The sequence below is a fragment of the Bacillus sp. EB600 genome, assembly GCF_024494385.1.
Lineage (GTDB): Bacteria > Bacillota > Bacilli > Bacillales > Cytobacillaceae > JAEVLT01.
Genome location: NZ_JAEVLT010000032.1, coordinates 1 through 52,978, shown reverse-complemented (window position 1 = coordinate 52,978; position 52,978 = coordinate 1). Strand labels below are relative to the sequence as shown.

Below are 52,978 nucleotides of genomic sequence, written 5' to 3'. Positions count from 1 at the left end.
AATTACTCCGTCGCTCAAAAGCGACTTTATAATATTACCAAGTTATTAACGTGATGTCAACAACTTTTTATTTTTTGTTTGCTGTCTTGCAACAACATTTAATACTATACCACCATAATTCGATATATGCAATAGCTTTGGACACTTTTTTCGACAAATTCCTTAAAATAATTTTAAAACAACCTATTCCCTAAACTCACTTGAAACCTTGACATACAAAAACCCCCTTAGTTGGATTTTCCAGTCCAACTAGGGGGCACATCATATCTAATGCTTTTTAGTCAAAATCTTAACGATGACGCATTAATGGGAATAACAATACATCCCGGATAGACGGTGAGTTCGTTAATAACATCACTAAACGGTCGACCCCAATTCCTAATCCGCCAGTTGGTGGCATTCCATATTCAAGTGCTTCGACAAAGTCTTCGTCCATCATATGGGCTTCATCATTACCCTGTTCACGTTCCTTCAGCTGGGCCTCAAAACGTTCCCTTTGATCGATTGGATCGTTTAGCTCCGTAAAGGCATTTGCATGTTCGCGGGCAACTATAAACAACTCAAAACGATCAGTAAAGCGGGGATCCTCTTCATTTTTCTTTGCTAGTGGAGAAATTTCAACTGGATGTCCATAAATAAACGTTGGCTGAATCAGCTTCTCTTCCACTTTTTGTTCAAAGAATTCATTCACAATATGGCCGTAGAGCATATGATCTGTTATTTCTACATCGTGTTCTTTTGCAAGCTGACGAGCTTCTTCTACACTCATCTCTTTCCAGAAGTCAACGCCAGTGTATTCTTTAATGGCGTCAACCATATGGAGCCTTTTCCACTCAGGTTCTAGGTCCACATCATACTCACCGTACTTAATCTTAGTTGTTCCTAATACTTCTTTAGCAATATGAGCAATTACATTTTCTGTTAAGCTCATAATATCGTTGAAGTCTGCATATGCTTCGTAAAGCTCAATCATTGTAAACTCAGGATTATGGCGGGTGTCTATTCCTTCATTTCGGAATACACGGCCAATTTCATAAACTTTCTCAAGGCCGCCGACAATTAACCTCTTTAAGTGCAATTCAATTGCAATCCGCATATAAAGTTCCATATCAAGAGCATTATGATGGGTAATAAACGGACGTGCCGCTGCACCACCAGCAATGGCGTGCATCATCGGTGTTTCAACCTCTAGGTAGCCATGATCGTCTAAATACCGGCGCATTGATTGAATAATTTTACTGCGGGTAATAAAGGTTTCCTTGCTTTCTTGGCTCATAATTAAGTCTAAATAGCGTTGGCGGTAACGCTGCTCAACATCCTTAAGACCATGAAATTTATCTGGTAAAGGACGGAGTGCCTTCGTCAAAAAGACAAAGTCTTTTACTTTTATGGACAATTCGCCTGTTTTCGTTTTAAAAATCGCTCCGGAAACACCAATAATATCGCCTAAGTCAGCAGTAGTAAACGTTTTATACTGTTCTTCTCCAACAGCATCCATTCTTACATAAATTTGAATTTGGCCAGATAAATCCTGAATATGAGCAAATCCAGCTTTCCCTTTACCACGCTTGGTCATAATTCTTCCAGCAACTGTAGCGGAAAGATCCTTTGCCTCAAGCTCGTCATGTTCTAGCTCACTATATGCTTCGATTAATTCCTTTGCAAGGTTCGTTCTTTCAAAACGTTTACCGAATGGATCTATTCCATTTGCACGCATTTGATTCATTTTTTCACGTCTAACAATGAATTGATCATTTAATTCCTCTTGACTCATACACTATCACTCCAATTAATTTCATCTCAATATGTAAAAAGCAATGCTGATCTCAGGACTTGTTTATATACACATACTTTACTATTTTACACAAACTTAAGAAAACAGACAGTAAAAAAGTTAAATATATATAAAAACTGCCAGCTATTTCACTGGCAGTCTGCATCTTTAACAAAGGTATTATAGAAAAGGAGACTCCAAAAGTCAAATTTTATCGGCTTTTTAGGCTTTTAAAAATTGGATTGGTTAACCAACAATAGCCTGATCTCTCTCATTTTCTTCCACATCAACGACGAGTTGATTTAACAGTGAAACCAAATCCACTCTCGTGCTGCACTCGTTAATCAGATTACGTACCATTGCATTACCGCGAATACCTTTTAAATACCATGCTGCATGCTTGCGCATTTCACGAACGCCAATGTACTCACCTTTCAGGGCAATTAAACGATCCAGGTGAAGAATACAAACAGTCATTTTTTCACGGATGGAAGGCTCACCCATTAACTTACCCGTTTCAAGGTATTGGACGGTACGGTAAATCATCCATGGATTACCTAAAGCCGCTCTACCAATCATAACACCATCACAGCCTGTTTCCTCCAGCATTCTTTTTGCATCCTGCGGTGTTTGAACATCACCATTCCCGATGATCGGAATGTTAACAGATTGCTTCACTTCACGAATAATATCCCAGTTCGATTTTCCTTCATACATTTGGACACGTGTTCGACCGTGGAGAGAAACAGCTTGTCCACCGGCACGTTCAACAGCCTGAGCATTCTTTACAGCAAAGATATGCTGTTCATCCCAGCCCATTCGCATTTTTACCGTTACAGGCTTTTCGACTGCTTCAACAACACTGGCGACCATTTCATATATTTTATCCGGATCAAGCAGCCATTTTGCACCAGCATCACACTTTGTAATCTTAGGAACTGGGCATCCCATATTAATATCAATAATATCGGCATTCGTGTTCCGGTCAACAAATTGCGCTGCATCGACAAGCGTTTCTTTTTCACCGCCAAAAATTTGCAGGCTAAGCGGTTTTTCCCGCTCATCTATATAAAGCATGTTCATCGTTTTTTCATTTTTTGAAACAATGCCTTTGTCACTGACCATTTCAGCACACACAAGTCCAGCGCCAAACTCTTTTACCGTTAAACGGAATGCAGAGTTGCAAACGCCGGCCATCGGTGCCAAAACAACCTGATTTTTTAAGGTGATATCACCGATTTTTAACATAAAGGATACCTCCCAATTGTCTTAACTATTTTCGTTAGGGGGTGTTAAGTCATCTACCGTTATCCTCAAGGCTCCGGCTATTTTTTCTAAAAAGTCTACTGACGGGAGACGGTTGCCTCTTTCAACCTCACCTAGTATTGAGACTGAAACACCAAGCTCCTTCGAAAAGCTTTCTTGTGTAAAACCTTTTAGCTTTCGATAGGCACGAATACGTCTTCCCCATTTTTCCGCTTCCATATTCGAACTCCTTCTGTATTACGTGATTGACCATGACGCAAGAACCGAGATTGATCTAGTGCAGGAAACCGGATGTCTGGACGAATTTCTAAAAGAGGGACCATAACAAACGCTCTTTCAAGCATCCGTGGATGTGGCACAATAAGCTTCTCTGTTTCAATATTTTCTTGGTTAAAGAGAAGAATGTCAAGGTCAATTGTTCGTGGTCCCCACCTTAGTTCCCTTTTTCTTCCAAGTAACTGCTCAATGTTCATACAGTTTGCAAGTAATTCATTTGCAGTTAAATAAGTTTTGACCTCAATCACCATATTTAAAAATAGATCCTGCTCCTCGTAACCAACCGGATCAGTTTCATAAACAGATGAAACATTTACCAGTTCGATTGCGGAATGACAGTCTAAAAGGTCAATTGCTTTTATCAAATACTGATAGCGGTCTCCCATATTGGAACCAAGGCCGATAAATGCTGTATTTTCCACTATGATCTTCTCCTCGTTATCTCGATCGCCACAGACTGATAATGGCCCGGAATTGGCGGGTCAGGTTTAATCAACATAACAGTTACCTCCGAAACAAGCGAAAAGTCTTTTAAGATTTTCCCTGCAATTCGTTCTGCAACTGTTTCAACTAACTTGGCAGGATCTCCCTCAACAATCTTCTGACAAACACTATACAGCTCGCCATAATTGACCGAATGCTCTAGCTGATCAGTTTGTCCAGCCCTTGTTAAATCAAGCGATACGCTTAAATCAACAACAAACCGCTGGCCGAGCTTGTTTTCCTCGGGGAAAACACCATGATAGCCGTAAAACTCCATTTTATTTACGTATATTTTGTCCAACTGCATCACCTTTGCCCATTAAAACATCCATCATTTTTGCCATCCTGGCTATTTCTTTTACATCATGAACACGAACCATCTGACAGCCCTTTTGGATTCCGTAGCAAACTGTTGCACCCGTTCCTTCCATTCTTTGATCAACAGGCAACTCAAGGGCGTTTCCAACCATCCTTTTGCGGGAGGTGGCTAAAAGAACAGGATAACCCGTTGCGACAAGAATTTCAAGATTTTGCATCATTTCTACATCTTCCTGATAATCCTTTGCAAAACCAATTCCCGGATCCAAAATGATATTTTCACCCTTTACGCCAGCATTCTTAACAAGCATAATACTTTCATACAAATCATTCAAAGCATCTCTCATAAACTGTTGATAGTTCCGTTCAGGGCGATTATGCATCAGGATTATCGGTACATTGCACTCTGCAGCAACCGCTGCCATCTGTGGATCCGCTTTTGCTCCCCAAATATCATTAATGATATGGGCACCCGCTTCAATGGATTGCTTTGCAACTTCAGCCTTGAATGTATCAACTGATATAGGAACATGGACATGCTTCGCTATCGCTTTAACAGCAGGTATGACCCGTTCAAGCTCTTCTTCAACAGAAAGAGGTGTATGTCCAGGCCTTGTTGATTCACCGCCGATATCAATGATATCTGCCCCATTTTCAACCATCTCTTGGGCATGTTCGATCGCACTGTTCAGATTGTTAAACTTTCCGCCGTCAGAAAATGAATCAGGGGTTACATTTAAGATACCCATAATAATCGTCTTTTTTCCGTAATCCAATGTATATGGACCGCACTGAATCGTCTTTGTAAACTTTTCTTTCAAGCTATTTTCCTCCATTTCCGTTCTTCAATTATCTCTTTTATCATACACGATCTGACACTTTTTTGAAAAAAGAAAAAAGCATTGGCCCACGCCAATGCCTTTCCTTTTAATGCTAATAAGCCTCAGCGCAAACAAGCACCTTCAGCATTTCTTATTATTCGGCATCGTATTGATAAAGTGCTGTACTTAAATAACGTTCGCCGTTATCAGGGATAATGGCAAGTACTTTTTTGCCTTTACCTAATTTTTTAGCTACTTCAACTGCCGCATGAATTGCAGCCCCTGAAGAAATTCCGCCCAGAATTCCTTCTTCTCTGCCGGCACGGCGTGCAGCTTCGAAAGCTTCATCTGTAGTTACTTGGATAACTTCATCATATATATCTGTATTTAAGACAGCTGGTACAAATCCTGCACCAAGTCCTTGAAGTTTATGTGGTCCAGGTTTACCTCCTGAAAGTATTGCAGAATCCTTTGGCTCAATAGCGTAAATTTTAATTTCAGGGAATTTTTCACGTAAAACGCTTCCTGCACCGGTAATCGTTCCGCCTGTTCCAATACCGGCAACAAATGCATCTAATTGATCCATTTGTTCAACAATTTCTTTACCTGTTGTCCGTTTGTGAACTTCTGGGTTAGCAGGGTTTGTGAATTGTTGTGGTAAGAAGTAGCCCTTCTCTTTAACAAGCTCTTCTGCTTTTGCAATTGCACCCTTCATACCGTCTGGTCCAGGGGTTAACACAAGCTCAGCGCCATAAGCACGAAGCAGGTTACGTCTTTCTAAACTCATTGTTTCAGGCATTACGAATACAGCTTTATAACCTTTTGCAGCTGCAATCATGGCAAGTCCAATACCAGTATTTCCGCTTGTAGGTTCAACAATTGTATCCCCAGGTTTAATTACACCTTGTTGTTCAGCAGCTTCAATCATAGCTAATGCAATACGATCTTTAACACTGCTTCCAGGATTGAAATATTCTAATTTCAAATAAACCTCAGCACTATTTTCATCAACTAATCTGTTTAACTTTACAATTGGTGTTTGACCGACTAATTCGGCAACTGAATTTGCAACACGCACCATTGTGGCCACCTCTATTCCCGAGTATTTTTATTGGTTATATTGAATTTATAACTTTCTAAGTCCGTTGTCAATTACTTTAGTTAATTTTTACTAATAAAAAATGTTTTATTCTAAATTTTATGAGGATTAGAGGCTTGATTCCATAATGAAAAACAAATCTTATTTTTCTTTATTTATCCTGATTAGTTCCATAGAACCAGGTTACCTTTGCTTCATCCCAAAATGATTGAGCTGAAATTGGTACTTTTATTTGTTCCATTGCGATTGCCCGGCGAATTTTTGCTTTGACTTCGCTATATGAGTAAATTTTCCCCTTTATCACTTTATGTAGCTTTATAATCGCGTATCCCTGCTTTTCTTTGATTGGTTTACTCCATTGACCGACTTTTAAATCCTTTGCTGCTTTTAGATAATCCGCAGGGTACTGTTCATCATCCTCACTAATAAAGCCAATGTCTCCACCCTGATTTGCAGAGAAAACATCGGTTGATCGTTCCATTGCCAAAGCAGAAAAACTGGATCCAGATGATAATTCCTGGTAAGCTTTCTTTGCTTCACTTTTCGTTTTTACGAGAATATGTGATAGGTGATAGGTAGTAGGAACGTAAAATTGGCTTTTATTTTTCTTATAATAGCTGCTTATCTCTTTATTTGAAACAATAACATCTTTTGTAAGAATCTCCTCAAGCAATAAGCTGCTTTTTATTTGCTCCTTCCACTTCTTCTCATCAATCGCCTTGCTTGGAGCAATATAAGCCGCTTGAGCCATTTTGAATTCCTGGTTAACCTCATTATCCGAAACTAATATATTCGATTTTGCCGCCACTTCGCTAATCACCTGTTGGTCAATCATATCTTTTAAGACATCTTTACCATACCTTGCTTCTAATTCGTTAAGCCATTCCTGCCGTGAAATGGACTGATCACCTATCGTAGCTACTTTTTCTGTGGGACCCATTCCATTTCCACCGTGGGATTTAGACAAAAAGTAAATAACGGTTAGGCAATTTAATAAAATAAGCCCGCCAATGATGAGCAAAAGGTCCTTCCCCCGCACTTCCCTCTCTCCCAACAGCTCTATCTATTTTGCTTCCTCTAGAAACGTTTCTAACTCTTCCCGAGAATAAATATACTTTTCATTGCAAAAATGGCAATGTGCTTCCGCCATTCCATCAGTTTCAATCATATCTGTAATTTCTTCTTTTCCAAGACTGATAATTGCGTCTCCAAATCGCTTCTTTGAACAGGTACACTCAAATTGGACAGGCATTTTGGCTAGGATATTAATATCTTCTTTTCCAAAAAGCCTTTCCAATATTTCTTCTGGAGTTAATCCTGCTTCAATTAATTTTGAAATGGGAGGAATCGTCTTTAAGCTTTCTTCGATTTTGGTAATGGTTTCATCTTCTGTACCTGGCATTAACTGAAGAATAAACCCGCCTGCTGCCAAAATAGTGTCATCAGGATTCACTAAAACACCGACGCCCACGGAGGAGGGAACCTGTTCTGAGGTGACAAAATAATAAGTAAAGTCTTCACCTAATTCTCCTGAGACAAGCGGTACCTGGCCTGTAAAATAATCACGGAGGCCTATATCCTTTACGACTGCTAAAGAGCCCGAAGTTCCTACCGCTCTTTTAACATCAAGCTTTCCATGCTCATTTGCTTCAAAGTCAACGTGGGGATTTTGGACATAACCGCGAACATCGCCTTTAGCGTTACTATCAACCAAAATATGACCTAGAGGACCGTCACCCTCTATCTTTATCGTCAGTTTTTCCTCCCCCTTAAGCATTGCACCCATCATCACACCAGCTGTCATCGACCGTCCTAAGGCCGCCGAGGCTGTCCGCCATGTTTGATGCCGACGCTGTGCTTCTGCAACAGTATCCGTAGTTCGTACCGCGTATGCTCTGACCTGCCCATCACAGGCAATTGCCTTTACAAGGTAATCATTCATCACTTATCTCCTTTCTAGCTGTCCTTTCTTATCATATCCATGTTACGCTTATAGATTAACTGTAACCCCTTTAATGTTAAAAAAGGATCAACAATATCAATCATGTCAGACTCTCGGGCAATTAACTGCGACAAGCCACCTGTAGCAATGACACTTGGTTTTTTTGCAGTTTCAGTTTCCTCTATCATTCGTCTTACAATACCCTCTACTTGGCCAACGTAGCCATACAGCACTCCTGACTGCATAGAGGCAACGGTGTTTTTGCCAATAACGCCCCCCTCTGGACATGCAATCTCAATTCTTGGAAGTTTCGCTGCTTTTGAATAGAGTGCTTCGGTCGAAATATTGATACCCGGGGCAATCGCACCGCCCATATACTGGCGATTCTCATTTATATAACAGAACGTAGTTGCCGTTCCAAAATCGATAATAATCAGCGGGCTTCCATATTCATAGATTGCAGCAACCGCATTGACAATTCGGTCAGCACCAACTTCACGAGGATTATCAACTTTTAGATCCAGACCCGTCTTAATTCCAGGCCCAACCACAATCGGTTTAACATTAAAGTATTTTTGACACATTCTCTCTAACGAAAACATGATTGGCGGTACTACGGAAGAAATAATAATCCCGCTTATTTGGGTGAATGAGAGGTTGGAAAAATCAAATAAGGACTTAATAACCATTCCATACTCATCCGCAGATCGGTTACGATCGGTTTCAATCCGCCAATGAAACTTCAACTCATCAAATTCATATACGCCTAAAACAATGTTTGTATTCCCGACATCAACTACAAAAATCAACTCAATCACCACTTTATCCAAAGTCTTTAATTTTCACTGCAAACATCATACCACAAATGCATTTATTCGTTAAAGTAAACAGCTGTTTAGTAATCGTTTCCAACAAAGGAGCCACTTCTTATTTTACCTCTAGAATAAAGTAAAAAGAGTGCTTCGCATTCGAAGCACTCTTTTTAGGATTAATTATTTTGTTGGTTTATCATTACTTTCAGAGGATGATTCAGAATCAGTTGACTCAGGTTTCGATAGGTCAACCTCTTCATCCTTTTTCGAATTAATGTTTACCTTTACATCATCTGTTTTCGACAATTCAGGGTGTAAAACCTTTGGCTTTTCCGGCAAATGACCATTGTCAATCAAATATTTAATTTGGTCTGCATCAAGCGTTTCCACCTCAAGAAGCGTTGTAGCAATAAGATTAAGCTTATCACGATTCTCTGTTAAGATCTGTTTCGCTTTTGCATAACATTCTTTAATAATTCTTTGCATTTCAAGGTCAATTTCATAAGCAATCGCATCTGAATAATTTTGATCATTGTTAATGTCACGGCCAAGGAAAACCTGACCACCTTGTGCCTGACCAAATTGCAATGGACCAAGCTTATCGCTCATGCCGTATTCAGTAACCATTTTTCGAGCCAGCGCCGTAGCACGCTGAAAGTCATTGTGTGCTCCAGTACTTACCTCTCCAAAGACAATTTCTTCAGATACACGACCGCCAAGAAGGCCGGTAATCTTATCCAGTAATTCTGGCTTTGTCATGAAATAGCGATCTTCCTTAGGAAGCATGACCGCATAGCCGCCAGCTTGTCCGCGTGGAACAATGGTAACCTTTTGGACAATTTCCGCTTCGTTCAGTACTAAACCGATAACAGTATGACCACCTTCATGGAAAGCAACAATATTGCGTTCTTTTTCGGAGATCACACGGCTCCTCTTCGCAACACCAGCAATGACACGGTCGGTTGCTTCATCAACATCATCCATATCGATTTTCTTTTTATTTCGACGGGCTGCGACTAAAGCAGCCTCATTCAATAAGTTTTCAAGATCCGCTCCAGAGAAGCCAGGCGTCCCTTTTGCAATTGCCCCTAATCTTACTGAATCATCTAAAGGTTTATTTCGGGCATGGACTTTAAGAACAGCCTCACGGCCAGTAACATCCGGACGGTCAACCGTGATTTGCCTGTCAAAACGGCCAGGACGCAACAAGGCTGGATCTAGGATATCAGGACGGTTTGTAGCTGCAATGATAATAATTCCCTCATTTACACCAAAGCCATCCATTTCAACAAGCAATTGGTTCAATGTTTGTTCGCGTTCATCATGTCCGCCGCCTAGACCAGCGCCCCGCTGGCGTCCAACAGCATCAATTTCATCAATAAAGATAATACATGGAGCATTTTTCTTTGCATTTTCAAACAAGTCTCGAACACGGGATGCTCCAACCCCAACAAACATTTCAACGAAGTCTGATCCACTGATAGAGAAAAATGGAACTCCTGCTTCTCCAGCAACTGCCCTGGCAAGCAACGTTTTTCCTGTTCCGGGAGGTCCGACAAGGAGCACTCCTTTTGGAATACGGGCACCCAGTTCAGCAAATTTCCGCGGGTCCTTCAAAAATTCTACTACCTCAATTAATTCCTGCTTTTCCTCATCTGCACCGGCTACATCTCTAAAACGGACCTTTTTCTTGTCATCGTTATAGAGTCTGGCTTTACTTTTGCCAAAGTTCATCACCCGGCTGCCGCCGCCTTGAGCCTGATTCAATAAGAAAAAGAACAAGATAAAAATAATCACAAACGGAATGATGGATGTAAAGAACGTTACCCAGCCGCTTGTTTCCTTGGCAGGTAAAACATCCACTTTAGCAGTTGCTGCAGCTTTATCAATTCGATCTTGAATTTTCTCGCTGCTTGGAATATAGGTTAAGAAGCTTTTACCATTATCAGATTGGCCACGTACCTCATAGACGCCCCGGTCAGGCTGCATAGAAAAGGACTTAACCTGGCCTTTTTCTAAATTGGAAACAAATTTATCATATGATATATGATCGGTTGGTTCATTGCTTCCGTTAAAAAAGCTAACCACACCTATAATGACTAAAAATATTAATAAATAAAAGATGGTATTACGGAAAATCCGGTTCATCCCTTACCTCCTCCCACGGTAGAAAAACTATACTAAATAGTATCATAGAAAATCATGGCAATACAAGGAATAACGCTCAAACAAATAAGACTTACATGATGGAATTAAATAAAGTGATTTACTATAGGTTTTGCTTAATTGTTGTTACTATATACTTCAGGTTTCAATATTCCGATATATGGCAAGTTACGATATTTTTCAGCGTAATCTAAACCATATCCAACAACAAATTCATTTGGAACATGAAACCCTACATAATCAGCTTCAATCTCACTCTTCCTTCCTTTTGGCTTATCAAGCAACGTAACAATTTTAACGGACTTTGCTTTTCGATATCGAAACAGTTCAACAAGGTAGCTTAAGGTTAAACCGCTATCAATGATATCTTCGATTATTAATAAATCCCTTCCCTCTACTGAAGTATCTAAATCTTTGAGGATTTTGACTTCCCCTGTAGAGACAGTTGAATTACCATAGCTGGAAACATCCATAAAGTCCATTTCCAAGAAGCAATCCATCCGCTTAAGTAAATCGGCCATAAAAGGCATAGCACCTTTTAACACTCCAATTGCTAGTGGGAATCGGTCTTTATACTCCTCTGTTAACTGCTGCGCTAACGACTTTATTTTTGCTTGAATCTCTTCCTCACTAACTAAAATCTTTTCAATATCATTTTCCATCAAAATTTTTCCTCCTAGAAGTCACTGCTTTTTATATGTAAGTTGGATATAATACCCTGATGTACTACCTATACCTTCAATTGCTGATTTTTTTAAACCTGGAAGCCAAAGAATACAGCCATCCTGATCCGTCACAACAGGCCATGTGTCCCTCTCCTGGATCGGGATTTTTAGATCAATAAAAATATCCTTAACCTTTTTTGAGCCGGACATTCCTTTTAACGACATTCGGTCTCCAGCTTTCCTAGTTCGGATTGTTAAGGGTAATGTAACCATATCCCGAGCAAACAAGGCTGTAAACCGATTTGGAATGGATGCTGGTAATTCAACATATTCCATGTTTATGGTTCCATGTTCAGGCAGATGAATCGTACCTGGTTCTATCAATTCAAATTGAAAGGATAGCGGTTTGTCTATGTTGAATTGAAAATGGCATTGCTGATAGGAACGAATAACCTTTAGTCCATTGGGAAGGTCTAGTGTTCCTGAAGGATGCGGCCGACTGATCATCGCAATAACCTGATGAATATGTATGGCCGAAAGTGAAGCAGGCCTTTCTTTGTAAAGATAGTTTAATATTAGTTGAATCCCTCTCCTTTGTAAAGGTATTGGCATTTTGAAAAAGCGTTTAATGTCAATGGCTATTTGTTGCGCTTCTCTTATTGTCATTACTGTATTCATGCTTTGGACAGTTAATTCCTGAAGATAGTCTTCATCACTTTGCGTTTCTTCGCTAAAACGTTGAAAATGTTCATGAACGTTTCTATTTTCCTCTTTTAAAAAAGGTAATACCACCTTACGAAAGCGATTTCTGCTATAAATACTTTCCTTGTTGCTTGGGTCTATACGAGGAACTAACTGATATTGGTCACAGTACTCCTCAATTTCTTTCTTTGTCAAGGCTAGAAATGGACGAAAGATTAAACCATTTTGAAAAGGACGCTGAAACGGAATTCCTGCTCTTGCCTTTCCAGTACTTCCCCTTGTAAAACGCATAAGAATGGTTTCAATTTGATCATCTCCATGATGGGCAAGTGCTAAATATGGATAATCATTTTCACTCATAACTTTAGCAAAAAATCCATAACGAGCATCCCTCCCCGCCACTTCGGCACTTTTTCCAGTTTCCTTCATTAGTTCCGGAACATTAATTTGTTCCATTTCAAATGGGATTGAGAACTGCTCACAATAATCTTTTACAAACAACGCATCCTGATAGGACTCCTCCCCGCGAAACATATGATCTACATGGGCAACGATAATGGAAAACCTCTGTTTTTCTTTTTGACCCTGTAGGTAATGTAACAACGCTAGTGAATCCGGGCCTCCCGAAACTCCAACAATGATTTTTTTGTTTTTTAATGAAAATAAATGTCTTTCTAGAAAAGCCTCTACCTTTGCTTCTAACATTTTACATTCTTCCTTACAATTATTATCTTTGCCTTTATTTTAATATTAGCTTTTATATTTATTTCTATTATCTACGAACAAAAATGATAATAGTTTCAAAAATTTATTAATTTCTAAACATAATATACAAAGTATATAAACAAACCATTAACAGCAAAATGAATAAGGTTTCAGCCCAGCCGCGGCTTTTCTTTTTTTTCTTATAGGTTTTTCTGGATGGGTATTGGTTTGCTTTTGGTTTGTTAAAACTTGCTTGTTTTGAAACGGACGGTTCAGGGGCGTTGTCAGAGACCTGTTGATTTGTTACCAGAGCAAGCAAGTCATCCCGCATTTGTTTAGCACTTTGATAACCGCCCTGAAGCGACCGTACAATTACTCGTTCAAAAGGAATAAGTTCTTGTTTTTGCCTTATTGCTTCCCTTAATTGTGAAATGCCCCCGGCTTTTTTTGAAAAACGGTTTGGGTAAGCAGTATTGATCATAATCATGCCGGCGGCAAATAAATCGTAGCTTGGCTCTGCTTTCCTTGAACCCAACCCCCAATAACCACGGTCATAAAACTCAGTGAATTCTTTTATAGCTCTGCCTTGAATCGTTGTTCCTCCTACATCAATACAGCGGATTCTACTCGGAGGTCCAGTAATAATCAGATTTTCCGGTTTCAAGTCACCAAAGACCCAGCCATTGTGATGAAGTGTTTCAAGATCTTTTAATAATTGAAGAAGTAAGACAACTGTCCAGGACTTTCCTTTTTGTCCAATAAAGGATAATAGGTTTGGACCATCTATATATTCCATTACATAAAAGGAGACACTAACTCGATTATTTAACCAATCATCTACATCAATCAAAGAAGGCCCGAGGGAAGACCCCTGGACCTTTGCAAAGGATTTGAGAACATTCACCTCGGTGGTTATCGAAATTCCGTTATCACTCATTTTTAACGCAACCCGTTTGCCCTTATGTTCAGCAAGATAAACAATTCCATTTGCCCCAAATCCCAGTTCTTTCACGATCATATACTTTTTTTGATGCCATTTCCCCAAAATAACCGTACCTGGATTGACCTTACATAGACTCTTCAAAGAATGATTCATCATCACGGGAAAGAAGACTCCTTCTCATAGAATGATTTTGATTGAATGAGGAAAGCGCAGCTCGAAGTGCCGGACCTGTTGGAGTAATCCCACCAGTTGTCAGCTGGGAAAAAATTTTCGTCAATGATTGAAGATTCGGCGTCCAATCCAATACCTTTTCGACGTCATTCTTTTTCCCGGGAAATACAAAGACGGAAAAATAGTTATCGCCTGACCTTGCATTTAAACTAAGTGAAAGGTCTACTAATGCTTCTTTTACGGTTGGCAGCTTTTGCCTCATACTTGCGCTGGTGTCCACAAGAATTAAAACATCTAATTCGATCGTTTCACCCAACTCATCGACCACCTCGATCACCTCACCCCTCTTTTCAGGAGGAAGATCATCTAGTGTTTTTGACCGCCCGAGAATTTGCTGTAATTCCTTGTTTACCACCCCTTGAATCGTTTGTGTCATCGCTTTTCTTGTCACCATCTGTACCGTTTGCGAAAGCTGCTGGGCATAAACAATTTGGCTAACCCCTCCTCCTGATAGGGCAATGCTCTCAATTTCTTTTATTCCTTTTTCATCAATCATATCCTGTTCCATAACACCAATAACATTAACGGTAATTCCCTCTTCTCTAGCAAGTGCGGCCATCGCATTCGGATCTTCTCCTTGGTTGGAACAGCCATCTGTAATCAATAAAATTTGGCGGATTCTTCCTGTGTACATAGATTTTCCCCTCCATTTACCATGATGCTTCCATTTTCGACTGGACGGAAGAGATTTATACATAGAAAAGCGGAAGCGCCCTGGTCAGCGGCGTATGGCCTCCTCGAAAAAGCTAACGCTTTTTCTTCGTACGATGCTTATGCTGCCGAAGCGTTCCTTGTGGAGCGCTTCGACTGAGATAAAGGAAACACGAAGAGCCGGAGGCGCATTCGTGCTTGACTTATCGTAGGGCGGAGAGCGAAGGACACTAGACGCTAGGGCGCTGGCCGACTAAAAGCGCCGCCGTCCTGGCGGCAACGTCGGCACTAGCACATCCTGTGCGTCGAAGCTGGACATTTCTCAAAGTCAGGAATTATGCTCTTTTCTTAAACTTTTCGACAGGAATGGATGCCCATTTAGGTGTATTGTGTTTAATCTTTGCTACAGTAACAGTCATATCATCCTCAATTAGTCCCGAGCGTGAGCGAATAACCTCCTCCATGATTAAGTCAGCAACCTCCTGCGGGTCTTCTGTTTCAAGCTCCTGGATTTTTCTTTTCATCCATGCATCATAATTTTCAACATGCTTTGGACCTTCAAACACGCCATCACTCATCATAATCAGCAGGTCACCCGCCTTTAATTGCTGACTGACAACATCCACTTCAAATTCTTGAAGGATTCCCATCGGCAGGTTGCTGGCCTGAATCTTAATAATCTTATTTCCCCGCTTTATAAAACTTGGCGTCGATCCAATCTTAAGAAATTTGGTCGCTGCATTTTGCAAATCAATCATCGCGAGGTCTAAAGTTGAAAATATTTCATCCGTTGTTCGCAACGAAAGAACGGAATTGACTGATTTTATTGCAACCTTTTCCTCTATCCCTGATTGTAAAAACTTTTGGAGGAGCTGCAACGTCTCTTTGCTTTCATAATGGGCCCTTTCCCCATTTCCCATCCCATCGCTGATTGCAATCGCATATTTCCCACAGCCGATTTCAATCATCGAATAGCTATCACCAGAAACAAGACCGCCATCCTTTGCTGCATGAGCAACACCCGTTTCAACCACAAAGGCCTTTGAAGAACGAAATGTAGCTTGACAGAAACCATTTGGATAGGGGGAAGACTCCTCCGTACTGACAATGATTGATTCCCCTAAAATATCTGTCAGCAATGGGGCAATTAGTTTTTCGCATTCACCATGATCATTGCCGAAAGGAAGAATGATATCAATATCAACATTTCCCTTTTCTAAGCTATAGATCTCAACCTGCTCGATCTGAATGCCAAAGTCTTGGAGCGCCTCCATAATTTGTTCTTCCTGTCTATGATGATTTTCCCGTTCTCGCTGAATTTCCTTGGCGAAATTATCCATCACCTCAGAAACACCGAGCAATTGGTCTGCTACTAACTTTCTACTTTCCTTCACTTGTTTTTTTAACTTTTGGTTTGCCTGGAAAAAGGTTAATTCCTGTTGGATCACCTCAATCACTTTTTTTGATCGTGTACAATGCTTCTCCCATTCTCTCGTTAATTTCCCTGAAATATTTCCATCATTTTGATCCATTTCATGAATAATATCTTCCATATATTCATATGTTGTATTAAAATTCCTTGACCAGCAATGGTCTTTTTTGAAACACGTCTGACACGTTTTTTCTGTAACATTACTTAAGAAATAATCTAATTCCCGATCTCCCTCCTGATCTGGCTGCTGTTCATTACTTTGTGTAAAGCTTTTTGATAGAGCTTGAAAAACACTTGAAAACTGGGAAACTCGCTGTGCAGTAACATCTCTCATTTTCCGCATATATTTTTGCTGTTCGGCCATATGTTCCGGTGTACCCGGGATATATTTTGCAAGCCTGGAAATAAGTGCCTTCGGGGTGAGGAGAAATATAGCAATTGCTGCAGTCGATTCAAATACGTTGAGTAAAATTGACCCGCCTCCTTCGCCGTACATACCAATCAAAAGCGTGGCAATTATCAAGCCGACTGAAACGCCAAGTTTTTTACCCTCCTTCAATAGCCCTCCTAATACTCCAGCGAAGGCTAATAAACTCATATTGTAGAAGCTTGATACATTTGCAAGACTAAAGATTAACCCTGTTACAACACCAACTGTTGAACCTACTGTTGCTCCGGCAACATAGGAAAATACCAATACCAGGTAACGGGACATGATATGCTCAACGGAGAGGCTATAAACTACCCAGCCAATAGTACCTGTCATAATTGACGCAAGCATAATGATGACACAGACAATCTCTTCTGTTTTTAAAGGTTGTCTCCGTTTATTCCAAGTTAAGAGTGGAATACTTTGCAAAAAAATGAGGGTTAGAATAAAAGCGAGCCCTGCTTGTACTCCTGTCATAATCGCATCGTATAAGGATAATTGACCGGTGGTAATAAATGTTTCCGTCAGCTTCCCGGCTGCTAGAATGATACTTACATAGACAGGCAGTGCCTTCACTTCATTTTTCAACCATTTTTTTGTCACTCGATATATAAATAGAAATAAAAAGGAAATTGCAAAGGTTGACGCTGCATTTGCATACGAAATCGTGACAGCCCCTGCTACTAATCCTACCAATGCCAGTGGTGCCCAATCCTTTTTAACAAAGAACACAACAGCAAAAAAAGGCAGACTGAACGGTGTAAGCTTTGATAGAATCAGAGCACGTCCAAGCAAAAACCCAACCAACAATATGAGATATCCCTTCCTAATCAGAAGGTTTTCTATTTTTAATCGTAATTTCTTCATACTATTTGATAGGTCCATTTTCGATGACTGAAAGTTAACTTCGCCTATTGGATCTATTAAACTTCGTTCTACCTTTGCCATATCCACACTCCCTATCACCATATTGTTTTCACTATTATAAAAGTGGAATCTCCAGAAGATTGTCATAAGAGCAGATAATTATCAATAATTTGTTCGACTTTATTATTCAAAATATTCTGACTTTGACAAAAATCAATGCAATTCTTCAAAAATACGTTGACAATATTTTTTAATCTATGTATTATATCTATTGTGTCTTAAATAATTTTGGCGGCGTAGCTCAGCTGGCTAGAGCGTACGGTTCATACCCGTAAGGTCGGGGGTTCGATCCCCTCTGCCGCTATAACTAAAAGAAGCACCATTGCCGGTGCTTCTTTTTTAAAAACAAAAAAGACAAGCCGTTTGGACCCGTCTATTCAAAAGCTGCTATTTATTTCAGTAATAAGCAGAAAGTTAACCTCGTCTAGCCCCTCTTCCACCACGCTTAGACTCAGTATTTCGTTTTAAGGAAGATAATCGATCCTCGCTATCTTTTAAAAACTTCGCCATTTTCGTTTCAAAGTTTTCCGGTTTAGGAGTATTACGATCATTTGCTCTACCCTGACGAGGACGTTGGGAATGCGAATGCGAGTGTGAATGTGGTTTTTGACCTTCTGGGCGATCCTTTGCTTTTTTAATGGATAATCCAATCTTCCCATCTTTCTCAACATTGATGACTTTTACTTCAACCTGGTCGCCAACTTTAAGATGATCATTAATATCCTTGACATAATTATCAGCAACCTCACTAATGTGAACAAGTCCTGTTGAACCCTCCGGCAGTTCCACAAACGCTCCGAACTTTGTAATCCCTGTTACTTTTCCTTGTAACTTGCTGCCTACCTCAATTGACATAAAAAGAATGTTCCTCCTTAAAATATAAAAAATCATACTTACTATATATTATACAGAAAGAAAAAAATTAGTGTCAATAAGACATCATCTTGGTTCACTTTTCTTTATTTGAGTCAGGTATATTAAAGATAATTTCATCCTTATTTGATAAAAAGTATTCCTTCCTGGCAAGTTTAGCAATATAGTCATCATTATTTAAATTTGAAATTTCTTCTTTTAGTGATTTCTGCTGATTTTTCAATGAAACTAGCTTTTCATCCAGCGCCTTCTTTTGCGAAGTCTTATCTTCTAAAACAGAGGCTTGTGAAAGGATGCTGGAGATCAAAAAATAAGAAACAAATAACGCAAAACCAAAAAATACAGAAAGCCGTCGTAGCAGTTTTTTCTTTCTCCTAGCCGCTGCATTTTCGCTAAATTCTTGCTGCTGGACATAGGTAGTTTCAATTTTGGCTACTTTCTTTTGTTGGATGGCACCCATACCTTCACTCCCCTCTCATTTATCTTGCTTTTTCCATTTCTCTAGCCACTTATTAATAATATTCTTGATTCCCTTAAAATTTCCTGCCGTTCTATTATATAACTTCTCGACGGTTTTTTTAATCCCCTTCGGCAACATTTTCCAAAAAATTAATACTATTTTTTTAACCACATTTAAAATGAACTTTATGATGAATAATACCACCCTAAAAACAAATTTGACAAGGGAAATAAGACCCCTGCCAACAAGTAAAATGGTGAATATAGCAAGTTGAATAAGCCCGTTGACTGGTTTAAAGACAAGTAATAAAATTAATTTTTTCAGAAAGTTATACAACGAAATGAAAGATCGAATCAACACTTCCAGTACTCTTAAGTAAATACCCCTAAGCAGACTTTGATAGGCGGCAAACCCGCATACAAGGGCAATAAAAATATAGAACCTAATTTCACCCTTATTAATAAGAAATAATATATAAAATATAAGTAATGCTTGAATAATCCAAAAAAGAATATCGTTTAAAAAAACAAGCCAATGTTTTCGTCTTGAACGGTGCAAAAAGCGCTGATACGTATCAAGCATGCTTCCAAACAACGCTCCCATTCCAATCATCGAAAGCATTGTTAAAAATTGTGTCGATAGTGTCATCGGAATAACTTGCTAAAGAAGCCTTTAGCCTTCTCCCCATGCTGATCCTCTAAATAAATCAACTCAAAAATTTTCCCTTTTATCGAAACAATCCCTTTGTCAACATCCAGATTTTTCATTTGTAGGTTTTGCCCTTTTATTGCTAAAAAGCCCATCACTGTTTCTAGTAAGAATTCTTCGTTATCAAAACTTTCGACTTGTTTAACACCAGTTATTTCGAGTAACTTTCTCCCTCTCATGATCACATCATGGTCAGGAACACTACTCTTAGACGGGTTTGCTTCATAATATTGGCTCATCCTCATCCCTCACAATCACTTTGTACAACCTTTTTGTACATTTTTATGTGAGAAGAAAGAAAAATAGAACAAGCGGTAAGAAAAGTGGAAGCATCCGTTTAGCGACGTATGGACTGGAGCACACCGACTGAGATAAGGTGAAACTTCAATCAGCAAGTGTTTATTCGTTGATTGTTAATTGAGCCAATCGGGTTTTAACGGGCAGTTGAGAATCTACTGCCCGTTAAAACGGGATAAAGGAAACACGGAGCTATAGTCGATTCGATGTTGACTTATCGTAGGGAGGTGAGCGAAGTACACTAGTCGCTGGGCGCTGGAACTGGACAGTTCTCAAAGCTCATACAGTTATATTTTGTCTAAGAAAAGCAACAGCGTCCTAAAAAAGAACGCTGCTCAATGTCCTGCTATTTGATAAAGTGATCCGTTGGGTCACCAATTTTCTCATCTTTTAAGATGGTATACATTTCTGTTGCTTCTTCTTTTCGGGTTGTTTCCTTTATCTGGTCAACTCTTGCTGTCACTAATCTTTGCCCGAGTCGAATTGTTAATACATCCCCCGCCTTGACAATCGAACTGGCTTTGGCTTCTTTTTCATTAATCTTGATGCGTCCCTGATCCGATACTTCCTTCGCCAGCGTCCTTCGCTTGATTAAACGTGACACCTTTAAAAATTTATCTAAGCGCATTTTTACTTCCCCCTTTTCTTATAGTCCCTTTAGCTTTGCCTCATCCCAAAATTTATCTAGTTCCTGAAGTGAAAAGTCTGTAAACGCCCTGCCGCTTTTTGCTACCTGATTTTCGATAAACCGAAAGCGTCGGATAAACTTTTCATTTGTTGCAAATAAAGCCTCCTCTGGGTGGATCTTTAAAAAACGGGCAACATTGACAAAGGCAAACAATAGATCTCCAAACTCTTTTTTCGCAAACTCCGATTGTTCGCTCATTTCACTCAATTCAGCTTCGAATTCTTGAAGCTCTTCTTTGACCTTCTCCAGTGCAGGGGTTATTTCCTGCCAATCAAAGCCAACCTTTGCTGCTTTTTTTTGCAGTTCAAAGGCCCTAATTAAATTAGGCATTGATAATGAGACCCCTTCTAAAATGGATTCCTCCATCTCGCCCTTTTCCTTCTTCTTAATTTCCTGCCAATTTTGCAAAACCTCTTCTGTATTCTCAACCTTCGTGGATCCAAATACATGTGGATGACGCCGAATCATTTTCTCTGAAATTCCTTCAATAACTTCATCAATCGAAAAATACCCTTCATCTTCGCCAATTTGTGCGTGAAGCATCACTTGGAGAAGCACATCACCAAGCTCTTCAATCAAATGATTGATATCACCACTGTCAATCGCGTCGATCACCTCAAACGTTTCTTCAATAAGGTACTTTTTCAATGACTCATGGGACTGTTCTTTATCCCACGGGCAGCCCTCCGGCCCTCTTAACACCGCAATAATTTCCCGTAGCTTTGAAAAATTTTTTAAGAGGATTTTTTCATCCTTGACCGGAGGCACATAAACTGAGGTAAGATTATTCACCTTTACATGGCGATCCAGTTCATATAACGATACCTGACTGATCTCCTCTTCTTTACTTCCGGCAGCCGTTACAATCGTAACAGGATAATCATCCGGGTATCTATCCATTAAGGTTAATTTCACTTCTGATGCAACAAATTGATCATATACCTGACTGATAAAAATATGCTGGCTTTGCTGAAAATCTTCCGCCTTTAATGAAGTGCCATCGAGAAGCTGAAATCCGTCAATTGGGTCAATTTTTAATGCCTGAAACAAAGCATCAACAAAGCTTTGCCCACCGCCAATAATAACCTTGACTCCAGCGTTTGAGCCTCTTTCAAGCAGCAGTTGAACAGTCCGTTCTGCCACAAGTGGATGTCCAGGTACCCCATAAACAACCTCTTCGGTCTCAGCTTTTTTCAAAAGAATCTCAGCAATTTCCTCATAAACAGCCTCAAATTGTTGATGCTTTTCATAGATAGAATCAAACGATGTATACGATAATCCCTCTTTTTCTAGTTCAGGTATGACGGGATGCTCTTTTGTACGCAAATATAAATGCTGAGCCTGCATTATTTTTTTATAGACTCCAAACGGCAGCTGGTCTAGGTCTCCAGCACCGAGACCAATGATTTCAATTTTTTTCGCCATATTTTCGACTCCTATCTGAATGCTTTAAAAACATTGCTAATTTACTGCCAAACGGAAATAAAGAAAGATCCTCCTCGGAAAAAACATCGCTCCTAACCACAATCCCTAAAAACAGCAAGCCACCAAATAGGGCGGCACTCACCGCTTGAAACGTCTCTGCTATTCGAACAGAAACAAATAATCCATGCAGTACACTTGTTATGGCGAGATAACCTTTTAAAAATAGAATCATCACGATAACAGCAAGAATCACAGACCGAAAAAATTTCCACGTAAAAAGCGGCCTGCCAATTATTGTTCTTAATTTAATACTCATGATTACACTTAGCAATGCTAAAGTAATAATTGTCGACACAGCAGCTCCCATCGTTTCAAATTGAGGTACTAGCAACAAATTGAGCCCATATTTTATTGGAAAACCAATCACAATCACGATAGCGGGAAACAGCAGTTTTTCTAAGCCCTGCATAATTGCGGTAATTGTTGAAATGATTGACGTAAATAAAATGACGAACCCTAATACACCAAGGACCGAAGAACCTATATTGTTTTCAAAAAGCATCGTATTAGTCGGCTCAATAATGGCCCACAGCCCTGCAGAGGCACCAGCCCCAATGACAATACTAATCTGTAGTGCTAATTTAATTTTATCTAATAGGTATTCAGGTTTTTTCTTTAATCTTTCACTTGTAATAATCGGAACAAGTGATAGCGACATCGATGTCGCTGCAACAGTACCCATTTGAATTAATGGCTGCCCACGATCAAAAATCCCTTTTAAGCTTTTTGCTGCTTCTTTTTCAATCCCACTTGAGACCAGTAGGGAATATAGGTTCATAGCATCTGCCATCTGCATAAAAATCAAGAGCATCCCGCTGATACAAATCGTCAGCCCCTGAAAAATCAACGCTTTATAAATCCAGCCCGAGCCTGTTAACAAGTTTTTTATAGACTTTCTACTTAAGCTTAACCATTTCCATTCTTTACGAATCGAAAAAAAAGTAAACAAGATAATCACAGAAACTATGCTTCCTGTAATTGATCCAAACATTGCTCCCCCGCCAACGAGATATAACGAATAGCCCTTTTGCATAAATATGTATGACAAAATAATAATCGTAAGAACACGGGTGGATTGCTCCCCTACCTGTGAGATCGCAGTCGGAACCATATTTCCTTTTCCTTGATAATAGCCTCTTATTAATGAAACAAGCGGAAACAGTAAAAAGACAAGCGAAACAACCTTTAATAAAATAGCTAAATTGGGGTCTTTCATAAGAAGAGCTATTTTACCGGAGCCAAAATAAAGGATCATGAAGCAAATCAATCCAAACAGTTGAAGAAATATAAATGATATCAATAGAAAACGACGGGCACCATCAAGATCTTTTTTTTCTGCAAATTCAGCATACATTTTTGAAATAACGACGGGAAAACCAGTTGTTGTTAAAACTACGGCTGCCCCGTAGAAGGGGTAAACCTGCTGATAAATATAAAAACCTACATCCCCAACAATATTTTGAAAGGGGATTCGGTAAAACGCACTTAATATTTTTGTGATAAGAGCAGCGATCGTTAACACCAATGCTCCTTTAAATAAGTCCTTCGATTGATTCACGTGCTTCAGAGTGCGCCTCTCCTTCCCCTAACAATATAACGAGTTCACATCACAAATCGAACATAAAAAAACGTTTACAGTATCGTCCTTGCCAATAAAGGCGGTATGAGCAGAGCCAGCCTTCGCTTTATTTGAGTCACAAACATAGATATTTCCACCATCTAGGACATCCAGATTTACTTTTGCGCGCTCCGCTCCTTTACCAAGTAAACTCTGGAATATTATAGCATAGGAAACGTGGCCAATAACTGTTATGAAAGAAAAAAAGCGTAAGCGCCCGTTTAGCGCACGACAGGACTGGAGGACACTGACTGAGATAAAGGAAACACGAAGAGCGTTAGCGATTCGATGTTCATAGGGAAGTGGGCGAAGTACACTAGTCGCTGGGCCCTGGCCGACTATGAGCGCCGCCTTCCTGGCGTCAACGTCGGCACTAGCACTTCCTCGAAAAAGCTAACGCTTTTCCTTCGTGCGATGCAAAGCTGTCGAAGCGTTCCTTGTCCTGTGCGTCGAAGCTAGACAACGAAAAAAGACAGCATTTCTGCCGTCTTTACTCGTAAAGAAAAGGAGATCTTTGTTAACTTTCCATCTGTCGTGCTAAGAATCCGGCCGCTGTTTCAACTGCCTTATGTTCCACCTCTCCAAGACTTCCTTCCTTAGAGAAAATGATGACAGCTCCAATTGGATCACCATTTGCAATAATCGGGCCAATTGTATAGGCTGAAATGGTTTCTTCACTACCATCAGACAAGGAAAAATTTTCTTGCTGGTTCATAATCACGGAATTACGGTCTTCCATTGTCTTTTCAACCATATCACTTATATTTTTATTTAAATAATCCTTTTTAGAGCCCCCAGCTACAGCTATATAAGTATCTCGATCGCAAATTAAAACAGGATTCCCAAGGCTATCAAAAAGTGCTTCTGCATATTCCTTCGCAAAATCACCCAACTCACTGATTGGCGAATATTTTTTTAGTATAACTTCCCCATCACGATCCACAAAAATTTCCAACGGATCCCCTTCGCGTATCCTCAGGGTTCTGCGGATTTCTTTAGGAATGACAACACGACCCAAATCATCGATTCGACGAACAATACCAGTTGCTTTCATCCAATGTTGCCTCACTTTCATCTGATGATTGTTTTTCAGTTAGTAATGATAATCTTTCCTTTGCTTGTACTAATCACCAATCTTAAAGATAGTATCTTTCAACTGGAAAGTTCTATACACAATCGATGTATTTTTTTACATTTTCGTGTCTATAATCCTAATTTCGAATAAAAACCTATTTTATCGAATTTTCCTGTTTCTTTTTAGCAGGTGCAAGACTTTTAATCAATTCAAATGTTTTATTGAGCCACTGTGCAGTCTCAATTCCTTTTATATGAAGGACCATTTTCAGTCTTTTTCCATCCATCCCTAAACTAATTATTCTTCCAAATTGAGTGTTTATGTTTGATATTAAAGATCCTTCAATTTTGCTGCTGGCATCCTCCGTTAAGAAAACGCTGATCTCCTGTTTCACCTGTTTAACAAGCTCAACCCCGGCCTGCACTGCATAAACCTTCATCTCAGCAATTTGGAATAAATAGGCGACCTCATCCGGATATTCCCCAAAGCGGTCAAGCATTTCCTCTTTCAGTTCTTCAATATCCTCAAAGTCAATGATGCCCCTGAATCGTTTATACATCTCAATTTTCTGATGACCGTCTTTAATATAAGCGTCAGGGATATAGGCATCAATTTCAAGATCAATCTCAACAGTTGGCCTACTATCCGTCTTAAGATCACTCTTTCTTGCTTCAATTGCTTCTTTTAGCATTTGTGAGTATAGATCAAAACCAACAGAATCAATAAATCCATGCTGCTGAGATCCTAGTAAATTACCCGCACCGCGGATTGAGAGATCGCGCATTGCGATTTTAAACCCAGACCCTAATTCCGTAAATTCTTTAATAGCCTGGAGGCGTTTTTCAGCAACCTCTGTTAAAACCTTATCCTTCCGATAAGTAAAATAAGAATAGGCAACACGGTTAGAACGTCCGACCCGGCCGCGAAGCTGGTACAGCTGAGACAGGCCCATTTTATCCGCATCAAAGACAATTAGTGTATTCACATTAGGAATATCAACACCTGTTTCAATAATTGTCGTACTCACAAGTACATCAAAATCACCGGCCAAAAAGCCAAGCATAACAGCTTCCAATTCATTTTCTGTCATTTGACCGTGGGCATAGGCGACACGAGCGTCAGGAACAAGCATCGTGATTTCCTCAGCTTTTCGCTCAATATCTTCTACCCTGTTATATAAAAAGTATACTTGTCCGTCCCGGGCGAGTTCCCGCTCTATCGCTTCCCTAACAAGTGATCCATTATACTCCATCACGTATGTCTGGACTGGAAAACGATTTTCAGGAGGAGTCTCAATAACCGATAAGTCCCTGACCCCAAGCATGGACATATGTAGAGTCCTTGGAATTGGCGTTGCTGTTAAGGTTAATACATCTACATTTGTTTTTAATTTTTTAATTTTCTCTTTATGTGTAACTCCAAATCGCTGCTCTTCATCGATAACTAACAATCCAAGATCACGATAGACAATGTCCTTTGACAGCAGGCGATGCGTTCCAACGACAATATCGACTGTACCCGCTTTCAAACCCTTCATTGTCTCTGTTTGCTGTTTCTTCGTCCGAAAACGGCTTAGCAAACCAATCGTAATTGGATAGTCCTGAAATCTTTCCCGTAATGTTTCATAATGCTGCTGCGCTAAAATCGTCGTAGGGACAAGAATCGCCACTTGCTTACCATCTGCAATCGCTTTAAAAGCTGCCCGAATTGCTACTTCGGTTTTCCCATACCCGACATCACCGCAAAGCAGGCGATCCATTGGACGTGGTCTTTCCATATCCTTCTTAATTTCGAGAATGGAACGAAGCTGATCCTCTGTTTCCTGGTATTGAAATGAAGACTCAAATTCCCGTTGCATATCGCCATCCGGGGAAAAGGCATGCCCGACAGCTGCTTCACGTTCGGCATATAGCTTAATTAAATCATCAGCGATATCCTCAACAGATGACTGAACCTTTTTCTTTACCTTTTTCCAATCGGTTCCACCAAGTTTATATATTTTAGGCTCTTTTCCTTCAGAACCAACATATTTTTGCACAAGATCAATTTGTTCAATCGGAACATACAGCTTGTCTGTTCCTTGATAACGAATATGAAGATAATCCTTATGGACTCCATTAATAACAAGTGTTTCAATCCCTAGGTATTTCCCAATTCCGTGATTGACATGAACGACATAATCTCCAATTTTTAATTCAGAGTAATTTTTAATTCGCTCCGCATTTGATAGTTTTTGACGTCTTGCACTCTTTTTTATCCGTTTATTAAAAAGCTCCTCTTCAGTGATAATCGCAATTTTTTGAATGGAAAGTTCAAACCCTGTTTGAAGGTTCCCCTTAATAATTTGCACTTTACCCGGGATAAGCTTTTGATCTTCTGCTACCAGTGAAGCCTCAATCTCATAATCCTCTAATACCCGTTCAAGCTTTTTGACTCGTTCCTCATCAGGTCCCAAAAAAACAATCGAATAATGACTCTTTTTCCACCTATCTACCTCTGCTTTTAGTAAATGCATTTGGCCATGGAAATTTTGCATTTGTTTGCAAGCCATATTAATAATATTCTGCGGGCTTGTATTGGCCACGTGACGTAAAAATAACGACATATATAAAACGGGGAAAATGTTTTTATGCATTAAACTAGGAAGGTCATGGGATATTTTTACATCATGGATGATTTGGCCTTCACTTAATAACGATGTGTACCATTCTGCCTCTTCCTTTTCAAGTGAATCATTCATTTCTTGAACCCTGCTTAATTCATCAATGATCATAACGCCGTTCTTGGGAAGGTAGTCTAGTAAACTAGTAGCTTGATCATCTAAAAGCGATAGGTATTTAAAGATTTGATCCGGCTTATGCCCGTTTCGAAGCTGTTCGATTTCAAAGCCAATATTCTGCGAAAGCAGCAACTTTTCTTTATCATTCTTTAATTTTCTCAAGCTCCGAGAAAGTCCATCCTCTAGCTTTCCAATCAAAAGGCTGTATTGTTTATCTTCAAGAATTACCTCTGTCGATGGTCCAATTGTGATTTCACTCATTTTCTCTTTTGAGCGCTGATCGTCGAGTGAAAAGGACCGGATGGAGTCAATTTCTGTATCGAACAATTCTATTCGTAATGGGTTTGATTCTGTAATTGGATATATATCAATGATGCCGCCCCTTACACTAAATTCACCCGGAGTTGAGACCATTTCCGCTCTGACATATCCCATTTTTACAAAGAGGTTTAGCATCTCATCAACATGAATATCTTCACCGACTTTTAACCGAAGCTGATACTTTTTCCATAACGACTTTTGCGGCAGGATTTTTCTTAGCCCCGCAACCGGAACAATCAATATTCCACGTTCATTTGTACTCAAATAATTTAGTGCTTCAATTCGCTGTGCTTTTAACTCTGGACTGGCGATACTCATCTCCGCCGCAATTAACTCATTAGCTGGATACAAAAAGACTTCTTTTTCACTTAATAGATTCACAATATCATCGTAAAGCTTTTGTGCTTGTAATAGATTATGTGTAACCAATAGGATTGGTCTTTTCATTTGTTCATACATAGACGCAACAAACACAGTCCGAGCTGAACCAGATAACCCTGAAACAAGCTGCTCCTTAAGGCCTTCATTCATTCCAGCCATAATCAAGCGAAAATCATCCTGCCCGAGAAATAATGATTTAAGACCCTTCATAATTTGTGTATCCTCCTCTCCACAGATGCTTTGTATATAGAATAGTACGAGTGCTCATAATCAAAAACAGAAAAATGCTTTGGAAAAACTCCAAAGCGGGTTATTGAATAAGAAAGTCCAATTGATGATAATCAGGGTTTCTCTCTAAAGACTCCTGACAGTCCTCACAAATGGAGGTAATTTGAATATCGCCGAATGGGTCATATGAAACCATTTCCAATCTTTCTTGGTCAGTTAATTTATCGAGCCCCAGGCTTTCAATGTTTACCGCAGTCTTCTCAATTTCACCAATTTTCGTTCCACAATGGCGACAATAGTATTGTATAGCCATCTCAATACCTCCCTAGTCCAAACTTACTATTTAAAAGTATGAGCCTATTATGGGTAATTTATTCAAGCATTGATTGGCTTTCGCTTATTAATCCCGTATTAATGGGCAGGAAGACCCTAACCATATAGCCTTAGAGAAAACGAAGAAGCACAGGTGGGGGGTAACTGCCCGTAAAAACCCGATTGGTTTTACTAACAATCAGTGGGGATGAACTCCCACTGATTGAAGTTTCACCTTATTCCATTGTATGAGTGTAAATGCACCATCAGAATCTATTATTGATTGTATTCGTTCATAACTTGCAAAAAAGGCTTCTCAAGCCATGTATCGCATGCAGCAGCGCCCTTTTTCACAGCATCTAGGATCAGTGCTTGTTCTTCTTTTAAAAAGCGGCCTAGCACATAATCTGGAACCTTCATCCCTTTTGGCGGACGGTCAATTCCAATTCGAATTCGGTTAAACTCTTGGGTACCAAGATGAGCAATTGTCGACTTTATTCCATTATGCCCGCCGGCACTGCCTTTCTGGCGCAGTCTTATTTTTCCTACTGGTAAATCGAGGTCATCATAAACAATAACAACATCTTCTATATCAATCTGATAATAATCGATTACCGCTCTAATAGCTTCTCCAGACAAATTCATATAGGTCAGAGGCTTTAAAAGTAATACCTTTTCCCCTTTATAAAAACCAATTCCATATAATCCTTTATGCTTTGATTGGTCCAGTGGGATGGTAAATATCCGTGATAATTCTTCGATAACCTCAAATCCAATGTTGTGCCTCGTATGCTCATATTGCTTGCCAGGGTTACCTAAACCAACAATACATTTCATTTCTCCCACCTCTTGTCTATCAGTCCTCTTTCCTAGAATGGAGGATATCACCCTGTTAAACATTCTCTAACGTCTATTATTATGATAACAAAGTTTTGAACTTCGATAACTATCTAGCTCCAGCGCCCGGCGACTAGTGTACCTCGCTAAACGTGTCCTGCCGCTTTTAATTTAACCGCAAAAGACGTAACCGTGAAAGGCTACGCCTATTTCCCTATTCCCCTGTAGGTTTTGTTTCTCTGCCTTCTTCATTATCAGGTGGACCAGCCTCTTGCTGTTCACCCGAATTGATTTCTTCTTCCTGTTTAGGAGGAAGAATGGAGACAACGACTTCCTCATCATCATGATTAATGATAAATGCTCCTGCTGAAGGGATGTCAGCAATTGTAATTGTTTCTCCTACTTTAAGATTGCTTATATCCACCTCTACCTGTTGAGGAATATTTGTTGCCGAAGCTGTGACGGAAATTTCATAAAGCGGCTGCTGCAAAACACCGCCATCCTTGACCCCTGCAGCTTCACCTACCAGAACAAGCCTGACATTTACATTTATTTTAGAAGATTTATCAACTGCTAGAAAATCAGCATGGATAATTTCCTTTTTCATTACATCTTCTTGATAGTCAGTTAGAATCACATCATGTTGATCACCATTGACATCAAGTGATATAATCCCGTTTCTGCCTACTAAACGAAGTGTTTTTGTTAAGTCTGCTGAGTTAATCGAAACAGGCTGGCTTTCAACCTTTGCCCCGTAAATAACCGCGGGGATTTTCCCATTCATACGAAGCTTCTTTACTTCCGATTTACGAAATTCCTTGCGCTCTTTGGCTTGTAATACAGTACTCATGTTTATCACCTTCCTAATTTTGTTGTCAACTTCTATATAAAATTCCCCAAAATAGGAAGGTCTAAACGTTGTAGTTCTAATTAACCAGTAAATATTGAGTTCATCTCATAGTATATTTTCATAATATTTATTGTTAAAAGGAAATGCTAATCGATTATTAATCAAACAAGGTGCTTACTGACTGTTCTTCATGAACCCGGATAATTGCTTCCCCGATTAATGGTGCCACAGAAAGTTCGACAATCTTATCGATTCTTTTCTCTTCTGGAAGGTTAATGGTATTCGTGATCACTAACTCTTTGATCTTTGAGTTCTGAATCCTTTCAATTGCAGGACCGGATAATACCGGATGTGTACAGCAGGCATACACTTCAGAAGCACCGTTCTCCATTAATGCGTTAGCTGCAAGCGTAATCGTTCCGGCAGTATCAATAATATCATCAATTAGAATAGCTACTTTCCCTTCAATTTTACCGACGATGTTCATTACCTCGGCAACATTTGGTCTTGGCCGGCGCTTGTCAATAATCGCAATTGGGGTTTTTAAGCGTTCAGCCATTTTTCTAGCGCGAGTCACCCCGCCGTGGTCTGGTGACACAACCACAAGGTCCCCATCAAGCTGTTTATTTTTAAAGTACTCAGATAAAATTGGCACACCCATCAATTGGTCTGTTGGGATATCAAAGAATCCTTGAATTTGCGGTGCGTGTAAATCAAGAGTGATCATTCGTGTTGCTCCAGCTGTTTCAAGCAGGTTAGCAACCAACTTAGCTGTGATAGGCTCACGGGCACGGGCTTTTCGATCCTGACGTGCATACCCATAATAAGGTACGACAATATTAATGGTCTTTGCTGAAGCACGCTTTAAAGCATCAATCATAATTAATAACTCCATGATGTTCTCATTGACTGGGGAGCTCGTCGATTGAATAACAAAAACATCACAGCCGCGAATACTTTCTTCAATGTTAATTTGAATTTCCCCATCACTAAAACGGGTGACTGAACATTTTCCCAATTCCACTCCAATTACCTTTACAATTTCTTCTGCAAGGGGTCTATTCGAGTTCAACGTAAAAACCTTTAAATTTGGATCTAAATATTGATTCGACATGATTGGCCTCCATATTTTTATCGCTTTATTTTTTCAAATTAAGCTTATTTACGTAATTTTCCTTGTTTACTTGACGGGCACGGGCAACAGATAATGCTTCGGTTGGAACGTCATCTGTAATCGTTGAACCTGCAGCAATATAAGAGCCTTTTCCAATTGTAACAGGAGCAATAAGATTTGAGTTACACCCCACAAAAACATCATCTTCAATTTTCGTTAAAAATTTATGTTTACCATCATAATTAACGGTAATTGAACCGCAGCCGATATTAACATTGTTTCCGACCTCAGCATCACCAATATAGCTTAGATGTGAAGCCTTGCTTCCTTTTCCAAAAACAGCCTTTTTAAGCTCAACGAAATTACCAATCTTCACTTCGTCACTTATACTTGAGTCGGGACGAATATGGGCAAATGGTCCAATCTTTACATGCGAACCAATTGTGCTGTTATGAGCAACAGATTGATGAACAACGGTCTCATTTCCAATTTCACAAGCCTCTATTTCTGTGTTGGGGCCAATTTGACAATCAGATCCAATAACAGTTGTTCCCTTTATCATCGACCCAGGGTAGATAATTGTATCTTGTCCAATTTGAACATCTGCTTCGATGTATGTATTGGCAGGATCAATAATCGTTACTCCGTTACGCATATGATTTTTATTGATCCGGGTCCGCATAATTCGTTCCGCTTCAGCCAAAGCAATTCGGTCATTTACCCCTAATGTTTCCTCAAAAGCATCCGTTTGGTAGGCAGTGACAACTTCACCTTGATTTTTTAAAATTTCTATTACATCGGGCAAATAATACTCACCTTGAACATTTTCATTTGATACTTTTTTGAGCGCCGCAAATAGTGCCGAATTGTCAAAGCAATAAGTTCCGGTATTAATTTCATTGATTTTACGCTCAGCATCTGTTGCATCTTTGTGCTCGACAATTTTTTCAACCAGACCGTTCTCATTTCGAATGATTCGGCCGTAACCTGTCGGATCTTCCATTTTTGCAGTTAGAATGGTTGCCTTTGCTGCTACCTCTTCATGCTGCTTAAATAGTGCCTCCATCGTCTCTGCTCTTATAAGGGGAGTATCCCCGCAAACGACAATCGTTACACCATCTTTGTCACCTAGAATTTCCTCCGCCTGCATAACAGCGTGGGCTGTACCAAGCTGTGATTCTTGAAGTGCATACTCTGTTTGCCCACCAAGTTCTACTTTTACCTTTTCTGCACCATGACCAATAATGGTAACAGTTTTTTGTATGTTAAGCCTTGAAATTTGATCTACAACGTGCTGTACCATTGGCTTGCCGCATACGGGATGCAGTACTTTATACAACTTTGACTTCATCCGAGTCCCTTGTCCCGCGGCTAAAATAACAGCATAACGATTAGACATGAACTAGCCTCCAATTTACCTATTTATCCATAATGAATATTATCGTAAATGGCGAGTCTTTTCAAGGAAGGAAAATGGAAGGAAATTATTTTTCTTAAAAAGGAGATAGGAGAAAGGAGTTTTTCAAGTGAACAATAGGTTTTGACTACACAAAAAAAAGGCCCTACTTATGAAGTCAGGCCTAGTTGCAAGTTGCATAATTTTTTTAAGAAGCTCCAGCTTCTTCAAACTCAACTTCTAATTCCCCTAACCGGTGATACTCAGCCAAGACAGCTTCTTGAATTTTTCCGCGTGTTCCTGAATTAATCGGATGAGCAATATCTCTAAATTCTCCATCTGGTGTTCGTTTACTAGGCATGGCGACAAATAAACCGTTGTTTCCATCAATTACACGAATGTCGTGGACAACGAATTCATTATCAAGTGTAATTGAAGCAATTGCTCTCATTCGACCATCTGTATTTACGCGACGCAGCCTTACATCTGTTACTTCCATGTGTTCACACCCTTTTCTGGTAGAAAATTTAATCTAGTAAAATAATTCAACAATTGTAAACGTTTTTCCTTCTTGAATTTTAATTTTTTTTAGAAAAAATAGGGCATTTTAGTGAACATTTGAAAAAGTTTAGAGGAATTATAGAAAAAATGTAGAAAAAGCGCTTGTTATTTAACAAGCGCTACTACTTCAATCTCGACTAAAGCATTTTTAGGCAACTTAGAAACCTCAACACAGGATCTGGCCGGCTTATGGGCGGAGAAAAACTCGCCGTATACTTCATTTACCACTGCAAAGTCATCCATATTTGCGATGAACACAGTTGTTTTGACAACTGTTTCAAATGCTGCTCCTGCTGCTGCTAATACAGCTTCCAGGTTTTGAAATACCTGTCTAGTTTGGTCTTTTACATCCCCAGCAACCATCGTTCCATCAGCCTGCAGCGGAATTTGTCCTGAACTGTAAAATAAATTATTTACCAAAATCCCTTGCGAATATGGTCCGATTGCAGCAGGTGCTAAATTTGTATGAATCGTTTTCATCTCAATTAAACCTCCCTATTCCTTTTTAAAAAGAAATTTCCTTCATGAACGCTAATTCTTTTTTCCTTTACATCTACATCTGCAAGCTTTACTAATGATAAGTATTCATCAACTAGCCGTTCTTCAATTTTTTCGGCCTCTACTAGTACAGCAATTCCCGCAACATTTGCGTTAAATTCCTCAAGTAGATTGATCATTCCCCTTACCGTTCCGCCTGCCTTCATAAAATCATCAACAATTAAGACATTTGAGTTTTGAGCAAGACTTCTCTTTGCCAAGACCATTGTTTGAATTCGTTTGGAGGATCCGGACACATAGTTGATACTAACAGTTGGCCCTTCGGTTACCTTACTGTCACGCCTAACAATGACAACAGGAGCATTTAGCTGACTTGCGACTGCATATGCGAGTGGAATACCCTTTGTTGCAACAGTCACAACAACATCAATTTTGGCGTTTGCATAGGCGGAGGCAATGATTCGGCCTGCCTTTTGAACAATGGCAGGATCCCCAAGGATATCCGTTAAATACAAGTATCCCCCTGGTAATAATCGATCAGAGCTTCCAATCAGATTACATAGTTTTTTGACAAATGGCTTCGCTTTTTCCTCACTGACCTTCACAAAGAACCTGACACCACCCGCTGCTCCCGGGACCGTTTGGAGTGTTCCAATTCCCCTCTGTTCAAATGTCTCTTTTACTATAGCCAAATCCTCACTAATGGATGACTTAGCTGATGTATATCGATCAGCAAAAAAAGTCAATGAAACAAGTTTATTAGGGTGCTCCAGCAAATAATTCGTCATATCAATTAGGCGTTCACTGCGACGAAATTTCATAGTTAACCTCCAAAAACCGAATGTTCTATAATAAATATATCACTATTGTACGGGTTTAATCAAGAGGAAACCGATCACCTAACATCCTGACAGCAAAGACCTGATCGCAGAACCCTCTTAATCCATTATAGATTCGGTGCATTCTGGAATCATGCTGAACAATCCCAAAAACAGTAGGACCGCTGCCGCTCATTAACACTGCGTCTGCCCCAAAGCGCTTCATTTGTTCCTTAATTTGGGCTACCTCCGGGTGAAGATGTAAGGTGACTTCCTCTAGGACATTCCCAACATTTTGGCAAACCCGACGGTAATCATTCCTTTCAATCCCTTTTATCATTTCACTAATATTAGGATGTATCACACTTTTTAAGTCAAGACGTCGATATACTTCTGCAGTTGACACGCCAATAAATGGTTTTGCCAAAATAACCCAGCATGTCGGTGGTGCCGGAAGTTCAGTAATCATTTCACCACGTCCTTTTGCAAGGGCCGTCCCTCCAAATACACAAAATGAAACATCCGAGCCAATTTCAGAACCAATTTCCGCCAATTCTGCTAATGTCAGACCAAGGCCCCATAGCTTATTAAGACCCCTTAAAGTCGCAGCAGCGTCACTTGAACCTCCTGCCAAACCCGCCGCAACTGGAATGATCTTATCAATCGCAATCATTACACCTTTTTTCACTTGAAATCGTTCTTTTAAAAGCTGGGCCGCTTGATAAGCCAAGTTGCGCTGATCATCAGGTACAAAGCGATTATGGGATACGATTTTAATTCTATCTTCATTAAGTAATTTGAGTTCAATTCGATCTGCCAGATCAATGGTAGTCATGATCATTTCTACCTCATGATAACCGTCAGAGCGTTTATGTAAAACATCTAATGAAAGATTGATTTTTGCCGGTGCTTTTACTAAAAGCTTCACACAAGTCCACCTACTTTTAAATTATCCACGTTCCATGCATTTTTTGTCTTATTTTATCACAATAGACCAAAAGCAAGACAATCATACAATATTGTCATTCAAATAACTTATTTTAGCATTAATGAAAGAAAAGCGAAAGCGGCCGTTAAGCGGGGTAGGGACTGAAGCACACTGACTGAGATAAGGTGAAACTTCAATCAGCGAATGTTTTTCTCACTGATTGTTAGTTGCGGCCCATAGGAAGTGGGTGGGCGCTGTAGCTAGACAATAGAAAAGTGAAAGTGACCCGTTTAGCCCTCCAAAACAGTAAAAGACCAGGGAAACTCCCTGGTCTTTGCCGTGATGAATGTTTGTTGTTATAAGCAACTAGAAGTGAGTGTGCGTCTATCTAGAGTGTGATTGGATTGGTTTTAGCGTTTATTCAAAAGCTGCTGTTCTGCAAGCTCAATCGCCCGCTTCACCATATTTCCTGCATCCCTTGCCCTGATGCCGCCCCAACCCTCTTGCCTGACGACATCATAGAAACCTAGCTCCTTTGCAAGCTCCTCTTTAAAACGATCGGACATAACACCTCTTCTTCTGCCCATCTAAAAACCCCTTTCATCATTCACGGCCTTATTAGTTTGTTATGCTGGCAATATATTATCCGTAAAAAACAAAAGTGTAAGCGCCCGGTTAGTACACTAGTCGCTGGGCGCTGGAACTAGACGTAAAAAGTAAAAAGCAGTAAACCAATGTTTACTGCTCGGTAAAGAAGAATATTTAGCTTAAAGCTACCTGTCCTGCTGCATCTTCAAAGAATGTAATTTGAACTGTTTCCGTTAGTACATCGGCATAGCTGTATGAAACACGTTCAAAAGCATTTTCATCCTGGTCCAACTCAATTACAAAAACAGACGGATAAGTTTCAGCTAAGACACCGGAACGTTCAATTGTTTTCCTGCGTCCTCCGTTTGCTTTTAGTAAAAGCCTTTTTCCTAAATTCGAATCAAGTGACAATTTAATATCGGCTAAGGTCTTTGGCATTCGGTCCACCTCACGATGTAAAGTATAACACGCTGACACAATTCTGTCAATCAAAAACATAAATTATATCAAGACAGTAAAAAGATTGTCAACAAATTTCGTTCTACTTTTTCTTTTAAATTTCAACATTTATAGCTTTACCTTAAAAGGAAAAGAATATGTGTTATTACAAAAAAAAGCAGAGGCCATCTTGCTGTTACTCATCATAAACGGGCCGATAGGGCATCCCTGTCCGTAGTACACCCTTTGTTTCAATGCCTCCAAGTCCCTTTTCACCTGTTAGTGTGTTTCGTAATACATCCCAAACGTTAATACGCTCCATAAATGGGGTAAGGCTGATCTTTGCCACAATATAAACCGGGTCCAGCGCATGAATGTTAATCCGCGCGGGTGAACTCGCATAATTTGCTCCTGCATGGATTAGCGATTCAAAATGTGATTGGCAGGCTCCTGCAAAAATCACCAACTGATCCAAATGGGGAGTCTTCCTTCGCGCTTCTATAACTGCTTGAACAAAATGCTTTGAATGGCGGTAAGCATTAATGTCTGTGATTTTGCCTTTTGCCCTTGAGTAGGCATCATGTCCCGTAATGACAAGAATATCAGGACGATAATAATCAAGCAATTGTCCAATCTTTTGCGGCATTTCCTTTTCATTACAGTGCATTCCAAACACAGGTATACCTATCTTTTCATATACAGTTAAACACTTTTTTAAATAGGCTTCATCTCCATCCAAGTGAAGAACCTTACCAGGAATTTGAAAATAATTTGATTGTTTTGCATATCCACCCGTTGTTTCATATTCCTGACGCTGTTTTAATAAATCTATATCCTGAGCAAAAAGTCGAAAGGATTGCTCTTCTAATGATCTGTATTCCTGTGTAAACTTGTTCCGTTCACTTTGATTTATGGTAACTAAATCCTCACACGGAGCATCGGCAACAAGGCGATAATCCTCTCCATAGAGGATTGCTGTTTTTTGACCATTTGTTTCAGTAATATCGATTACCCTAAACAAAATATCACAGTTATATGACCTTCTTGCGACAATATCCATCAACTTAATATCCACTGTCGTCACTCCAATAAGACCAAACAATAGGCCTTCCAATTAAGAAAAGTATTCTATCATAGGCTATGCAAAAGGTAGAGGACTTGTGAAAAGAAAAGCGGAAGCGCCCGTTTCACCTACAAAAAAAGACCTTTAAAAGGTCTTAGTGAAAAAGCGGATATAATTCATCACTTAAACGGCCAAATTCCTCCAGCGAGAGCGTTTCACCCCTTCTGCCAGGATCAATTCCGCTTGCATGTAATGCAGTTACAATGTTCTCTTTCTTTTCTTTTCCGTCAGGCAGTTGACTTGTTAAATTATTTAACAGCGTCTTTCTCCTCTGGGCAAAGCTCGCCCTCGTCACTTGGAAAAAGAAATCCTCATCTTTGACACTAACAGCAGGCTCCTCCAGCCTCGTTAATCTAACAACCGCTGAATCAACATTCGGCTGCGGCACAAAAACAGTTTTAGGCACAATCATAACCGTTTCAGCCTTTGTATAATACTGAATGGCTATCGAAAGAGACCCATAATCCTTCGTTCCTGGTTTAGCAGAAATTCTGTCTGCCACTTCCTTTTGCAGCATCACAACAATACCGCGAATCGGGAGATGCTCCTCAATGATTTTCATAATGATTGGGGTCGTCACATAATACGGCAAATTGGCAACGACCATTATATCTTTACAATCAGTAAATTCCTCATCAATAACCTTTGCCACATCTGCTTTTAATACGTCTTGATGAATCACCTTTACGTTAGAATAGGGAGAAAGTGTTTCTGCTAAAATTGGCAGCAGGCGCTGGTCAATTTCAAACGCAACTACCTTTTTACTGGAGCGGGCAAGCTGTTCAGTCAATGCTCCTATCCCTGGCCCGATTTCAATCGCTCCGATATCTTCACTCAACTCAGCGAAATCAACAATTCTTTTTAAGATATTAGTGTCAATCAAAAAGTTTTGGCCAAGACTCTTTTTAAATGAAAACCCATACTTTTCAAGAATTCCCCTGGTCCTTATTGGTGTTGCAATATCTTTATCCATTTTGTTCCTCCCGTCCTATTACAGCGAGGGCAGCAGCAAATGTCTCCTTACTAATCTGAAACATCATTAAACGCTTATGCAGCTGCTTCCCATTTGTGTATCCAATTTTTAATAGCTTTCCAAGCTGTATCCTTCTTTCTTTCGCTCCTGGGCCACCAATCAAGCCTGCTATTAATAAATCTTCCTGGGTAATTTCCTCTGAGATTTCGTCATGCATCAATTGAGCATCTTTCAACGCCTCTCTTATGACATTAGGTTCAGCATGCTCCACCCCAAGTTTCTTTCCATTTTTACTGATGGCCACTTCTTTTGTTAAAAATGCATGCTTACAGCCTGGTACCTTTTCAGTAATTGTTTTTCTTATTTTTTCACCGGGATAGTCTGGATCAGTAAAAATAATTACTCCCCTTGTTTTTTGGGCCAATTTAACTTTTTCGATTGTATCCTGGTTTAGTGCTGAACCATTTGTTTCAATTGTATCAGCATCTACAGCCCTCTTTATGGCCGTTGTATCGTCTTTACCTTCTACTACAATGATCTCTTTTATCTTCATACGATCCTCCAACTAGTAAGCCTAACGCAGGATTTATAAGCAGGCATTCTATGTATTTATAGACACAAAAAATTATCGTGAAATAAATGATAAAAAAATGAAATATTTTTGTAATCTTAGGCGTATAAACACTTGAAAATGCTCATAAGATGAAGTAAGATCATTTTATAAACAATGTTTAAACACCATAGATGTAAGTATAAAGAAATTTTTACAAAAAGCAAAAAAAAACAGAGGATCCCCCTCTGTCCATAAATTAATTCAATACCGTAATTTTGACCTTTTTTAATCCCCAACGGTAGGCTTCTGCTTTTGAAGATATGAAAACATCAATCTTGTATCCTTTTATTGCTCCTCCAGTATCAGCTGCAATCGCATATCCATAACCATCGACATACACCTTTGATCCCAATGGGATTATTCTCGGATCGACTGCGATCACCTTAGCATTTGGGTTGGCACGTAAATTCAGCCCAGTTGCGGTATTGCCTGAACAGCCATTGCAATCCGCCGTATAGGCAGTTGCACTCACATAGTACTCATTTCCACCGTTGTCTTGTCCACGGGAAACCTGATTAGACAATTCTTTAGCTCCGACAGCCACGACTTTATCTTGCTTCTCTTTTACCAAATTGGTACTGATCAAATTTCGTAAAACTTCTTTTCCGTTTTCTAGGGTGACTTCATATTGCTTTGAATTAACACCATTTACCCCTTCAACCAATGTTTTTTCTGATCCTTTGTCTAAGTTTGGATCCATTTGCGAGACAACTGCAAACTGGATTGGTTCTTCCACCACATCGGTGACCTTTTCTACTCGAATGACATTAATTACATCATTCTCTTTTACTGTCTCATTCATTGACGGTTCAACTCGGTCTAAATCATTTAGTTTAATGCCTTGTTGCTTCAAAAAGTCAGCGACCGTAGTCGAAGTGGACCAGATTTGTTGTTGATTTCCACCATCCACCAATGTAAGGGATTTTGCCACTTTAAGGTGGACCATCATTTTGGCCTTGATTGGTTGTAACGGCTTGGGTATGATTTGATCATGTGTTTTCAAAGTAATTTTCTGCTCTTTTAGTAACTCAGCAACCGTATCGGCTGTAGTCCAAACCGTTTTCTTCTCGTTGTCTTTGACAATTTCAACCTGTTTTGCTTGTTTCCAGACAATTTTCAAGTTGTTTTTCAACTTTGTGCTTGCCTTTGGAAAAACATAGTCTTTTGAGTGTACTGATACATTTTGTTCATCGAGTAATTCTTGAACTGTATCTGCGTGTGTTCTCACAACTTTTTGCTTGCTATTCAAAGTAAGTGCAACCGATTTTTTAGTACTTTCACTCCAAAAAATTCCTACTGCAGCTGCAAAAACTACGAAACTAGCAAAAGCAATGGCCACTTTCTTGCTACTCAAAGACTTGGAAAACAGGTTTTTCATGTTTTTGAATACGATGAAAAACGCCTCCCTTTCTCGGAGTAATTATTTAAAAGACGTGTTGTCGGCGGTTATCCCTTGCATTTGCCTAAATATTAGTTCTAATTATGCAGAGTTTTGGACAAATTGCAAAGAAAAACTCTTCGACACAATCATCCTATGAGGTAAAGGAGGCGTGTAGAACTTCTAGTTTTAACAAAAATTGAGACAAGCTTCATTCATTTTCGACAATATTTACTGTCAGTTTATGCCGAAAAATTTTTTGGCGTTTTTTGAAGTTACTTCAGCAACTTCCTCATATGTAATTCCTTTTATCTCTGCTATTTGTTCAGCAACCAATTTTACATAACCAGGTTCATTTCGCTTGCCACGGTATGGGTGAGGGGTTAGATATGGACAGTCTGTTTCAATTAAAAGTTTATCTAAAGGAATCTCAGCTGCAACCTCCTTTGGTCTTTTTGCGTTTTTAAATGTTACTGGTCCACCCAACGAGATATAAAAGTTCATATTTACACATTCCTGCGCAATTTCAGGACTTCCGCTAAAACAGTGCATAATCCCCCCTACTTCGTCAGCCTTCTCTTCCTTTAGAATTTCGATTATGTCAGCGGTCGCCTCACGGTTATGAATTATAACCGGCAAATGCACTTTTCTGGCTAACTGTATTTGTTTTCGAAATACAACTTTCTGAATATCTTTTGGTGACTTATCCCAATGATAATCTAAGCCCATTTCTCCAAGGGCAACAACCTTTGGATGAGCAGCAAGTTCTTCAATCCAGACTAAATCTTCTTCCGTCATGTCAATAGCATCGACTGGATGCCAACCAACACTTGCATATAGAAAATCAAAGCGGTCCACCAACTCCATTGCTTTTTCAATTGTCGGACGGTCAAAGCCAACGACAACCATATGGGTTACACCTGCCTCCTGTGCCCGGGCTATCACTTCATCTAAATCATCCTTATACTCTTCCGCATTTAAATGGGCATGTGTATCAAATAACATCATAATGCTCCTTTACAATTTTTCTTGCCAATCATAGCTAAAAAAATAGAAATGTCCCGAAAATTGTTACACGTGGAACATTTCAAACGAAAAGCGGAGGAGCCCGTTTAGCGACGTATAGACTGAAGCACATCGACTGAGATAAGGCGAACCTTCAATCAGCGAATGTTTTCCTCGCTGATTGTTAGTTGCGGCCCACAGGAAGTGGGTCACGCAGACGTTGCCACAGGATGTGGCGGTTTTAGTCTGTGTTCCTATAACCGCGTATTAACGGGCAGTTGAGAATTTACTGCCCGTTAATACGCGGCAAAGGAAACACGAAGCGCATTAGCGCGTTCGTGCTTGACTCATCGTAGGGAGATGGGCGAAGTCTACTAGTCGCTAGGCACCGCCGCTAGACATTTCTCAAATTTCGAAGCCTACTTTACCTTCGAGCCGTTTGGCAGTGTTTGATCGACAGTGGCGATTGATAGCTGGCCATCTTTAGAACCAGCCAAAATCATCCCCTGTGAAAGTTCTCCGCGCAGCTTCACAGGTTTTAAATTGGTAATACAAATGACCTTCCGTCCAACTAATTCCTCTGGTTTGTAGTATTGGGCAATTCCTGATACGACCTGGCGTTTTTCATACCCAAGGTCTAGCTGGAGCTTCAAAAGCTTATCTGCTTTTTTAACTGGTTCACAGGCTGTAACCTCTGCTACACGTAAATCGACTTTCATGAAATCATCAATGGAAATTTCAGCAAGCTCTTCTGGCTTTTCTTCTTTCTTTTCTTCAACAGGAGCTGCAGGTCCTTGCATTTTCGTTTTAATGAATGCTACCTCTTCCTCAATTTCAAGCCTTGGAAAAATAGGCTGTCCCTTTTCTACTTTCGTACCACTAGCGATCAAACCAAACTGTTCAAGGCTTTCCCATGTTGTAAGGGTCTCGTCATTGATGCCTAATTGCTTGAAAATCTCATTAGGCGTACGGGTTAGAAACGGCTGAAGAAGAACAGCAATTCTGCGTAATGACTCAGCTAAATGAACCATTACACTTGCAAGCCGCGGTTTATTTTCTTCATCTTTTGCTAAATTCCACGGCTGTGTTTCATCAATATATTTATTGCTCCTGCTTACTAATTGCCAAATAGAAGTCAATGCGACTGAAAACTCCATTTTCTCCATAGCTTCTTCATAATTAGAAACCACTTCACGGTTCATTTTAAGTAGGGCGGAATCATATTCCTCAGTTGAATTGGAGTAATCAGGAATAACACCATCAAAATATCTGTTAATCATCGCAACTGTCCGATTCAACAAATTCCCTAGGTCATTAGCTAAATCAAAATTAATTCTTTCAACAAAGCCCTCTGGTGTAAAAACGCCGTCTGCACCGAATGGAACCTCTCTTAATAAGTAATAACGTAATGCATCAAGACCATAGCGGTCAATTAATGTAACCGGATCAACAACATTCCCTTTTGATTTGGACATTTTTCCATCCTTCATCAAAAGCCAGCCATGGGCAAAAACCTTCTTTGGAAGCGGAAGATCTAAGGCCATTAACATAATTGGCCAATAGATGGTGTGGAACCGAACAATTTCTTTTCCAACAATATGAACGTCTGCAGGCCAATACTTTACATACTTCGCATCATTTTCCGTACCGTATCCAAGGGCGGTAATATAATTCGACAATGCATCTATCCATACATAAATGACGTGCTTTGGATCACCAGGTACTTTAATTCCCCAATCAAACGTTGTTCGGGAAACAGCTAAATCCTCCAACCCTGGTTTGATAAAGTTATTAATCATTTCATTCTTACGGGACTCGGGCTGAATAAATTCCGGATTTTCCTCGTAATATTGAAGCAAGCGGTCGACATACTTGCTCATTCTGAAAAAGTATGACTCTTCTTTCACTTTCTCAACTGGTCTGCCGCAATCCGGGCAGTTTCCTTCAACAAGCTGTCTGTCAGTATAAAACGATTCACAAGGAGTACAGTACCAGCCTTCATATTGATCAAGATAAATGTCACCTTGCTCAAGCAGCCTTGCAAAGATTTTCTCAACAACTTGTTTATGACGATCTTGAGTTGTCCGAATAAAGTCATTGTACGATATATCCAATTTTTTCCACAGTTCTTGAATACCGCTGACAATCTCATCTACATATTGTTGTGGGGTAACCCCCTTTTCTTCCGCTTTCCGTTGGATTTTTTGCCCGTGTTCATCCGTACCAGTCAAATACATAACATCATAACCACGAAGGCGCTTATATCGCGCCATTGCATCACCAGCAACCGTTGTATAGGCGTGACCTATATGTAAATTTCCACTCGGATAATAAATTGGCGTTGTCAGGTAAAAGGTTTTTAACTTCTCCTCCATATGTATCCTCCTCAAATATTGATAATCGATCCCTATTGCAACATTATTGCCTTATTTAGCTAATTCTAAAAAGTAAGTCAAACCATTACTACCAGGCTTTCAACTAAAATACAATTTTGTGCAAAATGAATATAATTATTATACTGCAAAATATACCGAAAGATGGCATTTTCTGCAACATCGCAGCACCTCAAGTCATTATGTAAAAAAATTCAAATTACCCCCAATAACAACGAATGGCGTTTGAATAGTATATGGTAAGTGCAAAATATCTAAAACCTTGTCGAAACTCTTTGAATTGATACCAAAAAAGCACTTTTATTTTTTCCAATTAATGAATACCAAATTTTCTTCTGTATAAACTACGAAACCCCGCTATATTAGCATTTGTTTGTTTCTAATCAAATTCTAATATTATTTTCAGAATAAAATAATTGACGGATTTGGGAATGGCTGGTATTATAGAAGTAAGAGAAATTTGTCGAATATTGACGAATTAAAAAATAGAGAGATAATATTGAACATTTTGAGAGGAGATTCACAATATGAAATCTACTGGTATTGTACGTAAGGTTGACGAATTAGGCCGTGTCGTTATTCCCATCGAATTAAGACGTACTCTAGGCATCGCCGAAAAGGATGCTCTTGAAATATATGTTGACGATGAACGCATTATCTTAAAGAAATATAAACCAAACATGACTTGCCAAGTAACTGGTGAAGTTTCAGATGATAACCTATCTTTAGCTGGCGGTAAGTTAATTCTTAGCCGTGAAGGTGCAGAACAGCTTCTAAAAGAAATTAAAGAGAATTTTAACCTAGCTAACTAATAACAAAGAATTAAGGAACGTACTAAAAAAGCTTCTCCAAAATGGAGAAGCTTTTTTAGTTTTCGATATGAAATACTTGATAAACGTCTCTTTTATGTAAGCCACGGTCTTTTGCTGTCAGCTTGATTGCTTCCTTCGATGAAATGTTTTGGGTTGAAATATAATGATTTACATGCTCTTCAACAGTTAGCTGTTCCCACCAGCTTGCCTCTTCTTCATCATCAAGTTCATCTGCACCCTCAACAATCAAGCAAAATTCACCGCGGATTTCCTCGTTGTCAGCCCAGGAAACTGCCTCTGATATTGTGCCTCTAATAAATTCCTCATATTTTTTGGTCAATTCTCGACAAAGAACGATTTTACGGTCACCGAAAGTCGCCTTTATCGTGGCCAAGGTTTCCTTAAGGCGATGTGGGGATTCATATAAAATAATCGTTGCTGTTTGTTTTTTTAATTGTTCTAACTCCTTTTTCTTTTCCCTTTTCTGCCGATTTAAAAAGCCATAAAAATAAAATGGCTGGCAAGGCAGTCCCGACGCAATTAGGGCAGTCATAGCGGCGTTGGCCCCAGGCAATGGAACCACTGTCAGCCCTTCCTCCACCGCAGCCGCAACCAGCTCATAGCCTGGATCAGATATCGTCGGCATGCCGGCATCACTGACAAGCGCAATTTTTACGCCTTCTTTTAACTTCTCCATAAGTTTAAACCCACTGGATTCTTTATTATGTTCATGATAGCTGATAATTGGCGTCTTTATTTCAAAATAGTTGCATAGCTTTTTCGTATTCCTTGTATCCTCTGCGGCAATAAAATCAGCTTCCTTTAATAATCTGATCGCCCGGAAACTCATATCCTCTAAATTTCCAATCGGGGTTGGGACTAAATAAAGAATGCCCTTCTGGTCTTCATTTTCAAAGCTTTTTTGCTGCCACATCATATTCACCCATTTCCTCTTTTAAAAACTCAATTTTTTGTTTTCGCGTAAACTGCTTAAAGTGATATTCAGCCTTTAATGCCTCGCTTTTGCTTGAAAAGCCTTGATAGTATGTCAATGTAACAGGGCCTCGTCCCCTTGTGTATTTAGCACCCTTGCCTTCGTTATGAAGCTTAATACGGCGTTCCAAATTATTGGTGTAGCCTCCATAAAAACTTCCGTCCTTACACGTTAATACATAAAAAAAATGTTGATTATTCTCCATATAAAATCTCGCGAATCTCCTTTGTGTATTCATTTTTTTCATTATAAACATACAAGGGAGGTAAAACTTTTAAATCAGGACTGCCATCCTTTGTGGCTTCAATCAATAGGGTATTTGCTTCCTTACCCTCTTTCGGGTATACAAATTGAATTCTCTTCGGCTCTAGTCGATACTGCTTCATCAGGCTAACCATCTCGATTAACCTCCCAGGCCGATGAACAAAGGCAACTTTACCACCTTGTCTAACCAATTGGCCCGATACCCGCACCGCATCCTCCAGTGTACATAAAATCTCATGCCTGGCAATCGCAAGATGCTCATTTAAATTTATTTCCCCCGTCGATGGCGTAACAAAGTATGGGGGATTGCATGTTACAACATCATATTTACCAAACCCAAGCAATTCGGGCATATCTTTAATATCACCGTGAATCATCTGTAGTTGACCCTTAAGACTGTTATATTCAATACTTCTTTGCGCCATATCAAATAAACGTTCTTGAATCTCAACTCCAGTTATGTTTCCTTTTGTCCGTGTACTTAAAAAAAACGGAATCACACCATTACCGCTGCATAGGTCAATTAGGTTGCCCTTTTGAATCGGGACATAAACAAATCGCGCTAATAACACAGCATCAATCGAAAATGCAAATACAGATGGACTTTGGATGATCCTTAAATCCTCTGCAAGCAAATAGTCTAATCGTTCATCATCTTTTAAATTAACCATAGATGTAACATTCTCCTCAAAAGATGTAAAAAATAGCCTTCCTAATAGGAAGGCGTCCAATTATTTTTTGTTGAGAAAAGAAAGACAGAATAGACAATCTCCCTCTTTTCGCAGGCTTCCAAAATGTAAGCTGCAAATATGAAAGCCTTCATGGTAAAGACGGGCAAGATTATCATACCCCTCACCAATATCAAAAGGTTTATCCAATACCACCGGATGTTCAGCATGACTGTTCCCATTGCCTTTTTCCGATCTTTTCTTGTCTTCAAGTTTTCCTGTTGAAGCTAGAAGGTGTCTTAAGTTCTCATTTTCAAGCTTTAGCGATTGATTCTCCTCTAGTATTTCAGCTAAATGCGTCTTAAATTCTCCAAGCTGTTGATAAAGATTACCAATCTGGGTTTCCATATTACTTACTGAATCAAAGATTTCTTTTTTATCCACGTCTTCCACCTCATTACTCTGTGGATTGTATAGAAAAGGCGCCCTCTTTAATGATTTCATCCAATGTATATTCGAGAACACGATCTTGTTCCTTTAGCTCCACCTGAAGTACTCGCTCTAATAAATTTAATCCCACGACTTTACCCGTACCGTGTGGAGTGGCAATGATTTCTCCTAGATCAGGAAGCTGCTCCTTTGCTGTTTCATACTCATCATTTTCATACTTCAAACAGCACATTAGTCTTCCACATAAACCAGAAATCTTGGTAGGATTCAAAGATAAGTTTTGATCCTTGGCCATTTTAATTGAAACCGGATCAAAATCACCTAAAAATGTAGAACAACAAAGCATTCTTCCACATGGACCAATCCCACCTAACATCTTGGCCTCATCCCGGACACCAATCTGACGCAGTTCAATTCTTGTCCGGAATATTGCTGCTAAATCTTTTACAAGTTCACGAAAGTCAACCCTGCCGTCCGCAGTAAAGTAAAAGATAATTTTATTTCGATCAAATGTATATTCAACATCAACTAGCTTCATATCGAGCTGATGCTCATTCACCTTTTCATTGCAAACCTGGTAGGCTTCCTCAGCAGCTTGTTTGTTTTCTTCAACAATCATACGATCCTTTTGATCTGCAATTCGAACAACTTTTTTCAATGGAAGGACGATATCGTGCTCGCCTACCTGTTTCTTGGCAATGACAACCTTGCCATGTTCAACACCGCGTACCGTTTCCACGATCACAAAGTCGTTTTTTTGAATTGAGAGGTCACCGGGATCAAAATAATAGATTTTACCCGCTTTTTTAAAGCGTACTCCTACAACATCATACAAATGTAGATCCCTCCTGCAACTTTAACACAAGCTGTTCCATTAACAGCTGGGAATTCATATTGGCTTGCAACTTTCTCTTTGCCTCGAGAATCGCTGACATCTGCTCTGCCAGACGCCGACTTGATACCTTTAAAGCAGATTGTCTTAACTGCTCCAATTCCTTTTTATAAACAACCTGCTCTTGTTTCTCTAGTTGTATATATAATAAATCCTTGAAAATAAGAAGTAAAAGATCTAAACCATGATCAATCTGCTCTTTTTCCTTGAAGTGCTGATGCCATTCACCTTGAAGCTGAACCATTGCCTCAAGACTATTTTTTTTCAACACTTCATATAATTTTAACACTATTTTTTGAGCTTGTGCAAACCAATCATCGACATTTAATGCAATTGCCTCTTCTGGATTATTCGTCAAATGCGCTAATAACAAAGCGTTTTCAGGATTAACGCCGTTTTCCACTAATTGCTTGGCCATGACATTTGGTAGTAATTGCTTAAATGATAAAACCTGGCACCTGGATAGTATGGTCGGTAATATTTGCTGAAGTTGTTCCGTTAAAAGGAAGGCAACTGTTTGAGGGCTCGGTTCTTCAAGGAATTTTAATAAACTATTAGATGCACTAACGGACATTTTATCCGCATGGACAATCATATAGATCTTTCTTGTAGATTCGACAGCTTTTTTTGAAAACTCCTCCTGCAATTCCCTAATCTGCTGTTTCTTTATTGATAAACCATCAGGCTCAACAATATGAACATCCGGGTGGTTGCCATTATTTACTCGTTTGCAATTAACACAATGCTCACATGGCTGATAGCCGTCTATCGGTGCTTTACATAACAGTGACTTCGCTAATAACATTGCTGTTTCCCGTTTACCGGTCCCGCGCATGCCTTCTAATAGATAGGCATGCGCCACCCTATTTTTCAATATACTATTTTTCATCATTGTTAACACTATTGGCTGAAGCTGTTCAAGTTGGACCCATGTTTTTTCCACTATAATCACTCTCTTACCGTTTAAATTAGCAATATTACCGAATCAACCACTTTTAAAAGTGAAGAAACTGATCTACTGGAAGGACAAACACTGTTGCTCCTCCTACTTCCACATCAATCGGCTTTGGAACGTAAGAGTCAACATTTCCCCCCATTGAGGAAAGCGGAGCAACCAATTGGTCCCTTGACCTGCAATTCTCCTGAATAATCTGCAAGGCCTTATCTACACGGATATCTTCCGTTCCGATCAAAAAGGTTGTGTTCCCCGACCGCAAGAAGCCCCCTGTAGTTGCAAGCTTCGTTGTTCTAAAATTATGATCCATCAATGCCTTTGATAAACGATTACTGTCCTGGTCCTGAACAACTGCCACTATTAACTTCATTTTATTCAACTCCTGTTATTGTTTCACCGATATAGACTTGCCTTTATTATAACAGGTATTACTATCGTAATACATTCTGTAGAATTGACGGTACCTCCAAGCAATGACTGTTTCAAAAGCAAAAGAAGCCTTGGTTAGGCTTCTTTGTTTAATCGAACTTCGATAACTTTGGCTGCGTCCTCTAACACCTCTTCAAGACTTCTTGACGCATCAATTTTTACGATCCTTTCTGGGAAACGCTCCAATAATAGCTGGTAGCCTGAACGTACTTTATGGTGAAAATCGAGTGACTCTAAATCAAGGCGGTTTACTTCCCTGCCTTTATTTTTACTGATCCGCTGAAAACCTAATTCAGGTTCAATATCAAAATATAACGTTAGCTCAGGCATCATGTCCAAAATGGCAAACTTATTAATCCCGAGAACCTCTTCAATCCCTAAACCTCGTGCATATCCTTGGTAAGCAAGTGAACTGTCAACAAATCGATCGCATAATACAATTTTTCCTTCCTCCAAAGCAGGCCTCACCTTTTCGACAAGGTGCTGTCTTCTTGCCGCCGCATAAAGAAGGGCTTCTGTCCGTGCGTCCATTGCTGTATTTTCCTTCGCCAAAATCACACTGCGAATCTGTTCAGCTATATCAATTCCACCTGGTTCCCTTGTTAGCAAAGAATTCTCCAGCCTTTTTGCCAGCATGCTGATAATGGTTGTTTTTCCAGCACCCTCCGGCCCTTCAAATGTAATAAAAATTCCCTTAGTCATATACTTACTCCTTTATTTTTCCTTTGTATCAAATACCTTTATCTTATTTTGTTTAAGGCTTGATCCACCTTGAAATTTTGCTTGATCGTTTATCAATCTTATTAAGCCTTCCAGCCTATCTTGGGTAATTTTTTCACCCTGTAAAAGCAATGGTATGCCCGGAGGATATGGAATTATCATTTCGGCTGCGACCATTCCGGCCGCTTCTGATAGCGATATATCAATTACCTCGAAATTTTTCATCTCTTTATACCCAACGGTTAAGGAAGAAATCTGCTTGTTTTTACGAGGAATAATCTCCATCATTCGTGTAGAAGAAATACCTGCAAATGCCGCTTTTATTTTTGCCAAGGCTTCTTTAAGAGGGTATATTTGTGTTTCCTTTACTAACGGCAGGACAAACAATATGTTGTAAGGATCAGCTAACTCTGTGAATATCCCTACTGCTTCAAGCCTTTTTTGAAGGGAAAGTCCACTATGTCCGCAGGTTGACTGGATCGTTACCTTTAACAGATCACCTGTACCGGAATAGGGAAGAACCCTAATACTAGGAATATCAGCAAGTCCTTCTTTAAAAGATTGAATTTCTTTTTCCAATAAAGCAATATCACTGCTTTCGTAGGTAGCCAAATAATATCTTGCCAGATCCAACGATGCCATAATTGGATAGGAAGGGCTGCTTGATTGGAAGATATGTAAGTACTCCATTACAATCTGAACATCAATTAAGTCACTATTATAATGTAAATAAGACCCCATTGTCATTGCGGGGAGTGTTTTATGAGCAGACTGTACGACCAAATCAGCCCCCAGCTTTACGGCTGATGGGGGAAAGGGATCACCGAGAATAAAATGTGCACCATGTGCTTCATCGACCAGAACAGGAATATGGCGCTGATGTGCAAGCTCGATCATTTCTTTGAGCTCATAGGCAATTCCGTAATAATTAGGGTATGTCAATATAAGTGCCTTTGCTTTTGGGTAGGCTGTAATAGCCTCTTTAACCGTTTGAATATCAACTCCAACTGCTATTTTCCAATCTTTATCATAGTCTGGTTCCAAAAAAACAGGCTCTACTTTTGCTAATTTCAAAGCATTTAAGATCGACTTATGACAGTTTCGTTGAACTAGTACAATATCATCTTCTTCACATACAGACATAACCATCACTAAATTTCCCGCAGTTGATCCGTTAATCAGAAAAAAGCTGTTTTTCACGCTATATAAATTAGCTAATAAAGACTCTGCCTCTAAAATCGGACCCTCGGGGGAATGGAGATCGTCTAAGCCTGACAGCTCAGTTGCATCGATTTTTAATATCTTCTCAAAAAATGCACCTTCAATTTTTGGAAAAACCCTACCAAATTTATGGCCCGGTACATGAAAAGAAATTGGATCATTATAAATATGGGCAGTGAGTGCTTTATACAAAGGCTTTTTAAATTGATTCATATATACTAATACTTCCTTCTGATAGTCTCATTTATTTTAACAAATATATCATTCGGTTTCCTGCTTTCTTTTTCAAAAAAAAATAAGCCCTTAAAGGACTATGTTTATGAGAATATTTCTGGAGTTGTTATTTTTCTAAGCTGTTTTAGATAGTATTTATATTTTGGATTACTAATTTCCGTATGAATTAAATCCTTTTCACAATCAGTACAAATAAAAGATGTGTATAGATGTATTCCTTTTGACTTCATTTGCTCACAAATAACACACCTTTCTCCATACTGACGCTGTACTAATGGTGAACTCAAATTCCCCACCTCCATACACCCATTCTTTCCAGGTTAATTATTTGCATACAATTTTAAGAATATTTTTTCGTTTAGACCCTCATTTTATTTTATGTTACCTCGTGCATTTGGGTGTATGTCTATTCTGCATTTCTTACAAAACTTCGTACTTTTTGTATTTTTATTCAGTTTAAATGAAAGTTTCTTATTGTTTTAAAAAATATTTAACTATTTTAGATTAATGCTTACACTTTTAACCATGTCTTTTTCATTCGTGAGGCGTAAAAGCATGTTAACTTCTAAATTTTAAGCGTACAAAAAGGACAACCCCGATCAGGTTGTCCTACATTCGCCTGGCAACGTCCTACTCTCACAGGGACTTGCGTCCCAACTACCATCGGCGCTCCAGAAGCTTAACTTCCGTGTTCGGTATGGGAACGGGTGTGACCTTCTCGCCATTGTTACCAGACTACTTTTGAGGCTCATTCCCTCAAAACTAGATAATATAGAAGAAGTATAAGAACGAGTTCGCTTTACTCATTTTGTCTAGCTCCAGCGTCCAGCGACTAGTGTACTTCGTACTTCTCCCTACGATAAGTCAACATCGAATCGCTTACGCTCTTCGTGTTTCCTTTATCTCAGTCGAAGCACTCCAGTCCATACGTCGCTAACCGGACGCTTCCGCTTTTCGA

The 52,978-nt window shown here is 39.5% G+C and carries 53 protein-coding genes, 1 tRNA gene and 1 rRNA gene; 2 read left to right on the top strand and 53 right to left on the bottom strand.

The window, feature by feature from the left end; all coding sequences use genetic code 11:
- Window positions 1–289: 289 nt before the first annotated feature.
- From lysS to spoIIE, 16 genes are all read right to left on the bottom strand, one after another.
- The gene (lysS, locus tag JN080_RS22410) at window positions 290–1,774 is read right to left on the bottom strand and encodes a lysine--tRNA ligase (RefSeq protein ID WP_256238199.1); all 1,485 of its coding nucleotides are present in this window, start codon (window positions 1,772–1,774) and stop codon (window positions 290–292) included.
- Window positions 1,775–2,020: 246 nt separating this feature from the next.
- Entirely contained in the window at window positions 2,021–3,022 is a 1,002-nt protein-coding gene (dusB, locus tag JN080_RS22405; RefSeq protein ID WP_256238198.1) for a tRNA dihydrouridine synthase DusB, read from the bottom strand.
- 21 nt (window positions 3,023–3,043) lie between these two features.
- Window positions 3,044–3,259, bottom strand: coding sequence for a helix-turn-helix domain-containing protein (locus JN080_RS22400; RefSeq protein ID WP_256238197.1), 216 nt, complete (start codon window positions 3,257–3,259; stop codon window positions 3,044–3,046).
- Entirely contained in the window at window positions 3,211–3,738 is a 528-nt protein-coding gene (folK, locus tag JN080_RS22395) for a 2-amino-4-hydroxy-6-hydroxymethyldihydropteridine diphosphokinase (RefSeq protein WP_256238196.1), read from the bottom strand. The genes JN080_RS22400 and folK overlap by 49 nt, the downstream gene beginning before the upstream one ends.
- Window positions 3,738–4,100 carry a dihydroneopterin aldolase gene (gene folB, locus JN080_RS22390; protein WP_256238195.1) on the bottom strand — a complete coding sequence of 121 codons (363 nt, stop codon included), beginning with the start codon at window positions 4,098–4,100 and terminating at the stop codon, window positions 3,738–3,740. Before folB ends, folK begins: the two co-directional genes overlap by 1 nt.
- Window positions 4,078–4,866: a dihydropteroate synthase gene (gene folP / locus JN080_RS22385; protein ID WP_256238203.1), complete on the bottom strand. Its 789-nt coding sequence runs from the start codon at window positions 4,864–4,866 to the stop codon at window positions 4,078–4,080. Before folP ends, folB begins: the two co-directional genes overlap by 23 nt.
- A gap of 226 nt (window positions 4,867–5,092) precedes the next feature.
- Window positions 5,093–6,019, bottom strand: coding sequence for a cysteine synthase A (cysK, locus tag JN080_RS22380; protein ID WP_256238194.1), 927 nt, complete (start codon window positions 6,017–6,019; stop codon window positions 5,093–5,095).
- Between the two features lie 169 nt (window positions 6,020–6,188).
- The gene (locus tag JN080_RS22375) at window positions 6,189–7,076 is read right to left on the bottom strand and encodes a peptidyl-prolyl cis-trans isomerase (protein ID WP_256238193.1); all 888 of its coding nucleotides are present in this window, start codon (window positions 7,074–7,076) and stop codon (window positions 6,189–6,191) included.
- A 24-nt stretch (window positions 7,077–7,100) separates the two neighbouring features.
- Window positions 7,101–7,979 carry an Hsp33 family molecular chaperone HslO gene (gene hslO, locus JN080_RS22370; protein ID WP_256238192.1) on the bottom strand — a complete coding sequence of 293 codons (879 nt, stop codon included), beginning with the start codon at window positions 7,977–7,979 and terminating at the stop codon, window positions 7,101–7,103.
- Window positions 7,980–7,993: 14 nt separating this feature from the next.
- On the bottom strand, window positions 7,994–8,788 hold the full coding sequence (locus tag JN080_RS22365) for a type III pantothenate kinase (protein ID WP_256238191.1): 795 nt from the start codon (window positions 8,786–8,788) through the stop codon (window positions 7,994–7,996).
- A 183-nt stretch (window positions 8,789–8,971) separates the two neighbouring features.
- Complete coding sequence (ftsH, locus tag JN080_RS22360) at window positions 8,972–10,939, bottom strand: ATP-dependent zinc metalloprotease FtsH (RefSeq protein WP_256238190.1); 1,968 nt, start codon at window positions 10,937–10,939, stop codon at window positions 8,972–8,974.
- Window positions 10,940–11,073: 134 nt separating this feature from the next.
- Complete coding sequence (gene hpt / locus JN080_RS22355) at window positions 11,074–11,622, bottom strand: hypoxanthine phosphoribosyltransferase (protein WP_256238189.1); 549 nt, start codon at window positions 11,620–11,622, stop codon at window positions 11,074–11,076.
- 18 nt (window positions 11,623–11,640) lie between these two features.
- A complete protein-coding gene (gene tilS / locus JN080_RS22350; protein WP_256238187.1) occupies window positions 11,641–13,029 on the bottom strand; it encodes a tRNA lysidine(34) synthetase TilS in 1,389 nt (462 codons plus the stop codon).
- A gap of 106 nt (window positions 13,030–13,135) precedes the next feature.
- Complete coding sequence (locus JN080_RS22345; RefSeq protein ID WP_256238202.1) at window positions 13,136–14,128, bottom strand: serine/threonine-protein kinase; 993 nt, start codon at window positions 14,126–14,128, stop codon at window positions 13,136–13,138.
- Window positions 14,097–14,837: a VWA domain-containing protein gene (locus JN080_RS22340; protein WP_256238186.1), complete on the bottom strand. Its 741-nt coding sequence runs from the start codon at window positions 14,835–14,837 to the stop codon at window positions 14,097–14,099. Before JN080_RS22340 ends, JN080_RS22345 begins: the two co-directional genes overlap by 32 nt.
- Window positions 14,838–15,189: 352 nt before the next feature.
- On the bottom strand, window positions 15,190–17,664 hold the full coding sequence (gene spoIIE, locus JN080_RS22335) for a stage II sporulation protein E (RefSeq protein ID WP_256238185.1): 2,475 nt from the start codon (window positions 17,662–17,664) through the stop codon (window positions 15,190–15,192).
- Between the two features lie 209 nt (window positions 17,665–17,873).
- On the opposite strand from spoIIE, the gene JN080_RS22330 reads away from it, so the two are divergent.
- Window positions 17,874–17,947, top strand: a tRNA-Met gene (locus JN080_RS22330).
- A gap of 110 nt (window positions 17,948–18,057) precedes the next feature.
- On the opposite strand, the gene JN080_RS22325 is transcribed toward JN080_RS22330, so the two are convergent.
- From JN080_RS22325 to metG, 26 genes are all read right to left on the bottom strand, one after another.
- Complete coding sequence (locus tag JN080_RS22325; RefSeq protein ID WP_256238184.1) at window positions 18,058–18,498, bottom strand: S1 domain-containing RNA-binding protein; 441 nt, start codon at window positions 18,496–18,498, stop codon at window positions 18,058–18,060.
- Window positions 18,499–18,592: 94 nt separating this feature from the next.
- A complete protein-coding gene (locus JN080_RS22320; protein WP_256238183.1) occupies window positions 18,593–18,976 on the bottom strand; it encodes an FtsB family cell division protein in 384 nt (127 codons plus the stop codon).
- A 15-nt stretch (window positions 18,977–18,991) separates the two neighbouring features.
- On the bottom strand, window positions 18,992–19,624 hold the full coding sequence (yabQ, locus tag JN080_RS22315) for a spore cortex biosynthesis protein YabQ (RefSeq protein WP_256238182.1): 633 nt from the start codon (window positions 19,622–19,624) through the stop codon (window positions 18,992–18,994).
- Complete coding sequence (gene yabP, locus JN080_RS22310) at window positions 19,621–19,923, bottom strand: sporulation protein YabP (RefSeq protein WP_256238181.1); 303 nt, start codon at window positions 19,921–19,923, stop codon at window positions 19,621–19,623. Before yabP ends, yabQ begins: the two co-directional genes overlap by 4 nt.
- A gap of 404 nt (window positions 19,924–20,327) precedes the next feature.
- Entirely contained in the window at window positions 20,328–20,609 is a 282-nt protein-coding gene (locus JN080_RS22305; RefSeq protein ID WP_256238180.1) for an RNA-binding S4 domain-containing protein, read from the bottom strand.
- A gap of 18 nt (window positions 20,610–20,627) precedes the next feature.
- Window positions 20,628–22,094 (bottom strand): bifunctional methyltransferase/pyrophosphohydrolase YabN, encoded by a 1,467-nt coding sequence (yabN, locus tag JN080_RS22300; protein ID WP_256238179.1) that lies wholly within the window; start codon window positions 22,092–22,094, stop codon window positions 20,628–20,630.
- On the bottom strand, window positions 22,078–23,712 hold the full coding sequence (locus tag JN080_RS22295; RefSeq protein WP_309144710.1) for a putative polysaccharide biosynthesis protein: 1,635 nt from the start codon (window positions 23,710–23,712) through the stop codon (window positions 22,078–22,080). Before JN080_RS22295 ends, yabN begins: the two co-directional genes overlap by 17 nt.
- Before the next feature lie 577 nt (window positions 23,713–24,289).
- Window positions 24,290–24,826 carry a stage V sporulation protein T gene (spoVT, locus tag JN080_RS22290; protein ID WP_256238178.1) on the bottom strand — a complete coding sequence of 179 codons (537 nt, stop codon included), beginning with the start codon at window positions 24,824–24,826 and terminating at the stop codon, window positions 24,290–24,292.
- Between the two features lie 175 nt (window positions 24,827–25,001).
- Window positions 25,002–28,538 carry a transcription-repair coupling factor gene (mfd, locus tag JN080_RS22285; protein ID WP_256238177.1) on the bottom strand — a complete coding sequence of 1,179 codons (3,537 nt, stop codon included), beginning with the start codon at window positions 28,536–28,538 and terminating at the stop codon, window positions 25,002–25,004.
- 100 nt (window positions 28,539–28,638) lie between these two features.
- Window positions 28,639–28,869: an anti-sigma-F factor Fin gene (fin, locus tag JN080_RS22280; RefSeq protein WP_256238176.1), complete on the bottom strand. Its 231-nt coding sequence runs from the start codon at window positions 28,867–28,869 to the stop codon at window positions 28,639–28,641.
- 275 nt (window positions 28,870–29,144) lie between these two features.
- A complete protein-coding gene (gene pth / locus JN080_RS22275; protein ID WP_256238175.1) occupies window positions 29,145–29,705 on the bottom strand; it encodes an aminoacyl-tRNA hydrolase in 561 nt (186 codons plus the stop codon).
- A 214-nt stretch (window positions 29,706–29,919) separates the two neighbouring features.
- Window positions 29,920–30,555: a 50S ribosomal protein L25/general stress protein Ctc gene (locus JN080_RS22270; protein WP_256238174.1), complete on the bottom strand. Its 636-nt coding sequence runs from the start codon at window positions 30,553–30,555 to the stop codon at window positions 29,920–29,922.
- A 157-nt stretch (window positions 30,556–30,712) separates the two neighbouring features.
- Entirely contained in the window at window positions 30,713–31,669 is a 957-nt protein-coding gene (locus tag JN080_RS22265; RefSeq protein WP_256238173.1) for a ribose-phosphate diphosphokinase, read from the bottom strand.
- A 25-nt stretch (window positions 31,670–31,694) separates the two neighbouring features.
- A complete protein-coding gene (gene glmU, locus JN080_RS22260) occupies window positions 31,695–33,068 on the bottom strand; it encodes a bifunctional UDP-N-acetylglucosamine diphosphorylase/glucosamine-1-phosphate N-acetyltransferase GlmU (protein ID WP_256238172.1) in 1,374 nt (457 codons plus the stop codon).
- A gap of 205 nt (window positions 33,069–33,273) precedes the next feature.
- A complete protein-coding gene (gene spoVG / locus JN080_RS22255; RefSeq protein ID WP_003347151.1) occupies window positions 33,274–33,564 on the bottom strand; it encodes a septation regulator SpoVG in 291 nt (96 codons plus the stop codon).
- A 167-nt stretch (window positions 33,565–33,731) separates the two neighbouring features.
- Window positions 33,732–34,106, bottom strand: a complete 375-nt coding sequence (locus tag JN080_RS22250) for a RidA family protein (RefSeq protein WP_256238171.1) — start codon at window positions 34,104–34,106, stop codon at window positions 33,732–33,734.
- Between the two features lie 5 nt (window positions 34,107–34,111).
- Complete coding sequence (gene purR / locus JN080_RS22245) at window positions 34,112–34,945, bottom strand: pur operon repressor (RefSeq protein WP_256238170.1); 834 nt, start codon at window positions 34,943–34,945, stop codon at window positions 34,112–34,114.
- A gap of 55 nt (window positions 34,946–35,000) precedes the next feature.
- Window positions 35,001–35,870 carry a 4-(cytidine 5'-diphospho)-2-C-methyl-D-erythritol kinase gene (gene ispE / locus JN080_RS22240; protein WP_256238169.1) on the bottom strand — a complete coding sequence of 290 codons (870 nt, stop codon included), beginning with the start codon at window positions 35,868–35,870 and terminating at the stop codon, window positions 35,001–35,003.
- Between the two features lie 410 nt (window positions 35,871–36,280).
- Window positions 36,281–36,457, bottom strand: coding sequence for a small, acid-soluble spore protein, alpha/beta type (locus tag JN080_RS22235; protein ID WP_256238168.1), 177 nt, complete (start codon window positions 36,455–36,457; stop codon window positions 36,281–36,283).
- Window positions 36,458–36,632: 175 nt separating this feature from the next.
- Entirely contained in the window at window positions 36,633–36,896 is a 264-nt protein-coding gene (veg, locus tag JN080_RS22230; RefSeq protein ID WP_256238167.1) for a biofilm formation stimulator Veg, read from the bottom strand.
- Window positions 36,897–37,092: 196 nt separating this feature from the next.
- On the bottom strand, window positions 37,093–37,971 hold the full coding sequence (yabG, locus tag JN080_RS22225; RefSeq protein WP_256238166.1) for a sporulation peptidase YabG: 879 nt from the start codon (window positions 37,969–37,971) through the stop codon (window positions 37,093–37,095).
- 142 nt (window positions 37,972–38,113) lie between these two features.
- Window positions 38,114–38,992: a 16S rRNA (adenine(1518)-N(6)/adenine(1519)-N(6))-dimethyltransferase RsmA gene (gene rsmA / locus JN080_RS22220; RefSeq protein ID WP_256238165.1), complete on the bottom strand. Its 879-nt coding sequence runs from the start codon at window positions 38,990–38,992 to the stop codon at window positions 38,114–38,116.
- Entirely contained in the window at window positions 38,985–39,545 is a 561-nt protein-coding gene (gene rnmV / locus JN080_RS22215) for a ribonuclease M5 (protein WP_256238164.1), read from the bottom strand. Before rnmV ends, rsmA begins: the two co-directional genes overlap by 8 nt.
- A 256-nt stretch (window positions 39,546–39,801) precedes the next feature.
- Window positions 39,802–40,983, bottom strand: coding sequence for a G5 and 3D domain-containing protein (locus JN080_RS22210; protein ID WP_256238163.1), 1,182 nt, complete (start codon window positions 40,981–40,983; stop codon window positions 39,802–39,804).
- A 237-nt stretch (window positions 40,984–41,220) separates the two neighbouring features.
- Complete coding sequence (locus JN080_RS22205) at window positions 41,221–41,988, bottom strand: TatD family hydrolase (RefSeq protein ID WP_256238162.1); 768 nt, start codon at window positions 41,986–41,988, stop codon at window positions 41,221–41,223.
- 419 nt (window positions 41,989–42,407) lie between these two features.
- Entirely contained in the window at window positions 42,408–44,363 is a 1,956-nt protein-coding gene (gene metG, locus JN080_RS22200) for a methionine--tRNA ligase (RefSeq protein WP_256238161.1), read from the bottom strand.
- A 545-nt stretch (window positions 44,364–44,908) separates the two neighbouring features.
- On the opposite strand from metG, the gene JN080_RS22195 reads away from it, so the two are divergent.
- The gene (locus tag JN080_RS22195; protein ID WP_256238160.1) at window positions 44,909–45,193 is read left to right on the top strand and encodes a transition state genes transcriptional regulator AbrB; all 285 of its coding nucleotides are present in this window, start codon (window positions 44,909–44,911) and stop codon (window positions 45,191–45,193) included.
- 55 nt (window positions 45,194–45,248) lie between these two features.
- On the opposite strand, the gene rsmI is transcribed toward JN080_RS22195, so the two are convergent.
- The 11 genes from rsmI to rrf form a co-directional block, all read right to left on the bottom strand.
- Entirely contained in the window at window positions 45,249–46,127 is an 879-nt protein-coding gene (gene rsmI / locus JN080_RS22190) for a 16S rRNA (cytidine(1402)-2'-O)-methyltransferase (protein ID WP_256238200.1), read from the bottom strand.
- Window positions 46,105–46,392, bottom strand: coding sequence for a GIY-YIG nuclease family protein (locus JN080_RS22185; RefSeq protein WP_256238159.1), 288 nt, complete (start codon window positions 46,390–46,392; stop codon window positions 46,105–46,107). Before JN080_RS22185 ends, rsmI begins: the two co-directional genes overlap by 23 nt.
- Window positions 46,382–47,122, bottom strand: a complete 741-nt coding sequence (locus tag JN080_RS22180; protein WP_256238158.1) for a tRNA1(Val) (adenine(37)-N6)-methyltransferase — start codon at window positions 47,120–47,122, stop codon at window positions 46,382–46,384. The genes JN080_RS22185 and JN080_RS22180 overlap by 11 nt, the downstream gene beginning before the upstream one ends.
- Before the next feature lie 60 nt (window positions 47,123–47,182).
- Window positions 47,183–47,563 carry a DNA replication initiation control protein YabA gene (gene yabA / locus JN080_RS22175; RefSeq protein ID WP_256238156.1) on the bottom strand — a complete coding sequence of 127 codons (381 nt, stop codon included), beginning with the start codon at window positions 47,561–47,563 and terminating at the stop codon, window positions 47,183–47,185.
- 13 nt (window positions 47,564–47,576) lie between these two features.
- Window positions 47,577–48,404: a PSP1 domain-containing protein gene (locus tag JN080_RS22170; RefSeq protein ID WP_256238155.1), complete on the bottom strand. Its 828-nt coding sequence runs from the start codon at window positions 48,402–48,404 to the stop codon at window positions 47,577–47,579.
- Window positions 48,397–49,404 (bottom strand): DNA polymerase III subunit delta', encoded by a 1,008-nt coding sequence (gene holB, locus JN080_RS22165; protein WP_256238154.1) that lies wholly within the window; start codon window positions 49,402–49,404, stop codon window positions 48,397–48,399. The genes JN080_RS22170 and holB overlap by 8 nt, the downstream gene beginning before the upstream one ends.
- 52 nt (window positions 49,405–49,456) lie before the next feature.
- Window positions 49,457–49,786, bottom strand: coding sequence for a cyclic-di-AMP receptor (locus tag JN080_RS22160; RefSeq protein WP_256238152.1), 330 nt, complete (start codon window positions 49,784–49,786; stop codon window positions 49,457–49,459).
- Window positions 49,787–49,920: 134 nt separating this feature from the next.
- On the bottom strand, window positions 49,921–50,547 hold the full coding sequence (gene tmk / locus JN080_RS22155; RefSeq protein ID WP_256238151.1) for a dTMP kinase: 627 nt from the start codon (window positions 50,545–50,547) through the stop codon (window positions 49,921–49,923).
- A gap of 12 nt (window positions 50,548–50,559) precedes the next feature.
- Window positions 50,560–51,999, bottom strand: coding sequence for an aminotransferase class I/II-fold pyridoxal phosphate-dependent enzyme (locus tag JN080_RS22150; RefSeq protein WP_256238150.1), 1,440 nt, complete (start codon window positions 51,997–51,999; stop codon window positions 50,560–50,562).
- Between the two features lie 104 nt (window positions 52,000–52,103).
- Complete coding sequence (locus tag JN080_RS22145; RefSeq protein ID WP_256238149.1) at window positions 52,104–52,322, bottom strand: sigma factor G inhibitor Gin; 219 nt, start codon at window positions 52,320–52,322, stop codon at window positions 52,104–52,106.
- Window positions 52,323–52,637: 315 nt separating this feature from the next.
- A 5S ribosomal RNA gene (gene rrf, locus JN080_RS22140) occupies window positions 52,638–52,755 on the bottom strand.
- Between the last annotated feature and the right edge of the window lie 223 nt (window positions 52,756–52,978).

Coding starts and splice junctions, on each gene's coding strand:
- JN080_RS22195 (WP_256238160.1), top strand. CDS start 44,909: ATGAAATCTACTGGTATTGTACGTAAGGTTGACGAATTAGGCCGTGTC.
- tilS (WP_256238187.1), bottom strand. CDS start 13,029: ATGTTAGAAGCAAAGGTAGAGGCTTTTCTAGAAAGACATTTATTTTCA.
- rsmA (WP_256238165.1), bottom strand. CDS start 38,992: ATGGATAAAGATATTGCAACACCAATAAGGACCAGGGGAATTCTTGAA.
- purR (WP_256238170.1), bottom strand. CDS start 34,945: ATGAAATTTCGTCGCAGTGAACGCCTAATTGATATGACGAATTATTTG.
- JN080_RS22320 (WP_256238183.1), bottom strand. CDS start 18,976: ATGGGTGCCATCCAACAAAAGAAAGTAGCCAAAATTGAAACTACCTAT.
- JN080_RS22205 (WP_256238162.1), bottom strand. CDS start 41,988: ATGTTATTTGATACACATGCCCATTTAAATGCGGAAGAGTATAAGGAT.
- JN080_RS22325 (WP_256238184.1), bottom strand. CDS start 18,498: ATGTCAATTGAGGTAGGCAGCAAGTTACAAGGAAAAGTAACAGGGATT.
- yabP (WP_256238181.1), bottom strand. CDS start 19,923: ATGAGCCAATATTATGAAGCAAACCCGTCTAAGAGTAGTGTTCCTGAC.
- JN080_RS22250 (WP_256238171.1), bottom strand. CDS start 34,106: ATGAAAACGATTCATACAAATTTAGCACCTGCTGCAATCGGACCATAT.
- JN080_RS22185 (WP_256238159.1), bottom strand. CDS start 46,392: ATGGAGAATAATCAACATTTTTTTTATGTATTAACGTGTAAGGACGGA.
- folP (WP_256238203.1), bottom strand. CDS start 4,866: ATGGGTATCTTAAATGTAACCCCTGATTCATTTTCTGACGGCGGAAAG.
- hslO (WP_256238192.1), bottom strand. CDS start 7,979: ATGAATGATTACCTTGTAAAGGCAATTGCCTGTGATGGGCAGGTCAGA.
- mfd (WP_256238177.1), bottom strand. CDS start 28,538: ATGAAGGGTCTTAAATCATTATTTCTCGGGCAGGATGATTTTCGCTTG.
- yabQ (WP_256238182.1), bottom strand. CDS start 19,624: ATGACACTATCGACACAATTTTTAACAATGCTTTCGATGATTGGAATG.
- glmU (WP_256238172.1), bottom strand. CDS start 33,068: ATGTCTAATCGTTATGCTGTTATTTTAGCCGCGGGACAAGGGACTCGG.
- JN080_RS22345 (WP_256238202.1), bottom strand. CDS start 14,128: ATGATGAATCATTCTTTGAAGAGTCTATGTAAGGTCAATCCAGGTACG.
- pth (WP_256238175.1), bottom strand. CDS start 29,705: ATGAAATGTATTGTTGGTTTAGGTAACCCTGGCAAGCAATATGAGCAT.
- rnmV (WP_256238164.1), bottom strand. CDS start 39,545: ATGAAGATAAAAGAGATCATTGTAGTAGAAGGTAAAGACGATACAACG.
- fin (WP_256238176.1), bottom strand. CDS start 28,869: ATGGCTATACAATACTATTGTCGCCATTGTGGAACGAAAATTGGTGAA.
- lysS (WP_256238199.1), bottom strand. CDS start 1,774: ATGAGTCAAGAGGAATTAAATGATCAATTCATTGTTAGACGTGAAAAA.
- yabN (WP_256238179.1), bottom strand. CDS start 22,094: ATGGCGAAAAAAATTGAAATCATTGGTCTCGGTGCTGGAGACCTAGAC.
- metG (WP_256238161.1), bottom strand. CDS start 44,363: ATGGAGGAGAAGTTAAAAACCTTTTACCTGACAACGCCAATTTATTAT.
- spoVT (WP_256238178.1), bottom strand. CDS start 24,826: ATGAAAGCAACTGGTATTGTTCGTCGAATCGATGATTTGGGTCGTGTT.
- JN080_RS22265 (WP_256238173.1), bottom strand. CDS start 31,669: ATGTCGAATCAATATTTAGATCCAAATTTAAAGGTTTTTACGTTGAAC.
- JN080_RS22305 (WP_256238180.1), bottom strand. CDS start 20,609: ATGCGCTTAGATAAATTTTTAAAGGTGTCACGTTTAATCAAGCGAAGG.
- spoIIE (WP_256238185.1), bottom strand. CDS start 17,664: ATGGCAAAGGTAGAACGAAGTTTAATAGATCCAATAGGCGAAGTTAAC.
- rsmI (WP_256238200.1), bottom strand. CDS start 46,127: ATGTGGCAGCAAAAAAGCTTTGAAAATGAAGACCAGAAGGGCATTCTT.
- JN080_RS22145 (WP_256238149.1), bottom strand. CDS start 52,322: ATGGAGGTGGGGAATTTGAGTTCACCATTAGTACAGCGTCAGTATGGA.
- JN080_RS22340 (WP_256238186.1), bottom strand. CDS start 14,837: ATGTACACAGGAAGAATCCGCCAAATTTTATTGATTACAGATGGCTGT.
- JN080_RS22160 (WP_256238152.1), bottom strand. CDS start 49,786: ATGAAGTTAATAGTGGCAGTTGTTCAGGACCAGGACAGTAATCGTTTA.
- dusB (WP_256238198.1), bottom strand. CDS start 3,022: ATGTTAAAAATCGGTGATATCACCTTAAAAAATCAGGTTGTTTTGGCA.
- spoVG (WP_003347151.1), bottom strand. CDS start 33,564: ATGGAAGTAACAGATGTAAGGCTGCGTCGCGTAAATACAGATGGTCGA.
- ftsH (WP_256238190.1), bottom strand. CDS start 10,939: ATGAACCGGATTTTCCGTAATACCATCTTTTATTTATTAATATTTTTA.
- JN080_RS22270 (WP_256238174.1), bottom strand. CDS start 30,555: ATGAGTACTGTATTACAAGCCAAAGAGCGCAAGGAATTTCGTAAATCG.
- JN080_RS22400 (WP_256238197.1), bottom strand. CDS start 3,259: ATGGAAGCGGAAAAATGGGGAAGACGTATTCGTGCCTATCGAAAGCTA.
- JN080_RS22150 (WP_256238150.1), bottom strand. CDS start 51,999: ATGAATCAATTTAAAAAGCCTTTGTATAAAGCACTCACTGCCCATATT.
- cysK (WP_256238194.1), bottom strand. CDS start 6,019: ATGGTGCGTGTTGCAAATTCAGTTGCCGAATTAGTCGGTCAAACACCA.
- JN080_RS22210 (WP_256238163.1), bottom strand. CDS start 40,983: ATGAAAAACCTGTTTTCCAAGTCTTTGAGTAGCAAGAAAGTGGCCATT.
- veg (WP_256238167.1), bottom strand. CDS start 36,896: ATGCCAAAGACCTTAGCCGATATTAAATTGTCACTTGATTCGAATTTA.
- tmk (WP_256238151.1), bottom strand. CDS start 50,547: ATGACTAAGGGAATTTTTATTACATTTGAAGGGCCGGAGGGTGCTGGA.
- JN080_RS22235 (WP_256238168.1), bottom strand. CDS start 36,457: ATGGGCAGAAGAAGAGGTGTTATGTCCGATCGTTTTAAAGAGGAGCTT.
- JN080_RS22180 (WP_256238158.1), bottom strand. CDS start 47,122: ATGGTTAATTTAAAAGATGATGAACGATTAGACTATTTGCTTGCAGAG.